This window comes from Paenibacillus sp. sptzw28 (assembly GCF_019550795.1).
Lineage (GTDB): Bacteria > Bacillota > Bacilli > Paenibacillales > Paenibacillaceae > Paenibacillus_Z.
The window spans coordinates 1,694,902-1,752,572 of the sequence record NZ_CP080545.1 but is presented as its reverse complement, the minus strand read 5'-3'; the positions used below and the strand labels follow the sequence as shown (position 1 = coordinate 1,752,572).

Here is a 57,671-nt window from a genome sequence, read left to right as displayed (position 1 = left end):
GCTGAGCGCAATGCTGAACTCGTCATCTTGAGAAGGATCGATATACCGTTTACAAAATCGGCTCGTTACCTTCGCGATATAAGGCTTATATGCGGCGATGAAATCATCTCGCGAGGCTTGGCCTGCACGGATAAGTTCAACCACCTGCTCAGGTGTGCCGCGCTTCTCACTCGGTGCGGGTAAGGCCGATTCATGCTTGCCGAAAAATCGTTTGAACAGTACGAGTAGCAACCATTCCACCTCACATCAACATAGTTCGTGCTGTCTAACACGCTTTAGGGGGTATATACCGTCCCAACAAGAAAAAAGGCCTCCTTCAGCAGGAGGCATGCACCCATTAACAATAACCTTCAGAGGTTCGCCGTTGTCGAAGCTTGTTCCTGCGCTGACTCAACACTCCGAGCCTTCGTTTCAAATCCGTTTCCCAAGCCTCGTCGCCGATCTGCTTGCAAAAGCAAAGCAAGTCGAGCGCCATATCAATTTGGTTAAGAACAACATCCATCGGATCTTCATTCTCGTTATTTACGCAATTCTCGAACAGGTTTTTGCCTTCCTGCTCCACATATTCGAGAAAATCGACTTCGGAGGCACCGTCGCCGTGTGCGTATTCAGCCAATATTTCGTATTCATTCTCAATCATATGATGAATTTCGATTTTATGGCATACCGGACAGAACAGAATAGGAACGTTATGAATATGTGTACGAAAATGCTTTAATGTCCCATTCGTGCCAATCATGCTTGCACCACAGCAGAAGCTCATGACAGTCCCTCCCTCCTTACCGCACATTAACCGGTCTGAACTCTGATTGAAACCTTTATAACTTATTCGCCGTCTCCACGCAAAATTCCTGCCGGATAAGTTTAAATGCAGAATAGAAAAACCCGGAAGCCTTGACAGGTTCCGGGTTTTAAGACTTGATTTAGAAACTTTTACTTAGCAACCAGGTGCTTGTCGCCTGGTTTCCAGTTGATCGGGCACAGTCCGCCGGACTGCAGAGCCTGCAGTACGCGAAGCGTTTCTTCCACGCTGCGGCCGACATTATTGTCGTTCACGACTTGATATTTGACTTCGCCTTCCGGGTCAATGATGTACAGGCCGCGGAGCGCGATGCCTTCTTCTTCAATCAGAACACCGTAATCGCGAGCGACGCTTTTCGTGATATCCGCGGCAAGCGGGAAGTTTAATTGGCCAAGACCGTTGTCGTTCACCGGCGTATTGATCCATGCGCGGTGGCTATAGATGCTGTCTACGCTGACGCCCAGGATTTCGGTGTTCAGCTTGTTGAACTGGCCGGCTGCTTCACTAAGTGCAGTAATTTCCGTCGGGCATACAAATGTGAAATCAAGCGGGTAGAAGAAAAGTACAAGCCATTTGCCTTTGTAATCGGAAAGCGATGCCTTGCTGAAATCTTGACCGTTGCCCGTTACCGTATCCATCGTGAAATCGGGAGCCGGACGACCTACTAAACGTTCTGCCATAATGAGTACCTCCTAAGATTTTTCGCGCTACTTCCTCGCTGGTCCCGCCTGTTAGCGAAAAACCCGCATCGGAAGCATACGCTAAGGTTTTTCGCGATAGCTTCCTTGGCTTGTCCCGCCTGTTAGACGGATAGCCCGCTTGGAAGCATACGCTATGTTTCTTGTACACGCGTCACGTGGTGACTTCGATTAAAATCGTACCATCACTTTGTAACGAAGTCAAGAATGAAATTATTGTTTACTAATAATTATTATAAATTATTTCTTCATTGCCGCGACGATCAGGTCGCCCATTGCAACCGTTCCGATTGCTTTGCTCTTATCAACTGCGATGTCGCCTGTACGATGACCCGCGTCAAGCACAGTTTTGACCGCATCTTCAATCGATTGGGCCGCATCGGCGTAACCGAAGGTCAAACGGTACATGAGGGCAACGGACAAAATCGTCGCGATCGGATTGGATATGCCTTGACCTGCAATATCCGGCGCGGAGCCGTGAACCGGCTCATACAGTCCGAAGCTGCCTTCGCCCATCGATGCGGACTGAAGCATGCCGATAGAACCGGTAAGCATCGCTGCTTCATCACTCAATATATCGCCGAACATATTTTCCGTTACAATGACGTCGAAGCTCGAAGGACGACGGAGCAGCTGCATTGCGCAGTTGTCGACCAAAACATGCTCCAGCTCAACATCCGGATATTCCGGAGCAATGCGGTTTACGACTTCTCGCCAGAGGCGGGAAGTTTCGAGAACGTTCGCCTTATCGACCGAGGCCAGCTTCTTGCGGCGTGAACCGGCAATCTCGAACGCTTGGCGGACAATGCGCTCCACTTCGGTTACATTGTATACGCATGTATCGACCGCTTCCTCCCCGTTCGCCCCTTCACGGCGGAATTTCTCACCGAAGTAAATGCCTCCCGTCAGTTCGCGGACAACGATAAGATCCGTTCCTTCAAGCACCTCCGGCTTTAAAGTGGACGCTTCCTTCAGGCAGTCAAAAACCGTAGCCGGACGGATATTGGAGAACAAACCGAGCGCCTTGCGAATGCCCAGCAAGCCTGTTTCCGGACGAAGCTCCTTCGGATTATTGTCCCATTTCGGACCGCCCACGGCGCCCAGCAGAACAGCGTCGGCATTTTTACAAATATCGAGCGTTTCCTGAGGCAGCGGTGTACCTTTCTCGTCGATGGCGATGCCGCCGAACAATCCGTGTTCCGTTTCAAACCGGTATCCGAACAGCTCTTCCGTTTTCTTCATTACCTTCAGCGCTTCTGCCACAACTTCCGGCCCTATTCCGTCGCCGGCGATGACCGCGATTTTTTTTACGTCTGCCATTATTATCGGACACTCCTTTTGATCTTCGGCCGCCTGTCTCCTTCAGCTTGCGTTCGCATTGGGCAGACGGTCATTTGATTATGATTCTCAGTCTATGTTCAGTTGTACCATATTTCCGGGTTTAAGACAAAGATATGAAAGCTATGACTTCTATAGGTTGCAGATATAGGCCTAAACCCGGCGATTAGAATAAACCCATATCTTTCGCCTTCCGGGCCGCATCCTTGCTGCTTTTACCGCCCAGCTTGCGCAAAATATTGTTTACATGGTTTTTAACCGTCCGCACTGACAGAAAGGACTTCTCAGCTATTTGCGACTGACTATAACCTTCATGTATCATCGAGAGAAGCTGCAGCTCCGACGGTGTCACCTGCCGCTTGAACTTATCCACTTCATATTCGCGTTCGAGCTTCTTCAGGCGGCGGAACTCCTCCAGCATCTGTCTGGCGGCGGAAGAATCGATGGCAGACCGGTCTGCGGCTGCTTTACGAACCGCATCCGGGATGGCCAGGAAGTCGGACTTAACGAGATAATTGACGGCCCCTGCACGAAAAGCTTCCGCGACAAAAGCTTTATCCTCCATCGAAGTGAGCATCACTATGCGGGCATGCGAAGCTGCCGACAGCTCTCCTGCGAGACGCAGTCCTTCCGGATGGTCAGCGAGCATAATATCGAGCAAAATAACGTCAGGCGCTGTTTCACCTGACAATGCTGCCGCTTTCTCAGGCTCATCGGTCTCCGCAACAATGCGCATGTCCGGCTGCCCGTTTATATAAGACGTAAGCCCCCTCCGCCAGTCGGGGTCATCCTCCACAACCATTACCCGTATAAGCTCGCCGCTCATCCTTTGGCTCCTTTTGTCCGTTTTACCGTTGGAAAATGAAACGAGACAACCGTTCCCTTTCCATAGTCACTGCGCACCTTGAGCTCGCCCCCCTGCCGATTCATCAACTGATAGCAGAAAGCAAGACCAAGACCGAAATTCATCGATTTGCCGCCCTTCGTCGTATAGAACGGCTGCATCACCTTGTGCAGCTGACCTTTATCAATTCCGCTGCCAGTGTCGCTGACCTCAATCGTCGCACCCCGTTTGCCCCCGAATACCTTGACGCCGAGCTCACCGCCGTGCGGCATAGCCTCCACAGCATTCTGCAGTACGTTGTTCACGGCTTCGGAGGTTTGTGCAGGGTCGGCGAATGCCGCGGCCTGTTCGTCGTACTGCGCATCAAGTATGATGCGCTCGTCCAGCTGTGGTTTCAGGGCAGCGAGCTGGTCACGCACAAGCTCTGCCAGCGCGATCTCACGGGGCATCAATTGAAGCTCCTGCGTCCGCTCATGCACGCTGCGAATCATCTCCTCGATGTGGGCTGCAGCTGTGGCAATGACGCGGATATCTTCAAGCAGCTCCTGACCGGCACCGGCCTCGCGTTTGATTTTATCGCTGAACAGCTTGATTTTGCCGATATCGTTCTTAATCGCATGATTCAACATGGCGGTACCGCTCGTGATCGCGCGCAGCGAGAAATCCAGCTGTCGCCGCTCTATAAGCAGCTGGACGCCGAGAAACCCGAATTTGAACAATGCGACGATGAAGACGATAAATGCAAAAGCGATCGGCCACACGTTGTAGCGCCACATTCCGTACAAGCCAAAGAGAGGCAGCACATAATTCATCGTGAGGGCGATAAGGACAGCCGGAAGAACCGCCGCCATAAGCACTGCATGAGCACGGCGGTCGGCCGGATGGAGACTCCGCTTAAGGGCCAGCAGCCCCGCCCCAACGATCATATACGGTATCGCCCAAATAGCGAGAATTTCAAAATGGACAGGCGTATTCTCCGCGACCGGAACCGCCAGCATCACGACCGGAGGTATTGCGGCGGCCAGCGGCAGCAATCGTGCGACGTTGCCCCGCAGCGCTCCCGAATTATAAGCGGCGGCGAAACAGACAAAGCCATAAGGCAATCCGTAGTAGCTTGCCCAAGAACAGCCCCGCTGCAGAATGCGCAGCAGATGCTCGCGCCCGGCGTCAATCCGCCCCGTTTCCGTCATGGCTGCGATCCAGCCTTCAATTACGGGTGCGAGCGCACCGGTTCCCCCGCAGAAAGCGACGAGGCTCAGCCATCGCCCGACCGTATTTCTGCAGTTTGCAGCCAGCAGCAGCACGGAAACGGTCCACAGCGCTATCCAAACAAATAACATCCGCTCATGATCCTCTCGGGTGTGTATTATTACTCTTATTATAGCATGGGAGTATAGGCCAGGAGATATAATAAAGACAAGTAGATTTATATTCACAAAAAAAAAACGCTCTATCTCCTCCCGCTCAGGAAGAAGATGGAGCGTTTTGTTCCGTGCGCGCCGCCAATCCAAGTCCGGCATACAGAGCGGTGAGCACAAATTTAAATCAAGCTCATTTTATCGCGGCGTCCCGGCGATTTGCGCTTATCGATAAGACGGTTCAGCGCATCGATATATGCACGGGCGCTTGCTTCCAAGATGTCGGTGCTGAGGCCTCGACCCTGTGCGGATATTCCGTCCTGACCAAGCACCACATGCACTTCGCCAAGCGCATCCTTACCGTGTGTGACGGATTTGATGGAGTAGTCCTCAAGCTCGACGACTTCGCCGGTTACCGCATCAATCGCATTGTAGATCGCGTCAACGGAACCGTTGCCTTCCGCCTTCTGCTCCCGAATGCCGCTTTCGGCTATACTGATGCGAACCACAGCGCTTGGCACGGATTGATTACCGTAGCTCACTTGAATCGTCTCAAGCGTGAATACTTCCGGCGTATCAATGAGTTTCTCCTCTAACAAGGCTCGGATATCCTCGTCGCTGACGTCTTTCTTCTTATCAGCCAGATCCTTGAACTTCGCGAATGCGGAATTGACCGATTCATCGTCCAGCTCATAGCCGAGGTCGATCAGCTTCTCACGGAACGCGTGACGCCCGGAGTGCTTGCCAAGCACCAGCTTGGATTCTTTCAGCCCGATCGTATCCGGAGATATGATCTCATACGTCGTTTTCTCCTTCAGCATACCATCCTGATGGATACCCGACTCATGTGCAAAAGCATTAGCCCCGACAATCGCTTTGTTGCCCGGCACCACCATGCCCGTAAGCTTGCTGACAAGGCGGCTCGTCTTGGCGATTTCGGTCAGCGTCAGCGATGTCTTCGCCTGGAAGAAATCGGCCCGCGTCGCTAAGGCCATCGCCACTTCCTCGATAGCGGTATTGCCGGCCCGCTCCCCAATGCCGTTGATCGTGCCTTCAATTTGGTCGGCGCCGTTCAGAATGGCCGCAAGCGCGTTAGCCGTCGCCATTCCCAAATCATCGTGACAGTGCGCGCTGAGTTGGATTTTTTCAATGCCCGGCACTTCGGATTTCAGCGTTTTGAAAATATGACCGAATTCGGACGGGTTCATATAACCGACCGTGTCCGGAATATTAACAACCGTGGCACCCGCGCGGATCGCCATCGCCGTTACTTCGCACAGGAAATCGAGCTCAGTCCGTCCGGCGTCTTCCGGTGAAAATTCTATTTTGCTAAAATACCGCTTCGCATAACGGATCGCCTTCTCCGCTGTCTCCAGCACCTGCTCCTTCTCCATACGGAGCTTATGCTTCCGGTGAATCGGGGATGTCGCCAGAAACAGATGGAGACAAGGATCCTGTGCATCCTTCAACGCTTCACGTGCGGCGTCGATGTCCTGTTCGCGGGAACGGGAAAGCCCGATGACCGTGGCATTCTTCACAGCCCGCGCAACTGCATTGACAGCCGCAAGATCGCCAGGGGATGCGGCAGGAAAGCCTGCTTCAATTCTATCGACGCCAAGCTTCTCCAGCTGATAAGCGATCTCGACCTTCTCTTTGGTATTCAGGTTGACGCCCGGAGATTGTTCACCGTCGCGAAGCGTCGTATCAAAAATATATATCTTGCGCATTGCTTGCACCTCCACGAACAGAATCATCCTTAGATGGCGAGACGGCCACCGCGATACCCGAAGGTGACGCGGCGGCCGGCCCGGAAATCCGGATTACTTACAACCTTGATATAAGTTTGTATGCCGGATATCCGGCATGCATGACAGGGATTACTTCTTGATCCAGTGCATTAATTCACGAAGCTGTCCGCCTACCACTTCGATCGGGTGAGCGGCTTCGTTCCGACGGGTGGCCGTCATGAATGCATTGTTGGATTGGTTCTCCAGGATGAAGTCGCGTGCGAAACGGCCTGCCTGGATATCCTCGAGGACCGCTTTCATCGCTTTCTTCGTTTCGTCAGTAACAATGCGAGGTCCAGTCACATAGTCGCCATACTCAGCGGTATTGGAGATCGAATCGCGCATTGTAGCGAGACCGCCTTCATACATAAGGTCAACGATCAGCTTCAGTTCGTGCAGACACTCGAAGTAAGCCATTTCCGGAGCGTAGCCGGCTTCTACAAGTGTTTCGAATCCTGCTTTAACCAGAGCGGTAGCGCCGCCGCAAAGTACCGCTTGCTCGCCGAACAGGTCGGTTTCCGTTTCTTCGCGGAAGGAAGTTTCGATAACGCCTGCACGTGTGCAGCCGATACCTTTCGCGTATGCAAGGCCGATTGCCTTCGCATTACCCGTTGCATCCTGCTCGATTGCGATAAGTCCAGGAACGCCAAAACCTTCGACATAAGTACGGCGAACCATGTGGCCCGGCGATTTCGGAGCGACAAGAAGAACGTCCGTATCTTTGTTAGGTTTGATTTGTCCGAAATGTACGTTAAAACCGTGGGAGAACATCAGTGCCGCGCCTTTTTTAAGGTTCGGTGCGATTTCTTCGTTGTACACGCGGGCTTGAGTTTCGTCAGGCATAAGGATTTGTACGACGTCGGCAACTTTCGTCGCTTCCGCAACGGACAATACCTCGAAGCCGTCGTTTTTCGCTTTTTCAGCGGATTTACCCGCACGAAGACCGATAACAACTTTCAGTCCGCTGTCGCGAAGGTTTTGAGCCTGCGCATGGCCCTGGCTGCCGTATCCGATTACTGCGATTGTTTTACCTTGCAGAACGCTTTGGTCCGCATCTTTTTCATAATACAATGTAACTGCCATTAGATAATAATGCCTCCTTTAATTTAACCCTTTTGAGCGGGTGTTAAAGGAGGGACGCTCGAACTCTGCGGTCCGATCTCCCCCGCTTTAACTCCCGCCCAAACCGGGCGGTGAATCTAATAAGTGCGCCGATGCCGGCGATAACCGGCACGGTAGTTGTTATCCTGCATTGCCGCGAATCATGGCGGTTACTCCCGTGCGCGACAGCTCGCGAATCCCGTATGGCTGCATCAGCTCGACCATCGCATCGATCTTCTCCGTATCGCCGACGACTTGAACCATGAGCGTGTTCGTGCCGATATCGACGACCGCTGCGCGGAACGTCTCGACGACGCCGAGAATTTCCGGACGGGCCGCCGGTTCCGCATTGACCTTAATGAGCGCAAGCTCGCGTCCGACCATCGGGCGGGCGCTCAGGTCGATAACTTTGATGACGTCAATCAGCTTGTACAGTTGTTTCGTCACTTGCTCCAGCAATCTGTCGTCGCCTGAGGTGACGATAACCATCCGGGACAAGCCGGCTTCCTCACTTGTCCCGACGGTGATGCTTTCAATGTTAAAGCCGCGGCGTCCGAACAAGCCGGATACGCGCTGCAGAACGCCGGGCTGGTCATTAACGAGAACGGCAATCGTGTGTTTCTTCATTCCGCATCCCCCATTAACATCTCATCGATTGTGGATCCTGCCGTAACCATCGGATACACATTCTCGTCCCTGCGGACGACAAACTCGACAACAGCCGGACCCGGATGGTTCATCGCCGCGATCCAGGCATCCCGCGCCTCTTCCTTATTGGCCGCGCGGAAAGCTTTCACGCCATACGCTTCAGACAGTTTGACAAAGTCGGGGCTTCCCGCAAGGTCTATATGGCTGAAACGGTTGTTGTGAATGATCTCCTGCCACTGGCGGACCATGCCGAGCACTTGGTTGTTTATGATCGCAACCTTGACCGGAATGTTATTGATTGCACAGACGGCAAGCTCCTGCGCGCACATTTGCATGCCCCCGTCGCCGTTAATCGAAACGACGAGCCTGTCAGGATGCGCCATTTGCGCCCCGATAGCGGACGGGAATCCGAAGCCCATCGTTCCCAGACCGCCGGATGTAATCCAGGAGCGTGGCTGGTTGAAGCGGTAATACTGAGCGGCCCACATTTGATGCTGGCCGACGTCCGTCGTCACGATCGCTTCGCCTTTGGTCGTTTCATGAATCATTTCAATGACCCACTGAGGCTTGAGCTCCACATTGGAGTCGACGTAGCTAAGCGGCTTCTCCTGCTTCCATTCCGCTACTTGAGCCCGCCATACATCAGCTTTGGCTGCAAACTTGACCGCTTTATTCGCCTGCTGGAGTACCGTCTTAATGTCGCCGACAATCGGTATGGCTGTCGGCACGTTCTTGCCGATTTCCGCCGGATCGATATCGATGTGGACGATTTTCGCTTTTGGCGCGAACCCGTCAAGCTTCATCGTCACGCGATCGTCGAACCGGGCGCCGATATTAATGAGCAGATCCGCTCCTTGAATAGCTTTGTTGGCCGTATATGTCCCGTGCATGCCCGGCATGCCGACCCACAAGTCATGGCCGCTCGGGAATGCGCCAAGTCCGAGCAGTGTCGTCGTAATCGGGATTCCCGCTTTCGTAACGAACTCGAACAGCTCTTCGTGGCCGCCGGAGTATACAACGCCGCCGCCGGCAAGAATGACCGGACGCTCCGCTTCCTCAATCGCTTTGAGCATCTTGTCTACCTGAGGTTTTTTTGCCGTAACCGTCGGATTATATCCCCTGATACTCACTTCGTTAACCGGCTTGAAAAGCGCCTTATGTGACGACACATCCTTCGGAATGTCGATGAGCACCGGGCCTTTGCGGCCTGTGCCCGCAATATGGAACGCTTCGTGAATAATGCGCGGCAAATCCTCGACGCTGCGCACCAGATAGCTATGTTTTGTAATCGGCATCGTAATGCCGGTAATGTCCGCTTCTTGGAAGGCATCCGTTCCGATAAAATTGGTGGCTACGTTGCCTGTAATGACGACGAGCGGCACCGAGTCCATATATGCGGTTGCAATTCCTGTGACAAGGTTTGTGGCTCCCGGGCCGGACGTAGCGATACATACGCCGACTTTACCGCTTGCCCGCGCATAGCCGTCGGCGGCATGAATGGCGCCTTGCTCGTGGCGGGTCAGCAGATGGTGGAAATCCGAGAAACCGTGCATTGCGTCATAGATGAATAACACAGCCCCGCCGGGATAGCCGAATACGCAATCCACGCCTTCAAGCACCAAGCTGCGAAGCAGCATTTCCGAACCGGTAATAACCTCCGGCTTACTCATTTTTTCCATCAATTCTTCTTTTGACCTTAGCGTTGCATTTTGAGCGACCATCAAGTCGTCCTCCTCTCTAGAAAAACAAAAAAACCTTTCGCGCCCTGACGCTTTAACAGCGTCTAGGGACGAAAGGTTAAACTTCCGTGGTACCACCCAGGTTTGTCATTCGCCTCGCAGCAAATAACCTCAATAGGTAAGAACGGCGTGCACGCTTATCGTTCATACCTTGGCACATTAACGTGTGCCTTACGATTTCCCCTAATACGAGCCTCTCCATACGGCGATTGACGCCATTTGAGACGGTCTTTTCAGGGAAACAGCTCCGAGGTGAGCTCGTTGAAAAGGGTTTTTGGCGACGGTTGCAGCAAATCCGTCTGCTCTCTGAGCAAAAGAGCCCTTAACACTTCGTCCTCTTCATAGCAGATAATTTATAAGAAACGAGTGAATGAAACTGCATCTCCGCCTGGACTTCACAGATCCGTGTGTCGGATTAATCCGCACTTTGATGTGAGTGTGACGTGAGCCGTTTCATCTTGCATAGACATAATTATATGCTTTGACATCCCTTTCGTCAAGAGTTCAGATTGCGGGTACTGATCAATAAATTATGTAAAGTATATTCTGCTTCGGCGCATGCTCGGCGTCTCTCACATAGGATACTTAGTAATATCCACAAACATGGATTATAATCATATCCGCCAGGAAGAAGGGTGATCCGATGATTCGGCCAAGAAATGCGCGAACGGACGACACCGAAATCATTCGTCTAATTAGAAAAGAGCTTATACCGCTCTCTTACACAGCTTCTCCCCGCGACGCCCAAACCATCCGTGACCTGTCTAAGCGGCTGCGCGGCGGTGTTACCTTCGTCGCCTCGCGAACGAAGACGAGCACGCCGCTTGGATTTATCCACCTTTATACACAAGGCGATACACTCCTGTACGACATGCTCGCTGTGCATCCGCGGCATCGCGGCAGGCAGATCGGCACGATGCTCATGGCGCAGGGCGAAGCCTACGGCCTTTCGCAGAAATGCAGCGTTGCCCGATTGTTCGTAGATCAAGGGAATCCAAGAGCACATCGTCTTTATTCGCGGCTCGGATACGAAACAATCGGTTATTACCCGGAGTTACGCTGTTATGAATTGGTCAAAAATCTTAAGAAAACGTATTAATCCGATACTGGTTATGGTCGCCCGACTTAATAGAAGAAGTTGTCGTAACCGTACGGGCCATAAGCACCGGGGTAACCATAGCCGAAACCGCCGGCGTATGGGAGCGTGCCGATGGCCAATAAATCAAACAGCACAAGAGGCAGAATCGCTTTCGTGCTGACCTTTTTGCCTTTGTCCTTGCCCACGGGACGAAGGTACAGCTTGTTTTGATGAAGACGTACAAGCTTACCGGTTCTGATGGAGCCGTCCTTGCGGACCGCGTAAACTGTTTTTCCGATGAGCTTATCAACTTGCTCTTTGGAGACGCGCTGCATGTAATTCCCTCCTCAAAGTTGTGCGAAGCTGTACAATTAACCTCCTGCCAGCGACAGGATATTCGCCGCAGAAGCTCAACTTAGTTGTCCTATAACCTATTCCCGGCGACCATATTTCGACTGTACCTTTGTCCTTGCAGGTTCCAAAGATAGGTCAATGGCACGAATTATTTACGAACAAATGTTCTTGTTTTGTTGAACGAGCCTTGGTATACTTTGGATACACAACGGTATCAACCGGCACGGCGGCGGGCAGATCCCTCTATCCTGATCCAAAGGAGGTGAAGCCGCTTGGAGGTCTATCAGAGTTTATCGCTCATGATCGGATTCGCAACGCTTGTCATCCTCATTCTCTCGTTCTCGCATAAAAAAAAGAAGTAGACCGTCCTTGGGCAGGACTCCGGTCTACTCCCTATCCGTTTAACATCTGCCTCACGCAAAACCGGCAGACGTTGTGTACGGAGCCGGCCGTAAGGTCCGGCTCCGAATCTTTAGGTTCATCATAACATGACAGCGATGGGCAGACAACAAAAAAACGCCTTCCGCAAACGGAAGGCGCCTGGTGGAACGCGTAATTACGCGTTTACTTTCTCTTTCGCAAGACCTGCAAGCGAGTTGAACGCATTAATGTCGTTAACCGCCAGGTCAGCGAGCATTTTGCGGTTCACTTCAACGCCGGCTTGTTTCAAGCCAAACATGAATTTGCTGTAGGACAGGCCGTTTTGACGGGCAGCCGCATTGATACGGACGATCCACAGCTTGCGGAAGTCGCGTTTCCGTTGACGGCGGTCGCGGTATGCGTAGAGCAGTGATTTCATCACTTGCTCTTTTGCTGTTTTAAACAGGCGGTGTTTGGAACCGAAGTAGCCCTTTGCGAGCTTCAAAATTCTTTTACGACGACGTGCGCGGACGAATCCGCCTTTAACTCTTGCCATGAGTAGAAACCTCCCGAATGTTATTTATGCTTATTGCTGTTATTTTATGTTTGCAAGGCCTTGCTTCAGGCGCTTAACATCGCCCGGAGCCATAAGCGGCTGAGTAGCCAGTACGCGCTTTTGACGAGCTGATTTACCGGAGAGCAAGTGGTTGCGGTACGCTTTATAACGTTTAACTTTACCGGTACCGGTAATTTTGAAGCGGTCTTTCAGACTGCTGTGCGTTTTCATTTTAGGCATATGGTGATCCTCCTCAAAGAATGTTCGTTAGTTGGTGGTTTTCGGAGCCAATATCATGATCATGCTGCGGCCTTCAAGCTTCGGCATACGCTCCATGACACACATTTCGGCAACTTCCTTCGCAAGCCGGTCAAGAATGCGTTGTCCGACTGCGGCATGCGTAATTTCACGTCCGCGAAAACGGACGGAACATTTGACTTTATCGCCCTCATTCAGAAACTTCACAACATTGCGGAACTTCGTTTGGTAGTCGTTCTCGTCAATGTTGGCGCGGAACCAGACTTCCTTGGTGTCCACGATTTTCTGATTCTTGCGGGCTTCTTTCTCTTTCTTCTGCGTTTCGTAACGGAATTTGCCGTAATCCATAATCCGGCACACCGGCGGTTTTGCTGTCGGTGCAACGTTCACCAGGTCCATGTTCAAATCGATTGCCATTTGGAGCGCTTCGCGAAAAGGTTTAATCCCGATCTGCTCGCCTTCTGCACCGACCACGCGCACTTCCCTTGCCCGGATCTCATCGTTAATCTGATGTTCCCTGCTAATAACCTGCCACCTCCATGATTTTGCGTAGCTTATAAAAAATAAAAAAATGCGGATCCTCGACGGACCCGCATTCCATTAACCAAGATTGTAGGCATTTCAATCATCGCAATAAAGCGTTGCAGCCTAAGTCAATCATCGATCGCGACCAGTCGGCCAGATACCGAACAGGTGAGAAGCGGGTGCCTCTGCTTTTGCGCAAACACATTACAAAATGTGTTACTAAGTGAATATAGCATAGCATTACTGCCGATGTCAACCGCAAAAATGATATCGGCGCTACACCTGTTTACTCTGTACTTCTTCCAAACGAAGAACGCGCGTGTGCTGCGTGTGGCTCCACTGCTTGTTGTTTTGCGTAAAGAACGCATAGAACGTAATCGGCAGCCATGACAGCTGGAAGATAACCATTGAAAACAGATGCGCATACATCTTCCACGATTTGACGCCTTCCAGGATCATAACAAGCGGGAACATAATGAGCGACAAGCTGATAGCGACTCCAGCCACCCAGTTCGGCATGTAGTAATAAATCGATGTAAAGACGTTATCGGCTGGAATAATGTTATCCATCCAGATTAACGAGGTTACGATAAAACCGAAAAAAGTGTTGTAGACCGAAATCGAGTATAAAGCGGCATCGAATTTGACGAAGCTGCGTTCTTTGATGCTTGCCCACAGCAGCGGGAAAAAATAGTGACGCGCTACCGTGAAATGACCCTGCATCCAGCGAAGACGCTGACGGGAGGAAGCTTTAAAGCTGAGCGGCTTCTCGTCATAAACCTTCGCCTCGTAATTAAGCACAGGATGGATTCCGCGCTGGATACAGCGCATCGAGAACTCCAGATCCTCGACCAGACTGGTCGCACCCCAGCCCATTTCTTTGAGCAGGCCGGATTCGAAGCACATGCCCGTCCCACCAAGGAAATTGGCCATTTTCAAATTTCTGCGGGAGAGCTGCCACAAACGGTTGCAGTACCAGTAAGTAATGGCGTACGATGCGGTTACCCACGAATCCGACGGATTCTTCGTATCCAGATAGCCTTGAATCACCTTATGGCCTTCGCACAAATCATTGTTCATGTGAATGAGAAAATCGTTGCCCACCAGGTTATCCGCATCAAACATGACGATCGCGTCGTATTGGCGCGGCAATGCCCATAATTCCTTGAGCATCCATTCGATTGCGTGGCCTTTGCCGCGCAGATGAGGGTTCTTTCTCTCGCAAGCCTGGACGCCGTAGCTGCGGGCGATATCCGCCGTTCCGTCCGTACAGTTGTCGCAAATAACGAAAATATCGTAAAGTTCTTTCGGATAATCGAGCTTCTTAAGGTTCTCAATTAGCGCCCCGACCACTTTCTCTTCGTTGTGGGCGGCGACAAGGACGGCGAACGACTTTTGCGGTTTGTGATTTAAAAGCTTGCGTTTCCTGACGATACCGAAAAGGGAGATGCTGAACTGATAAACACCGACGAAAGCCAAAAAAATTTGAAACATAATCAGAATTGTGTTGACCATTTACGATACTGCCCCCTTGAGACCCCATTTTCATATTCTCTCTAGTCTGTTTGTCGTGTTACGGAAGCGGATCTTTTCTTTCTATTTTTCCGCAGCCATAATGATTTTCCATGGATTACACCTTTTTGTCAAAAGCGCATTTCGCGGTTGAAGGCCGTAAGAGCCTGGAAAAACGCTTGCATGGCGGTTTGACTGAGGTGAAACCATGTTTTTCTGTCGTTTCACTCTTATTTTCATCCATTTACTAAAAAATCATGTTTCAAAATGGTTAACGAGTCGAAGATTAGAAAAGTTTCATCTCTTTATTTGCCTATGTGACGAAATGATGAACCTTCGCCGGGAAAAGCCGCTTTCTTACAGCGCTGCAGCAGTTCTTCGAAAATACTGTCCCACGATTGACGCAAGGCGTACACTCTTCCGCGGGCCGTTAGGCGGCTCTGTAAATTGGCATCGCGGTAAAGCATGCTCAATGCGCCGCTAAATGCATCCGCATTTGCCGATTCGCAGAGCAGCCCGTTGACACCATGCTTTACGGTGTCGGCAACGCCGCCGGCATCTGCGCATATAACGGGGGTACCGCAAGCCATCGCTTCGAGAACAACATTGCCGAATGTCTCCGTCGGAGACGGGAACAGAAAAACGTTTGCGGAAGCATACCATTTCTGCAGTTCCGGCATTGCCGTAAAACCGAGAAAATGAACAGGAATGCTTTCGCGTTCGGCTTGCCGCCTCAGCGCCTCTCCGGAAGGACCGTCTCCTGCCAGCACGAATATCGCGCTCGGACATACGTCCCGTTGAAACTTAGCGAAGGCGGCAAGCGCTGCCTCTACATTTTTCTCCGGGGCGAGTCTCCCCACATACAATACGACGAACCGTTCAGGCGAGATCCGGTGCCGCAGGAGCAGCGCGTCCCTGTCGACACGCGGATGATACTGCAATGGATCGATTCCGCGCGGCCAAATGGCCATACGCGAAGCTTCCCACCCGCGCTTCTTCAGCTCTTGAAGCGTAGATACGGATGGGACAAAGATCTGCCGGCAATCTTGATGAAACCAACTCATATATCTCCATAACATCTTAACCATCCAATGCAGATTGTAAAACGGTAAATACCTGTCAAAATGTGTATGGTACGAGGCTACGAGCGGAACGTTGTATTTTCGGGCATAGTGAATGCCGCACAATCCAAGGTTAAATGGTGTGGCGACGTGAATCAAAGTCGGTTTAAAAGCATGCAGAGCGCGGCGAATATGAATCGGATTCGGAAGGGCCAGACGGCATTCAGGATAGAGGAAGAAAGGAAGGCTTGCAAATCGTTCTACTGAAGAGGTATTGGCGGCGAGGGACCTTCGTTCGGCTGCGTCAGGTGCAAAAACAATACAAGTCACACCTTTTCGCCGCATAAAATCTACCCATCTCCCAAGTGTTCCTGCGACTCCATTCACATCCGGTTCAAAGGTGTCTGTAAATAGCGCAAGTCTCACAACGATCGCCTCCGTCCGTCCGGCAGAGCAGCGGAGGTCAAGACCGCTTTTCTTCGGATCAGCTTATGGCGATAGTGTAGACGCTCTGTGTTAGCGCCGGATCAACAGAGGTTAAACGGATCGTTAATATACCGATTGCAAATTGTTGACACGGCCCAAACAATACCGTAATAAAATCGAACTGCGAGCAGTTTGTATGCCGAAGGGGAGGATTGCTTATGGATCGAGTGATAAATTGGCTTCAAACTAATGAACATAAGGTTCTGATGTGGGCGAACAGGAGGCCGTTTCATAGAGGAATGTGTATGTGGATGGATCGGTGGCTCAGCTCTGTCACGCATATGGGAGGCGCAACATTCACACTCGCGAGCGCCCTTTTATGCGCTTTGTTTGCGCCGAACCCTTGGCATACAGCCGGTTGGCAATGCGCCGCTGCAGTCGCGGCCAGCCATATTCCGGTTGCCTTCATAAAGCGCAAATACCGCCGGCTCCGTCCTCATCAGGCGATTCCGCATGTTCAGACGGGCCGGAAGCCTTTATGCGATTCTTCTTTCCCCTCAGGCCATACGACCGCTATTTTCGCTTGGCTTACACCATGGCTTATCGCGGATACGGCGCTGCTGCCGGTACTGCTGCCGCTGGCTCTCGTCCTCGGCATTTCCGTAGCTTGGTCACGCATGTATCTCGGGCTGCATTACCCTTCAGACGTCGCCGCCGGTGCGCTGCTCGGCTCGCTCACGTCCTTGGCTGTTTCGTCATTATGGTCTTTGAGCTGAACCTGCTTCTTGGCTTCCCGGTGGTCGCTCAACGCATCCTTGCCGATAACGACTTCCACGCGGTAAATGTTGTTTCCGCGTTCGACGAATTTCGCTTCATATTCGGTCAGAACCAGATCCTCGCGAAGTCCGTCCTTATGCAAGTTCAATGAAATATTGCGCATATGAAGCTCCATATCGGCAAAGCTGTTCAGCGAAAATTCGAACAATGACTGAGAGTCGGTTTTGAAATGAATTTCGCCGCGCTCATTTAAAATCTCCATATATTTTTCGACAAAACGCGAATGAGTCAACCTTCTGCGGGCGTGTTTGCTTTTCGGCCAGGGATCGCTGAAATTCAAGTGAATTCGAGTTATCTCGCAGGGAGCGAACATGTCCTCAATGCTTTCGATATTCGCGCGCAGCAGCGCAAGGTTCCGGGGTTCTCCGCCCTTGTCCGCCCATGCATTTCGTGCCTTCTCGGCGGCACGCCGAATCAATTCGTCGTACATGTCCACGCCGATAAAATTAATATCCGGGTTGCGCACGCTCATATCGCTGATGAAACGTCCTTTACCCATGCCCAGTTCGATATAAATCGGATTTTCATTACCGAAAAACTCCCGCCAGCGGCCTTTGTGCGGAGCTGCATCCAGAACTACCAGTTCAGGCTGCGCCTCCAGACTCTCGCGAATTCCTTTTCTTCCTCTAAGACGCATAGTCGCTCGATTCCTCCACGTATCGTTTACTGTAAGCTAGTCCTTATTGTGCCTAACATCGCAGCGAATGTAAAGTCAAAGCAGCTTGGAGGAACCAGAAGAGCAAAACAAAAAGCCGCAGGCTTATTTCACGCCTTAGGCTCAGATGGTTGTATGGTGCCGCCGCTAGTTGAGCATTTGGCGAGGTACGCCTTGCCCGTTGTCGATTTCGTATGTTTCCTCAAGCGCTTCATTAAGCTTCTTGCGGGCGGAGACCTCAATATTGTGATTTCCGTGGAACCGGATGCCGGCAAGCGCCATCAGTTCTTTTCTGGTTAGTTCAACCGTTACCTTCTCGTCCCCTTGCGGGATTTTTACTTGTGTGCTCATCTCAAATCACCTCACGGTTTTTTTATTACTTTTTCCAGAAAACCGACCAGCTATGACAAGTGATTGAATGATGGTAAAATGAGTGGAAACGTTGATTTGTCGCTCTTTCAATATAACAGGTCATGTAAGGTTTTGCAAGCATTTTTTCGCAATTTAGGCGGATTATTTTCCAGCTAATTGAAGGGTTGTCCATTGCTGCGGCGGCAAAGGATTGTTCCGGACCGGTCAACATCGTAGCGTTCTTTGCAGATTTTCGCTACAATTAAGATTAACGCGAAGTCAGCGACTTTGAAGCATGAGGAGCACGGCGCATGAAAGCAACCATACACGAAGATTCCGCCGTTAAACCCAGATTGTGGGCGGATAAACGGTTCCATACCTGGAATTACGAAATGCGGGAGCAGTTTGGCGGCAAGGTGTTTAAAGTAATGCTCGACGCAGGCTTCACATGCCCCAACCGGGACGGCTCCATCGCCACCGGCGGGTGCACGTTTTGCAGCGCTCGCGGCTCCGGCGATTTTGCCGGCAGCCGGCGTGACGATTTGGTGACCCAGTTCAATAAGATACGGGACCTTCAGCATCAAAAATGGCCCAGCGCGCGCTATATCGGCTATTTTCAGGCATACACGAACACATATGCGCCTGTGGAGGAGCTTCGGGAGTATTACGAAGCAATTCTGAGCCAGCCGGGGGTAGTCGGATTGTCGATCGCGACGCGGCCGGATTGTCTTCCTGATGATGTGGTCGATTATTTGGCCGAGCTGAACGAGAGGACGTATCTATGGGTGGAGATGGGGCTGCAGACGATCCATGAAACGACCTCGCAGCTCATCAACCGCGCTCACGATACGGACTGTTATGTGGATGCGGTTCAGCGCCTCAGAGCGCGGGGCATCCGGGTTTGCGCCCATATCATCTACGGTCTGCCGCAGGAAACGCACGATATGATGCTTGCCACAGGCCGGGCGGTTGCCGGGATGGATGTGCAGGGAATCAAGATCCATCTGCTTCATCTCATGCGCAAGACGCCGATGGTCAAGCAGTATGAGGCTGGACTGCTCCGCTTTCTTGAGCGCGATGAGTACGTCGGTTTGATTGCCGACACGCTTGAGGTGCTGCCTCCAGGGATGATCGTTCACCGGCTCACAGGCGACGCCCCCCGCGACTTGCTTATCGGTCCGATGTGGAGTCTTAAGAAGTGGGAAGTGCTCAACGCGATCGACGACGAGCTGCGCAGGCGCGGCACATGGCAAGGACGTCTGTGGGAGGATCGGTAAAATGGGGTTTCTTTCCGTTCTCAGCATGGCGCATAAGCTGGTGGCCGAGCGGGTCTCTCCGGGCGATACCGTAGTTGATGCGACCTGCGGCAATGGCGTGGACACTCAGTTTCTCGCCGAGCTTGTCGGGCCGCGAGGCCTTGTTTACGCCTTCGACATCCAGGAGCGGGCGCTGGAGCGGACACGCCAAAGGCTGGCTGAGGCACTGGGCGGGGTGAACGTTCAACCGCCCAATCTGTGTCTGGTGCAGGACAGTCATGCCGCAATGGCCTCGCATGTAGCCGCAGGGACGCATGGGCGGCTGGCGGCCGCGATGTTCAACCTCGGTTACTTGCCGGGAGCCGATCCTGCGCTCATAACGAAGACCGAATCAACATTAGAGGCTCTGGAAGCGGCTCAGTCGCTTCTCAGGCCCGGCGGCATCATGACCATCGTGCTCTATCCCGGACACTCCGGAGGTGAATTGGAAGCCTCTGCTGTTGAAGATTGGGCGGCCTCACTCCCCCAATCAAACGGACAAGCGATTCTGTACCGATTCGCGCAAAAACAGGACGCCCCGTTCCTTATCGCGGTTGAGAAGAGACAGCCCCGGCATACATAGCATGTTTTGCTGATAACTTTCGCAGGGAGGAAATAGGATGACGGTACGCAAGCTGGAGCATGTCGGTATAATGGTAAAGGATTTGGAAAAATCGATTTCCTTTTATACGGAAATAATCGGCCTCTCGCACTTATACACGATGACGCATACAAACGGCGTTATCAGGCTGGCCTTTCTGGCTGGGGCTGATGCGCAGGAAACCGAGCTCGAGCTGATCGAAGGTTACAACAGCGGACTTCCGGCCGAAGGTAAAACGCATCATGTTGCTTTTACGGTCGACGATGCCGAAGCGGAGTTCGAGCGAATCAAGGGACTTGGCGTGCCGCTGCGAGACTCGGAAATAACGACGCTCCCCAATGGAGCGCGCTACTTTTTCTTTTACGGCCCTGATGGTGAATTTCTTGAAATGTTTCAACCCGCAGGGAAGTAAACAGACGACAATTGGTAAATAAAAAGGAGAGAGTCATAATGACAAAAGCTTATCCACTTCAATTTAAAGCTGAAATGAAGGAACGAATTTGGGGCGGACGCGCGCTGGAGCAGTTCGGACTGGAACTGCCCGAAGGGCCGATCGGAGAAGGCTGGATGATCGGAGACCATCCCAACGGCACAACAAAGGTAATGAACGGTGAACTGGCGGGACTCGGTCTTGACGACATACGCGAGAAATTCGGCCGGGAATTCTTCGGAACGCAGGGCTTCTCCGAGCGCAACGGGCGATTCCCGCTTCTGATCAAGCTGCTCGACTGCAACGACGACCTGTCGATCCAAGTGCATCCGACCGACTTATACGAAGGCCTGCCGGAGGGAGAGCTTGGCAAGACGGAAATGTGGTACATACTTGACGCAAAGCCGGGGGCGAAAATCATTTACGGACTACGCGACGGTGTCGACCGGTCCGTGCTGTCGGCAGCGATTGCCGAAGGCCGTGTAATGGACTGCTTACAGGAGGTTCCGGTTGAAGCCGGGGACGCTTTCTACATACCGGCCGGCACCGTCCACGCGCTCTGTGCCGGTGTGCTGGTCGCCGAAATTCAGCAGAACTCGGATACGACATATCGCGTGTTCGATTACAACCGACCGGGGCTGGACGGCAAGCCCCGCGAGCTGCATGTTGAAGATTCGCTCAATGTTATTGCCTATGAAGGCGCAGGCGCGACTCGCATGAAGACGGATGGAATCGGCGCGAACGAATGGCTGCGTATAGCGGCATCGCCTTATTTTATCGTCGAGAAGGGGGTTGTTCAGGCACCCTGGCAGCTCTCGACGTCGCCGGAGAGCTTCGTTATTCTCGTCATTGCCGAAGGATCAGGGACATTAGGCTGGGAAGGCGGCAAACAGGATGTGAAGGCCGGAGAGTGCTTCCTGCTCCCTGCGAGTCTCGGCCAATATGAGCTTGACGGCAGAATGACCGTGCTGCGCAGCGTGGCGCCATAGCCGGACGCTCCGGAATCGGCCAAGCACGAAATAGTCTTCGCTATAATCATAAGGGGCTGCGGGGTAAGTAGACATATCTACTACACCTCGCAGCCCCTGCGTTTTTTAGAGTGCACTCCCACCGAACAGAAACCGGTATTCCCAGTGCGTACCTGCGATATCGCTCGTCCGTACGCCGCCGGATTCCTTTGAATAAGTGTGCAAAACTTGCCCGTTGCCAAGGTAAATTCCGACATGCGTTATAGTCTGTGCAGATTTGTCCACGCCTGCGTAGGATGCCGGTTTCGATCCTTTATAGGACATGAAAAACATGAGATCGCCGCGCTTCAACTGATGCCAATCCGTCAATGCGCCGCCCTTTTGCTTAACATATGCCCCTTGCTTGCGGGAGTCTGAAGGCAGAGTAATCCCCGCACCCTCCAGAAATACCGTGCGAACGAAGTCAGAGCAGTCGAACGTTGTTGTGGTATTACGGTCTGAAGAGAATTCATACGGCGTACCCCAGTATTTCATACCCGCCGCGATTACCCGCTCAATTACTGCCGATTGTCCGCCGCTTCCGGCTTCAACGCCGCCGCTGCTGCCGGTTCCGCCGGCCGAGGGAGACTGGCCTGCTCCCATCTGTATGTACTGAGGGCTGGAGCTTACAAATCCTCTGACGCCTTGCGAATCCTGAATCTCAAACCAATACTTATTCGGTTGACCGACGATCTGCACCGATTCGCCTTTGCTCAAATACCGAATGCGCTCAGCACCCGTGGAAGGAGCCCTGCGAAACGACACCGACGCTACGGCAGCTGCATTGCCCGCGGTTTTGATCCCGATATATTTACTGAGGGAGGAGATGTAACCGACCTGCCCCAGACCATCCTGCACCTTGTACCAATAATCGTTGACTTTGTCCAAAATCGCGACATTATCGCCGGCTTTCAAATATTTTAACACGCGGTATGAAGTAGAAGGGCCCGTCCGTAAGCTTACCGTTGCCTTAATTTCCCCTGTCCCCGATGCATCCGCGGCTGCCATGGCCGTCATTGGAATAATAGTGAGAGCGATGAGAATGAGTGCCATAAGTAAAGCTAATCGTTGTTTCATGCTTTGAAACCTCCATGTTCTGTTCTAGTCGGTTAGTCGGCTGTCCCGCTTAATAGGGACGAGCCTTATGAATCTCAGGTAACAAATGGAAGCTCTTGAACACTCCTTTCGGCACCTGTCTTTAGGCGCAATTTAATAATTCCATTGTATGTTCGTCCCGTTACGACACCTATCGTCCGATCGCCTCATTTTCCCATGGCAAACCCAGGATGAATTCCCTATAGCAAGCGTTTTCAGGCCAAAATAAAAATACGTCCCTCCAGGGACGTGAAACATCTCAACTCTATAGCCGGCTTGAACTTCGAGCAGTTTTCTTTGTCAAAAATCCGCGGGTCCCATTCTATGTCTTAGGAACTATTTTCCGCACTTGAAATACAAGACCGGTAATTGTTTCCAAGCCCCACGCAATTGTTTCTTATCATGAACCGGCTTTTCTCAAGCACGACAGCTGCCGTACTGCCGCCATGCCGGTCTCCGCACTGCCTTAAATCCTCAAGAAAAAACAAGCGGACCTCACAATCCCGGTCGCGCTCGCTTATCACCTCGTATGCTTTTCAAAAAAAACGGGTCCCGCTGGTGCAGACCGACTCAAACTCAGTGCGGATCAAACGCCGAAACGGCAATACTGCCCGTTGGCAAGGTTGCATTCGCCCATAAAAGGGTAACGAAATTTCGCGTATATATGAGTGCTCATCGAGATTTACGGGTACCTTGTCGTGTTTCCGACAACTATATGTCTTGCCATGCCGGGACGCCGGTCTCGGGCCCATCAGAGCGGATCTCATCCGTATATTGTCCTTTTTGCGTCACCTTCATGAGAGTATCGTAACGGTTTGTCGCATCAAGAACCGATTGATAATCTTCTTTGTCGACGTAAGGATAAGCGACAATATCACCCGTATGGAAGTACAGATGAAGAGTTGACTCATCCTCATTGTAAGAGCAAAAGGCAATTTGTTTCGATTCCACCGGTAAAAGCATAGAAACGCCTCCTCCATCATGTCGTATTTTCGCCATACCCTTTCGTTCCCCAATCCGTCATTCTTATATTGAAATCACACTCCCTTGTGATTGGTAACATCCTCACGCTTGCGCACAGCTGCAAATGCCCATCAACGGCCTGAACTATCCGCCAATGCTGGGCATTTGTCGCTAATTGGGTAAAGGTCGGACGGGCTATAATATATTCTTACCCGCATTTATACGGGTTTGGAACACCTTGGACGATTTATAACTTGGTAAAATGAGGAAAAATTTTCGGAGGCGGGGCTTTGGGGCACAACAGTAAACGCATTCAGCCCTCAGTTGCATAATATATGCCGATTGAGCTTTGTTTTAGAATCACCGACAGCAGCAATATGTCTAAAAATCAAAAAAAACCGGCGTCCCGGACGCCGGTTTTATTCAATAATTTTGCAGCTTGCACGTTTTTTGACGATGGTTGATTCAATCATACTGCAGCATGGACGTTGTCTTAACGACCTGTGATACAATGATTTTGCAGCTTACGTCTTCTTACCGTCGGCCCGGCAGCTGTTCAATGAGCCCGAGCGGCTCTACGTGAACATGGACGCTCATAATGTTATGCTTGCGCTCCATTCTACGTTCGATCTCGTCGCTGATCCGGTGACTCTCGACAAGCGATAAATTTGGATCGACCTGTACGACAACGTCGATCAAGACATTGCTTCCATGTACGCGGGCCTTTATATCCTTAATGGAGCGCACACCCTTGGTATGTTCGATTGTACCGCGCAGCGAACGCAGATCCTTCTGATTGAACCCGTCGGTCAATGCATGTGTCGAGCTGTAAAATATTTCCCAGGCGGTCTTGCAAATAATAAGGCCGACGGCCAGTGCAGCCACCGGGTCCAACCATGGCATACCGAGCCGAGCGCCAATAATACCTACTGCCGCGCCGACGCTTACCAGCGCGTCGGACAGGTTGTCTTTGGCCGCCGCCATAAGGGCGTGGTTATTTATCCTTTTGGCCAGCCTGCGGTTATACAGGTACACCCCGGCCATCGCAACTGCAGAGCCGAGCGCTACCCATACCGATAGCAAACCGGGAGCGGCTCGATCGCCCGCAAATAACGATTGCACCGCGCTAATCAACACCTGCAAACCTACCGTGGCCATAATGAAGGAGGCAATCAGCGCAGCAATCGTCTCTGCGCGAAAATGTCCGTAAGGATGATCTTCATCCGGCGGCTTTTGCGAAATGCGCAGTCCGATCAACACCGCCGTTGAAGCAATGATGTCCGTCAAATTATTGAAGCCGTCGGCAACCAGCGCAGCGGATGCAAAGCCGTATCCGGCTGCAAGCTTACATCCCGACAACACAATATAAGCGCCGATGCTGACCCAGGCTCCTTTTTCCCCTTGTCTGATTTCCTGATACTGATCCAACAGGTCGCGCACCCCTTTCTTATGTAAATGCGGCAGAGCCGCAGTACGCTGCTCAGGCTCACGTTACCCGTATCATACTAAATCATAATCGTGTGGGTCTAGAGAAACAGTGTTGGCAAAGGCGTCACTTTTATGCCGCCGCGCAACTTGTTTGAGCGTGCTCAAAACAAGCTTGCGTCCAATACTCGGCTTCCTAGCGTGTGTAAACAAGCTTGCACCTGCTGCCCGAAACAAGCTTGCGTCCATCCCCGGCTTCCGTTGTTGTCTTTTGTTCGACCAATCAACAATGTCCTCAAGACTGGTTCGGGCTGCGACCCGATACCCGTTCCTTTTGCCTCCCGGCGTAATTACGACCATTCCCATATAAGGTAGTTCATTTCCCCTTCGATTATCATGATTAGTGTGCAGCTTGCCCCGGTTTCTATTCTAATTGAGTGCTATTTTTGTTTCTCATCAAGTTCTGAAAGATGGGAGCAAGGCAAGACAAAAGGGTTACTTGGAATATGGTGTTAATTTGAGAGCTTCATTGGTCAAATAGCGTTTATTCAAACCGATATTTCGCTGAATAGCAAAAAACCCGCTGGATGCGGGTAATGGCAATAATGGATGCCTATTTTTCAATTAATGCTGCTGCATAAATTCCCCTGTCCTCCGGCCTTGATGTCCGGCCTTTTTTTTGAAGACCGCCTTTTGCAGCACCAGCGGCAGCCCGCCAATAATAAACAGATATCTCATATCGATTACTTTCTTCATCAGCACGGCGAATTTCCCGGTCACCTTCCATTGCTTAATGACTCCGACCGCTTCTCCTTTGCCGAGTGAAGCTACCGTTCCTTTATCGTCATACTCAAAGCTGCGCAACGGCCGGCTTCGGACATCATTAATTAAGTTCGCGGCCACGTTAAACCCTTGCTGGACGGCAATTTGCGCGCTCGCCGGATATGGCTTGCCTTCACCGTTCAACACAGCCGAGCAATCACCGGTAATATAAACATCCGGATATTGCAGCGAGCGCAAATATTCGTCCACTTTCACCCGGCCTCGGGTCGTGTCAAAGCCGGCCTGCTCCAGCAGGGTGTTGCCTCTTATGCCGCCTGACCAGACAACCATTCCCGCTTGAATAAACTCATCGTTACTCAACAAAACACCGTCCCGGGTAATCTCTTTTATCGATGTTGAAAGTTTATAAGTTACACCTTTGCGGCGGAGCACATTCATGCCGTACTGAGCCATATCTGCCGGGAAACCGGGTGGAAGCGCGGCAGGGGCCGCTTCAACATTGTAAATTCGCACAGATGAACGTTCCACTCCGTATTCCTTGCATAAAGCCGGTATTCGGTCGGCCAGCTCACCGACGAACTCCGTACCGGTAAAGCCCGCTCCTCCGACCACAAAAGTCAAATAATCGCCGCTGTGAGGCTCTTCCTGGAATTTCGCGAACATCGACTCAATCTGCCGCCGAATCAACCGAACGCTGTTAATGCTGCGGATCGCCATAGCGTATTCCTTCAAGCCTGGAATACCGAACGTCTCCATCTCACTGCCAAGGCCGACTACCAGGTAATCGTACGAGATAATGCCGTCCTCCAAAACAACGCTTTTTTCCTCCGGCTTGATTTGCAGCACGGTCGATTTGACGAATTTTACCTTGCTCTGATTCAGAAGATTGTTGATCGGCACTCGTGCATTGTCGGGATGATCCGTACCTGCTGCAGGCATATGCAGATGAGTTGTGATGAAATGATAGCTATGCTTATTGACCAGCGTCACGTCCAATTCGTTGTACCTCAATTTTTTCTGCAGCCGAATTGCCGTGACTAACCCACCGTACCCCGCTCCAAGAATAACGACCCTCGGTACCTTTTTCATGGTTTACCGCCCTCCGCCTAGTTTTATATTGTGAATTTAATCACAAATACTTCCAAAGAAATAATTGTGAAATTAATCACAATATCCCTGAAAAAAAAACACTCGTGAATCAAATCTGAGTTTCTAGGTTAAATGAAAGGTTTTTTTGTGAAATAAATCACATTGTTTACTTATCACCATTATATGCAAAGCTTCTCAACTTGTAAACGACATTCGCATAAAAGGCGCTGTTTTCTTGAAATATAATAAAAGACCGCTCATAATAACAAGCGGTCGACAAAGCCTGTGATGCTATTTACGCCCGGAACCCGGCGCGGCATGTCACATTGATTCATCGTCATCAGCCGGGCTTCCGCCGGTCAGCCTGCCGCCGCAAGATATGCAATGCTTGGCGGAGAGCTCATTCTCGGTAGAGCAATGACTGCAGATGACACGGATTTCGGCGACAGTAGAATCAGGCTTTGGTTCGTCGGGAAACTGCGTGCCACAATCCGGGCAGAAGCGGGCGTTAAGCGGGACCACTTTAGCGCACGTCGGGCATGTTTTCTCGAATCGGATATTCTTGATTCTTTCCTCCATAAATTGAATTTCGGTATGCACCTCATCCAGCTGCCTGCAGTAGTTTACGACTGCTTCCTCGGATTCCGCTATATTGCCGGCCTGATGGGATTGGTAAATCGATGCCCCGATTTCATAGAGCAGTTTATCCATATCCTTCTCTTTACCGGATATTTGTGCCTTAAGCTTTGTGATTTCCACTGTTTGCTGCGCTTTCCTGGCAGCCTCGGATGCGCTTTGCTTTACTTTATCGAATAAGGACATGGTGGTTCGTCTCCTTTATGATGGTCGTTCTTGGTATGCACTTATTTTAACACAGGAAGGGCACGTACTGCTTGCCGGGCGAAGCGGGTGACCCCAGCTTATTTTCGGGCACACGAAAAGGCGGTCGCTTTACGGGTTAATCTCCGGAAAGTGACCGCCTCAAGCTATATAAAATCCTTAAGCCGCCTTCTTATTCCGCCGGGTACATCCGCTCGCGCAGCGCTTTAATCTCCGCGCTTTCGAGGTATTCATCATACGACATTATTCGGTCGATGATTCCGTTTGGAGTTATTTCAATAATGCGGTTCGCAATCGTTTGGACGAACTGATGGTCATGCGAGGTGAAAATGAGTGTTCCGTCAAAATCGATGAGACCGTTATTAAGCGCCGTGATCGACTCCAGATCAAGATGGTTTGTCGGTTCATCCATCAGCAGTACGTTGGCGCCCGACAGCATCATCTTCGACAGCATACAGCGAACCTTCTCGCCCCCCGACAGTACGCTGGCTTTCTTGAGCGCTTCGTCGCCCGAGAAAAGCATCCGCCCCAGGAAGCCGCGAATGAAGCTCTCGTCCTGATCCTTCGAGTATTGGCGAAGCCAGTCGACCAGGTTCATTTCGACGCCTTCAAAGAATGCCGCATTATCCTTCGGAAAATAAGCCTGAGTTGTCGTAATGCCCCACTGGAAGGTGCCGGCATCGGCTTCCAATTCGCCAGTAAGCAGCTGGAACAAAATCGTCTTAGGCAGCGTGTTCGGTCCAACGAGAGCGATTTTGTCGCCTTTATTGATTGTCAGCGTCAAGTTGTCAATCAGCTTCTCTCCGTCGATCGCTTTCGTCAAGCCTTCAGTGAGCAGCAGCTGTTTGCCCGCTTCGCGTTCCGGCTTAAAGTTGATAAACGGATATTTGCGGTTCGACGGACGAATATCGTCCAGCGAAATCTTGTCGAGCAGCTTCTTCCGGGAAGTTGCCTGCTTGGACTTGGATTTGTTGGCGCTGAAGCGTTGAATGAACGCCTGAAGCTCCTTTATTTTGTCTTCCTTCTTCTTGTTCGCATCCCTCATAAGCGTCAGAGCCAACTGACTCGACTCGTACCAGAAGTCGTAGTTGCCGACGTACAGCTGGATTTTACCGAAATCAATGTCCGCGATATGCGTACAAACCTGATTAAGGAAGTGCCGGTCATGGGATACGACGATAACGGTGCCTTCATAGCCGGCGAGGAAATCTTCCAGCCAATGAATCGATTCCATATCCAGATGGTTGGTAGGCTCATCGAGCAGCAATATCTGAGGGCTGCCGAACAGCGCCTGCGCAAGCAGCACCCGGACCTTCTCGTTACCGGAAAGCTCCGCCATCATTTTGTCATGCATTTCCGGCGGAATGCCAAGACCATTGAGCATGCCGGCCGCTTCGGACTCCGCTTCCCAGCCGTTCATATCGGCGAACTCCGCTTCAAGCTCGCCCGCCCGCATGCCGTCTTCATCGGTAAATTCCGCTTTGGCGTAGATTGCATCTTTCTCTTTCATTACCTCATAGAGCTTCTTATGGCCCATGATAACGGTCTCGAGCACGCGGAACTCATCGTATTCGTAATGGTTCTGCTTGAGCACGGCGAGCCGTTCGCCCGGCGTAATATGGACTTCGCCGCCCGTCTGCTCGACCTCTCCCGATAATATCTTCAGAAAAGTAGATTTGCCTGCTCCGTTTGCTCCGATCAGACCATAGCAATTGCCAGGCGTGAACTTGATATTTACATCTTCAAATAGCGCCCGCTTACCGTAACGAAGCGTAACGCCGCTTGTGCTAATCATTGTGTGTGATCCCGTCCTTCACTCAAAAATCTTGTTCATCACACCATTATAGCATAACGACGCGAATTATTCCCACGTCAGCTTCACTTCGCCGCCCGTTTTCGACGATTCGTAAATGGCATCCAAAATCCGGTTATTGGTATAGCCCGAGAGCGCAGTCGTGATCGGCTCCTTGCCTTCCCGGATACATTCGAGAAAATGCTTGCTGAGAAGCGTCCGGGAATCTTCTCCTTCTAGCGGAGCAAGCGAAGATTCAATAATGATATTACCTTCGTGGGACACCAGCTTGCCGGTGCTGCCCACCATTGATCCCCCGCCCTCGGTACCCATCAAATATACGAAAGGATCTTCGGATAGCCCGGCGGTGTGGGCCGCCCAGCTCACTTCCAGAGACAGCGTCGCGCCATTGTCGAATTTTATGAGCGCAGAAGCAAGATCCTCCACGTCGTAGTAGCCTTCCCAATTTGGCGTGCCCCAGTTGCCGATGCCCTGCCGTCTCGGTCCGAATTCCGCATAAGTCGAGCCGAAAACGGAAACCGGCTTTGGATTCCCCATCAGGTAAAGGGTCAGATCGAGCATATGTACGCCGATGTCGATCAGTGGGCCCCCGCCTGATTCTTCCATGCGGGTAAACCAGGAGCCCCAGCCCGGAATGCCTTTCTTGCGCAGCCAGCCGGTCTTGGCATTATATATAGTGCCGAGTTTGCCGTTCTCGATTTCCTGTTTCAGCGCGCGGGACAGACCTTCCCAGCGCATTTGATGCGCCATCATCAGAACTTTGCCCGATTTCTCCTTGGCTTCGAGGATTTGACGCGCTGAATCGGAGTTGGTCGACATCGGTTTCTCCAGCAGAACATGTTTTCCCTGCCCAAGCGCTTCAATCGCCAGCGGCGCGTGAAATTTATTGGGAACCGCGATAACAACCGCGTCGATGCCCGGGTCCAGCAGCAGCGCTTCCGGAGATTGATGAACCTGCGGAATACGGTGTTCCTCGGCACGCTGCTGTGCAAGCGGAAGGAACGTGTCTGTAATGGCGGCTACGACCGCACCTTCAAGCTTGCTGAATGCGCCCATATGTGCATTGCCGATGGCGCCTGCGCCGATAATGCCGATTCTGACGGATTGACTCATAATGATCGGTAGACCTCCTCGTTTGTTTACTTCCAGTTATTGATTGTTTCGTTCATTTTATCTATGGCTGCTTTCCTGCTATTTTGCAGTATATACAATGCAGATGAATGATAACAGACCTTCAAGTGGCGATTTATCACTCCGATTTTGGCATCAGCCCCGCCCGCACTAGTGCAATAAGTGATCTCGATATCTTGGCCTTCCTGCTATCTGGACAACCAAAGGCGCATGAGAGCAAGCAGCTGATTCATATCAATGGGCTTGCTTATATAATCGGATGCTCCGGCCTCCAAACATTTCTCACGATCCTCCTTCATCGCCTTTGCCGTCAGTGCGATGATCGGCAGCCGTTCAAGCTTAAGAACCTGGCGGATATTGCGCATCGTTTCATATCCGTCCATAACCGGCATCATGATGTCCATCAGGACTAGATCAATATCGGTTTCTTTGTCTAACAGATCCAAGCATTCCCGGCCGTCATGGGCGGCAAGAACGGTAAATCCTTCGCTCTCCAGCGCGCTCTTAAGCGCGAATACGTTGCGGATATCTTCATCGACGATCAGCACCTTGTTCTTCTTGAAGCCCTCGGAAGCGGGGTAGACGGAAGTAAAGCTGACGTGGCTTTCTTCTCCCGCCGCACATTCCGATTGCGCGATCAAGTGCTCGTTCACTTCTTCTTCAAGGGACGGAATCACCAGTGTAAACGTACTTCCCTCGCCTTCAACGCTCTTCACGTCTATACGGCCGCCAAGCAGGCCGGCGAGCTCTCTGCTGATCGACAACCCAAGTCCGGTGCCGCCATATTGGCGGCTGGTTGTCCCGTCAGCTTGTTGAAATGCCTCAAATATTAGCGCCTGCTTCTTTCTGGAAATGCCAATTCCCGTATCGGTGACGGAGATTGCCAGCACGTTGGACGGCTTTCGCGGCCAGGAACCGAACATTTCGCTCGTCAGCTCCGCGGCTGCCATACTGATGTTGAGAACGACTCCGCCGCTGCGTGTAAACTTAAATGCATTGGAGAGCAGATTTTTTACAATTTGCAGAAGACGCTGTGTATCGGTATAGAACAGCCGGTCGATATCGGGATCAAGCAGAATCGAGAATGTCAGCCCTTTCCGCTCGGCGATCTGCGAGAATTGATGATTTAAAATGGAAGGCAGTTCGGTTATGTTCATCGCTTCTATAAACACATCCATTTTACCCGACTCTACCTTGGACAAATCCAATATATCGTTAATCAGATTGAGCAAATCTTCTCCCGCCGAATAAATGACCCGTGCGTACTCCTGTTCTTCGGGAGTGTGGGTACCGCTCCGGTTCTCAGCAAGCATCTGGGATAAAATGAGCATGCTGTTAAGCGGCGTGCGCAGCTCATGGGACATATTCGCCAGGAATTGGGATTTGTACTGAGAGCTTTGCTCGAGCTGCTCCGCATGCTTCTCGAGTTCACTTCTCGTCTTCTCCAGTTCCCTTGATTTCTCTTCCGCGTAACGGTTCTGCTCCTCCAGATGCTCATTCGCGATTCGCAGTTCTTCCTGCTGGGATTGTAATTCTTCTGACTGAAGCTGCAGCTCTTCGGTCAATAACTGAGAGTCCTTCAGCAATCTTTCGATTTCCATCCGGCTCTCCACACTGTTGACCGCCGTGCCAAATGTCTTAAGAATATTTTCCAGAAGCAGCCGGTGTGAATCGGTGAACGTTTCCAGGGTCGCAAGCTCTATGACTGCAGCAACCTCGCCTTCAAATTCGGCGGGCACGATCAAAGTCCGGGTCGCGCCTGCTTCTCTCGAACTCGAACCATCTTCCGGGATCTGGTCGATCTGAATAGGGGTTCGGTCCTTAGCGCACTGGCCGATAAGGCCCTCACCCAGACCAAAGCTATCGGCGCCAACGTCGGCTCCGCTGGAGGTAAAAGATGCGAATTTCACCATTCTCACCTCGTCTTCCTGGCGCGAACGGACGTAAACTACTCCGTAAGAGGCATTCAGCATGGGGGAAATTTTCCCGATGAAAAGCTTTGCCAAGGTCTGAATATCCGATACCCCTTGATACATGCTGACGACTTCCGTGAGCCTGGACTGCATCCAGTTCTGCCGCTCCTGCGACTCAAGCAGCCTATTGGTAGCCAAGGCAAGGTCGCGAATCTCATCCTTCGTCGTGACTTCGATTCTGCGCTTCAAATCCCCGCCGGACGAGGCAATTTCCGATATCGTCTTGGTGACTTCCTTGATTGTATTGACAATGGACCGGGAAATAAAGATAGCCGCCAGGACCGAAATAATAGAAACGGCGATAAGCAGGACGAACATGCCTATTTTCAAATATCGGTTTTGCGCGTCCAGTCGGTCTGCCCGGTTTTTGGTCAGTAGTTTCTCGGCGTTGCGAAAATCCTCGAACTGAGTACGTATAAGATCCATATCTTTTTTGCCCGGGTCCGTTTTAAAATAATCGAAGATTTCCGACGTCTTGTTTTCCTTCTTGAGCGCTATCGTAGGCTCGCCGGCAACCCGGATCCAGTGCTCAAGGTTGACCTTCAACGTCTCCAGCTTCTTCTGCTGCTCCGGATAATTGGCTACAAGCTCGTAAAGACGGTTATATTCATTCTCCCAATCCTTTAGTGCCGCGTAATACGGCTCCAGATAGCTGGTATCTCCTGTGATGATATAGCCCTGCTGGCCGGTCTCCATATCGAGGAAGTCTTTTTCGATAAGGTTGGTTAAATTATGGACCTCCACGTCATGCTCCGAAATGAAATCGATTTCGTTCTGCAGTGACGATATTCGGCCCGATACGATGAACACCGATACGGCGAGGCATAGAATAACGACAATATAACCGATGAAAATCTTCGATCGAATGCTTCGTCCTATGTTAATCATCATTATGTCGGCTCCTACCTTGAGTGAAATGGAAATTGGATCTTTGTCATCGGACAGCCAGGTACTTCTTCCTAAATAATAACCTATTTTTTTAATGGAAGCCATTTGCCAAGTCGGCTGTTTGTGATGACCCGGATAATTAGTTACACTGGTAGTTGAAGGACCAAAGGATCGGAGGAATTGTCATGAAGTTGTTATCGATTGAGCCGACTCCAAGCCCGAATTCGATGAAGCTTAATGTGGATGAAAGGCTTGCCGCGGGCCGGCGAGTCAGCTATACGCGGGACAATGCCGCCGGCGCGCCGGAGCCGCTGCGCGGGCTGCTGGCGATCGAAGGCGTGCGCGGACTGTTCCGCACGGCGGATTTTATCGCGCTCGACCGCAAGCCGGGCGCGGATTGGGGGCGAATTCTGGCAGCTGCGCGCGCCCTGCTGCAAAATGGAGAAGAGGGATCGGCCGCGTCCGATTCGGCTGTGCCGCAGGAGCACTTCGGCGAAGCGCACGCATTCGTGCAGCTGTACCGGGGTATCCCGATGCAGGTTCGCGTCCGATTCGGAGACCGCGAGGTCCGGGCTGCCATGTCAGACCGGTTCACGCAAGCGGTGACGGCTGCGGCCGCCTCGTCTATGATCCGCGAGCGCAAGCTCGAAGAGCTCGGGGTTCGCTACGGCGAGCCCGAGGAGATCGCCGCTGAGCTTGTTAAGGAACTGGAAGCCGCTTACCCACAGGAGCGGTTGAATGAACTCGTCACCGTCGCCGCCTCACAGGGCACAGGTGACGAAAGCGGCCAGCCCCCCGCACCCGTACGTCCCGCGCCGCTGACGGTAGAGCAGCTCGCGGCACGGCTGCGCTCGCCGGAGTGGAGCGACCGGTATGAGGCGCTGTCGCGTACATCGCCGGAACCTGATATGCTTCCGCTGCTGGCAGAAGCGGTTCACGACGATAATGTCTCTATCCGGAGACTGGCCGTCGTCTACCTCGGCGAGCTTCGTTTGCCTGAAGCAATGCCGCTCCTGTTCGCGGCGCTCCGCGATTCGTCGGCCTCCGTGCGGCGAACCGCAGGCGACACTCTGTCCGATCTGGGCGATCCGTCGGCCGTCGGCCCGATGATCGAAGCACTGCGCGACCGCAATAAGCTTGTCCGCTGGCGAGCGGCACGTTTTCTCTATGAGGCCGGGGATCATTCGGCGTCGGAAGCGCTGCGCGAAGCGTCGGAAGACCCGGAATTCGAGGTCAGCCTGCAGGCCCGGATTGCGCTTGAGAGGATCGAACGCGGCGAAGAAGCTGCCGGCTCGGTGTGGCAGCAGATGACGTCGCGCAAACGCGAAGCCGGAAGCGAGTAGAAAATCCTGTAATGAAAAACAAGCTGCCTTGGCGGATATTACCGCTTTGGCAGCTTAATAAATATCAGCCGCTGACATTAGCGGCCGGGTATGGTTTGACCCAATCATGGTCAACCTGCATTTGCTTATCGCTTTTCAAGAAATAATTGTAGCTCACTGCGCCCGGCCTGTCAGGCGTCGGATCGTCCCACGTGGCATCCAGATGGTACCACTCCGACCCCAAACGAACCAGGTTCCACACATGGCTGCCTGAGCTGACGCTTCCTTCGATGATGCGGGACTCGATACCCGCCGTTTCCAGCATTCTATACATAAGAAGCGAATAGCCTTGGCATACGGCCTGACCGGATTTTACCGCGTCATATGCGGTATATCGCTCCAGCGATTGGTCGTAAGCAACGTTCATTACGATCCAGTCATGGATCGCTTTGATTTTGTCCCGCTGTGACATGGACGGTTTAATAATCGTGAAGAGCACGGCGCTGACCTTCTCCTGCACCTTCTTGTTCTCAGCCGCGGACTCGCGGTATTGAACGGAAACTTTAATGTCGGCGGTCGAGCCCCAGGTTCGTATCGTGTATATATAGGAATCGACTATGTATGCGATATAATCGTCCGCTGCAAACACTTCCTTCAGCAGCCTGCCGATATTAGCCGACAACTGTTGTTTATCTCCGGAGTAACCGACGGCAATATCGGTCTTCTGCAGCATAACCTGCTTCTGCAATTCGTCTTCAAGCTCATTCAGAGAGGAAACACTCGATGCTGCTTTCGCTTGTACAAAGCTGAAATCCCACTTGATTGCAAAAGCGAGCAGCACTACGAGTATGCCGGCCAAGCTTATTAGTTTGCCCATACCTCGTCTCCCATTTGATCCAGTTTGTTCCATTATAACGAAAGCCTGTTTTGGAATAAAGCACTCCCGGGAAAAATACTAAAAAGCCCGGACGTACCGGGCTTTAATAGAGTACTATGATTAACTTGGCGGTCAAGCAATTCTCTTACGTATATAACCGGAGATCATGTCAATCACGGTTACCATCACAATAATACCAAGCAGAATGATGCCGACGCGGTCCCAGTCGCGGCTGCTAAGGGCAAAAATCAACGGGGTGCCGATCCCGCCCGCTCCAATGACACCCAGTATGGTCGCTGAACGGACATTGATTTCAAACCGGTATAAGGAGTAGGAAAGAAATCCCGGCAGTACCTGCGGGATAACCGCGAACCAGAGAATTTGCAGACGGTTGGCCCCGGTAGCTATTAAAGCCTCAGTCGGTCCCGTATCCATATTCTCCACTTCTTCCGAAAACAGCTTGCCCAGCATACCGATGGAATGAAGCCCAAGCGCCAACGCTCCGGCGAAGGAGCCGGGTCCCACGGCTTTAATAAATAATATCGCCATAATAATTTCCGGAAACGTACGGATGAAGCTGAGCAGAAATTTGCCCGCACCCGATATCGTTTTGTGCTTGCTCATGTTGGCAGCCGCCCAGAATGCGAACGGGACACAAAGGAAGCTGGAAATGAACGTGCCCAGTACGGCTATTGCCAGTGTGTCAAGCAAACCCCTGAGCAAATCTTCTCCATCAGGCAAATAGACGTAGCCCCAATCCGGCGAGAAAATTCCGCTCGCGATTGAGCGCGCAATTTGCCCGGCCGTTTCTTTCAAACCTGTGAACGGAATTCCGGTAAACGTCCAGATATATATAAGCGAGAGCGCAATATAGACGAACCATCTTTTTTTCATTGTCATAATAATTTCTCCCGCAGCCTCGTACTTGTATAATCGATCACCAAGACGACCGCCAGCGTGAAAATAATGATGGTGTTGGTTTTGTCATACTCGAGAAATCCGAGCGTTTTCTCGTAGTAATGACCGATTCCGCCTGCTCCGACCAGTCCCAGCACCGCAGCAGCCCGAACGTTGATTTCGAACGCATACAAGACATATGAAATAAAATTCGCCATTACTTGAGGTACTACGCCGAATACAATCCACTGTATCTTATTGGCTCCGACCGACGTCATCGCCTCGAGCGGTCCTTGATCGATTGTTTCTATGGATTCAAACGTTAATTTGGCGATAAGACCCAATGAAAACAAGGTCAAGGCAAAAATACCGGGCAGCGGTCCCAAACCGAAGACGGCGACAAAGATAGATGCAAGCAGCAAATCGGGAATGGTCCGGATCAAATTCAGCACGAGTCGAACAGGGTAAAAGAGCCACGGCATTCTCACGATATTTCTTGCCGACAGGATTGCGACCGGTATAGCCAGGATGGCGCCGAACGTCGTCCCTGCGATCGCCATACGAATCGTTTCCAGCATCGCATCTACGATATTGTCGAAATAGCTCCACCTCGGCGGGAACATTTCCCCAAGCAGATCCATCATATTTGGAAGCCCGGAGATTAACTCTCCCAGTGAAGAGTCCGTACGGGCTGCGCTGCCCCAGATCAGAAGAATAATGAGAACAGCCGTCAAATAATGCTTGATCTTACCGGGCGGTTTCGGTAATTTTCTCTCATCGGCAGGATTCATAAATCAGGCTCCCCGAGCAGCTCGTCCGATTTGATCGGGCGTCCGTATATTTCCGCAAAACGCTCGTCCGTCGCTTCCGAAACCGGCCCGTCAAAGACCACCACACCTGAGCGCAATCCGATAATTCGGGTTGCGTATTCTCTGGCCAAATCGATATAGTGAAGATTCACAATGGTTGTTATGCCAAGCTCAAGATTGATCTTCTTCAGGTCATCCATAACTTGTTTCGTGGTGAGCGGATCTAACGAAGCAACCGGTTCGTCGGCCAGGATAATCTTCGCTTCCTGTGCCAGCACCCGGGCAATCGCCACGCGCTGCTGCTGCCCGCCGGACAGCTGATCCGCACGGGAGTATGCTTTCTCCGCAATATTGACGCGCTCCAAAGCCCGGAAAGCCAAATCCATATCGGCTTTCGGAAATAGGCCGAAGATAGTGCGCAGAGTCGAATGGTAGCCCACTCTTCCTGCCAGAACGTTCCTTAATACCGATGAACGCTTCACGAGATTAAAGCTCTGGAAGACCATCCCGATGCCGCGGCGGATTCGGCGCAGTGCGGCTCCTTTAGCTTTCGTGATGGAATGTCCGTCAATGACAATCTCCCCGCCCGTAATCTCGTGCAATCGGTTGATGGAGCGAAGAAGCGTTGATTTGCCGGCGCCGGACAATCCGACTATAACGACAAATTCGCCTTTGCCGATATTCAGGCTGATGCCGTTCAGACCTTTGGTTCCATTCGGATAGGTCTTGGATACATTGCGAATTTCGATCACTGGTTCAATCATCCCTTTGATGTGAGTTAAACAAAAACAGCCGGTACGAATAATAAGTACTCGACTGGCTAGCCCCGGTACTTGCGATGGGTGCTCCCGTTGCCCGGCTTCTTTCCTCAGCATAAAGCTTAAGGAAAAGCCGACAAAAGTCGCACCCATTCGCAGCACCTACACTGTATATAAAAGAAACGTGTTACTCGGTTTTCACTTTTTCCCCGTATTCGCGGACAATATTAAAGACACTGTCGTCCGACTTGACGTAACCCTCATGCGAGTATATTTCCTTGATTATCGCATGACCTGCCTCGTCTTTTCCGATATCGATAAAGGCGTTCTGAATTTTTTCAACCCATGCAGGGTCCATATCGGAGCGCACCGATATCGTGTCATTCGGAATTTTATCGGTAAAGGCAAGGACTCTCGTATCATCAAATACTTTCGGATAATCTTTAAGGACGACATTCCGGGCATCCTGGAACACAGCGGCAGCATCCACATCGCCGTTAAGCAGCGCGATAACGGCTTGATCATGACCTTTAACCGTTACAGGAACAACATCCTTCGACGGGTCGATCCCTGCATCCATAAGCGCAACGGCAGGCCATACATATCCGGCTGAGGATGTAACGTTCTGGAAGGCGATCTTCTTGCCTTTCAAATCGGCAAGGCTCTTGATATTGGAATCTTTCTTTACAATAAACATGGATTTATAGAAATCAACGAGATCTGTTGTCGGTTTGCCGGTGTTATCGTCCACTCCGAAGCGCTGCGCCTGGAGGATGACCTGAGCGGCTCCTTTATCTTTTGCCAGTACATATGTAGTCGGGGGAAGAAAGCCTACGTCCACTTTCTTGGAAGCCATCGCTTCAATAACTACGTTATAATCGGTAGATACGCTGACCTTTACCGGAATGCCAAGTCGGTCGCTCAGTAATTTCTCGAGCGGCTTTGCTTTAGCTTCAAGCGTGTCCGCGTTCTGGGAAGGCACGAATTGTACCGTGAGTGTCTCCGGGACATATCCGGCCGGTTTAGTGCCGGAATCCGCGCTTTTATTGGTGCCCGTATCAGCCGCTCCGCTGCCTTCGTTGGTTTTACTGCCGCATGCGCTGGCAATCAAGAGAATGACTAACAAGGGAAGCAGGATCTTCGTGAATTTGTTTAACATTGGTTGCCCTCCACTTTATCTTTGTATTTTTACCCCTATGAATATATCACATCAACCATTCTCTAGTTGTGATTTAATTGTTATAATAGCATGAATATTTTGTAAATAATAGTCTGCCTTTGTTCTTTTTTGTTGCCGACCTGCTATGATGAAACGAGCTGAAAAATGTCGAACTGGAGATGATGATCGGTTGAGAACGGAAACAATCACCCTGCTTGTAACGAGCGACATTCACGGGCATATCCACCCGACGGACTATCGAAATGAGGGAGAACGGAATCTAGGCCTCGCAAAACTGTCTACGGTAATTGAACGGGAGCGTAGAAGAGATCCTTCCTTACTCCTGGTTGATAATGGAGATCTGCTGCAGGGAACGCCTCTGACGTACCATTATGCCAAATATGACAGAACCGGCGTTCATCCCATGGTAGCTGCCCTGAATCATCTTCGATACGATGCCGCCGTAATTGGAAATCATGAATTCAATTATGGAGCGGAGGTTCTTCGCAGGGCAGTCCGCGATTCGGAGTTTCCGTGGTTGTCGGCCAATATAACGGATGTCGATTCCGGTGAGCCGGCGTTCGGCAAGCCTTACCTGATCAAAGAGATCGATAATAAGATAAAGGTTGCCATTCTGGGTCTTACCACACATTACATTCCGAACTGGGAGCATCCTGTACATATCAAGGAGTTTAAGTTTCATGACGCATTGGAAGCGGCGAAGGTCTGGGTATCGTACATTCGAAGAACAGAAAATCCGGATGTGATGGTCGTAAGCTACCACGGCGGGTTTGAACGCGATCTCGAAACCGGGGAAGCGACAGAAGCGTTAACAGGCGAAAACCAAGGATACGCGCTGTGTACGGCTATGGAAGGTATCGATGTGCTCTTGACCGGGCACCAGCATCGGGCGTTAACAGGCGAAGTTAACGGGATAGCGGTTCTGCAGCCAAACTTCAACGGTCAAGCGATAGGAAAAATCGAAATCGTTTTGGAAGAAAGCAAGGGTAAATGGAGTATTGGGCGGAAAACGGCCGAGCTGCTCGTTCCGGATAACAGCATTCGGGCGGACCAAGAAATAATCTCTATCTCCGCGGAGCAAGAGAAGCGGACGCAGCTATGGCTGGATCAACCAATAGGAATCGTGACCGGTGAAATGAATTTAAGAGACCCGCTGGAAGCCCGGATCCGGGACAATCCATTTGTCGAGTTCATCAACCGGGTTCAAATGGAAACGGCGGCAGTCGGCATCTCCAACACCGCTCTGTTTACCAATGATTCGCCGGGGTTTCACGAGGAAATCACAATGAGAGATATCGTATCCAACTATATCTACCCGAATACGTTGAAGGTGCTGCGGGTTACCGGACAGGACATTAAGGACGCACTGGAGAAGTCGGCGGGGTACTTCATGCTGACAGGCACCGGCCATCTTACGGTCAACCCTGTTTACATCGAACCCAAGCCCCAGCACTATAACTATGACATGTGGGAAGGCATCGATTACGAAATCAAAGTTTCCAATCCTATAGGCCAGCGCCTGGTGAAGCTCGACTATGAAGGCTGTCCCATTGACATGAATGCGGAGTTTGATGTGGTCATGAACAGCTACCGTTCGAGCGGTGGCGGCGATTATGAGATGTTTAAGGGAAAACAGGTCGTCAAGGAAATTCAGACCGATATGACGGAAATTATTGCCGATTACATTTTGCAGCGAAGAACCATTCATGCGTCATGCGATCATAATTGGAAAGTGGTAATTTAATCATCGGCAAGATAACGGCACTCCGGACGGGGTGCTTTTTTTGTTTATCCGCTCCCCGGCTCCTTTTTACCGGATGAACGCTTGCTTGGCTGAGAATCGTTTTGAAGTTTTGGCCTCTACGAACCCCGTCTATTACAATACATGTAATAATTGTTACATAAGATGCAGCGCAGTGCAGTCAGTAAGCAAATCTATCTAAAAAATCTTTAATCTTGCCCAATTCTGCGAGCCCCTTCTGTATAATCGACAGGGATCAATAAAATGAGTGAGGAGGAGTTTATTATATCTGTCAAAAAAGAATCACGGATTAAACTGGATATTATAAAAATCAGTCAATCCCTCGGACTTGACATTGAACGCTTACTCGAAGCTATTTAACAATGCGGCATTGTGATAATACTCCACGTTGAAAGGAGGTGAATCTCAGGTGAATCTTCTATCTGCGCTTCTTGGTAACCGAACACGTTTGTGGACCTTGGGAGCTGCAGCAATTATATGTTTTTTCTGCTTCAATTTGAACACCGGCAAAGCAGAAGCGGCAGACGGCGGGTTAATATCGTTAGGTGACTCTATTGAATCCGTTCTGTCCACCGGGCGGGATCTGACGAACCAGAAACCTGCTGGTGTGGTTCCAAACAAGAGCCACACGAGTGAAAAGCCGATACAACCGGTTGACGCCAAGCAAGCCGTTCCACTGCCCAAAGCGGACGTTCCTGCCCCGCAGCTTATCACTCCGGCGAGAGCGGATGACACAATTGCAAAGACTGTCGCGAACGTAACCGGTATCGCAGCAGAAACAACGGATGCACTAACTAACACTGCTGCCAAAACTCTTGTCGATGTAAGCGATACTGCTTCTAAAAGCATAACTTCAATTCATGATACGACTGCTCAAGCCGTATCCAAATTAATAAATACCGCTTCCAAACCTTCAACTGAGCAATCTGTTATTGCGGCACCAAAGCCTTCGAAAAACCGAGAGGCGGCTTATGCTTTACATGAACCAAAGTTAAGCAAGCCCACGGTGACTGAAGGACAGAATAAGCGGATTTTACCAACTCAGAGGCAATCAACTGCCAAACCGAAGGTAAATGGAAACAAGCGGCCGAAACAATCATATCCGAAATCCCTGCCGGTGAGGAATCCATATGTGCCTGCTGCGGCATCTGCTCTTATCCTGCAAGCAGAGTCTCATAGTTCCGGCAGTTCACCCAGGGATAATGGCGGTCCAAATTCTTATGGCAAATTATTAATGATAGAAACCCCCTTGCTCGGTATCTCCTTGCCGCAATACACGGGGCAGTTACTTAGCAGGAGGGATATTGGAATAAATCAATGGTCTCAGCCCCCGCCGGGGAGACCGCCGAAAAGTACCTCTTTCTCACAAACCTGGAAGTAAAAATTAATTTTCCAAATTGAGAAGGAGGACTTTAAACAATGATTACTCAAATGAAAAACGCTCTGAAAATATCCGTTCTCGCAGGTGCGATGGCTGCAGGGATCTTCACGATTTCGCATACGACTTTTGCCGCAGAATTGCACTCCGAGACAACAACTGCCGTCCAGGCAGAGAACGGTTCGAACAGCCTTGGCCTGGGTTTGCTGAATGAAATTAGTGTTTCAGGCGAGACGATTTTAGGTGATACCGTGTCCACGGCAGCCGGCGCTGTTGGCGCTTCGGCTGATCAAGCGGTGTCCAAGGTCAACGATGTTGTTTCCAAGGCACCCGATGCAGCAGCCGGTGTGGTTGACTCTGCGGTCGATCAAGCGGTGTCCAAGGTCAACGATGTTGTTTCCAAGGCACCCGATGCAGCAGCCGGTGTGGTTGACTCTGCGGCCGGTCAAGCGGTAACCAATGTGCTTGGCATTGCCGCCAATGCATCGGAAACAGCGATCGGCGCTATAAACACTGCGCCTGATCAAGCAATCGCCAGTGTGAACGGCATTGCTTCCGAAGCAACCGGCACAGTTAATCAATTGGCTGCACAGGTGAATGCCAGTATTACTTCGGATACATCGGCTTCGGTAAATACACCTTAAATCGTCTGCTATCAAAAGTTAATATTCATGCGAAAACAAGGGGGCCGTCCTTTAAGTATTAATCTACTTGAGGGACTGCCCCTTCCGCGTGCTCTAAATTGATAGGCTCAAGCTATAAAATCAAAACCATCAAATCCTCGTCCCAATACTGGCCGCCATCCTTTAAAGCATTACATTCTGTACCGTAAACGGTAAAGCCGGTTGAGCGGTATAAATTTTTGGCGGCGTCATTATTTGAAATTACGGTTAAATTAATTTTCTCAAGCCCATCACATTGTTTTGCTTGCTCGACTAACTTGTTGATTAATGCTTTACCGATCCCTTGTCCGCGAAATTCGGGTGAAACATACATGCCGTAGACATTTCCTTTGTGGTTGGTTTTCACTCCGCTTTCACGGACAAATGTTACAATTCCAACCACCCTGTCAATTTCATTAAAAGCGCCCAGAGTAAATCTGCCGTCGGATGGCTTTAAATTATTCCGTGTGACTTCAATTGACTTTTCCTGTTCAAGCTCATAAACAGCCAGGAATGCTTCAGGATTATCCTTAAGCGACTTTAGGCGAATCTCTCTGTAAATTTCTGCATCCGCGGAATCCAATAACCGAATTTGAGGCAATCACTTCAGCTCCTCATAATATGAAATTCTATATAACAATTAATTACCTTCCATTGACGAGGCTGAGAAAATCAATATCAACCAATGGATTTCCCGAGACGATACGTTCACGAATTGCGTCGAATCTGACCCTCAAACCTTCCGGCAGAGAGTTCACATCCATCTTCTTATGGAGAACAAGATAGAGCGTCAGGTCTCTCATCTCGAGAAAGACCGGCAATGCGTCAAGCCACTCCGGTGCGAGCCGGTATTCGGGTGCATACCCTTGCCAAAATGCCAGGAAAAAATCCCGTGCGAACGCGCTGCGGTCTCCGCCGTACGATTCGGGAGCCCCTCTGCTCACGGCGTAATACATTGGAATTGCTAGATCGTGGACAAACCAATTGTATGCGCAATCGTCGAAATCGAAGACCGTTATACGGCCCCGATCGACAAAGAAATTACCTTCATGCAGATCGGTGTGAATGAGGCCGTAGCCATCTACCGGCTTGGGCAAACGCCTCAAACGGGCCATAACCGTCTCCAATCTTTCCCTTACGACCGGTTCGTCCTTCGGAATATAGCGGTCAGCATGTATGAGCAGCTCATCTTCATCCCATTCCGCACGGCGTGGAATTCCATTGCCCACCGTCTGGTTATAGCCTTCGGTAATCCGGTGCATTCGGCCGGTCACCGCCCCCCATGCCCCGAATAATTCCGCATTCCACACCGCCGGATCCTTCCAATCCGCACGCTGGCCCGGTGCCTTGCGAAACAGGCAGGCTATAAAATAAGAGTCGCCGGCATCGATCCGTTCCGCCGTTAGTGCATTCCTGGAAGGGAGACACTCCGAAATCTGGTCACCTAGGCCGGATGACGAAAGATAAGCGATCCAATTCAGTTCCGCATGGATTTCATCCAGTGTACGGTGACTGCTGTGGGTCAGCCGCAAAATAACTTGTTTGCCGTCCCTATCCGCTTCGTACACGTAATTTTCAAAGTCGCCCAGCTTCCTCCACGTACCGGCATTCAGATCGAAGCGAATTGCCGCTTCCCTCAGTATAGACTCCCCGAAGAGCTTCTCTACTTCTTGTTCCATAATTGACTGCCTCCTTCCACTTTGTCCAGACAGTATGAAATTGGATCGCATTACACTGATTGTAAAATGAGCGTACAGGCTCGTCAACGAATATCGCAAACTGTAATCTACTTAAACCTGCCGACACATCCCCTCATCCGTCCATACCATTTTCGAATTGATACATATATTAATGAACCAGCACGGCAAGGGGTGAAATTGTGGCGGAAATAAACAAGAAGGTTCTATCTGAAATATTACAGAAAAACTATGAACTTATACCCGAGAATATTACCCGAGTAAGACGCAAGCCGGATAGGCAGGTATGGAGAATCACCAATAATAATAAAGAGGTATATGCGCTGAAATTTCTGGAAAAACGCGAGAGGGCTCTAATAATCGCCGCAGCAAACGATTACATGCACCGGAAAGGAATATCCGTAGCGAACGTCCTGCCCGCTTTGGACGGCAAGCCGTTCATAAACCTCGATAATGGTTGTATTCTGCTATTCAAATGGCTAGACGGAGAACATCCGAGCTACGAACATCCCGGAATGATTGAGCGAATGGCGGCACTGCTTGCAAACTTTCATGAAGCATCCGAGGGCTACGCCGCTGCCGGCAATCCGATCTCCGTTCAACGGCTGGATTGGAATCGAATTTATAAAAAGAAGATAAAAAAACTGGCACGGTTCCGGGAAAAGGCTGCATCGAGTATGGATCCATTCTCTCAGCTGTTCCTGAGCCATCTGCCCTGGCTCACGGCCCGTACCAAATGGGTGCTTGCCGAGCTTCCGCACACGGCTTTAAGTACGCTGCTGGCGAACCTCCAGCTTGATCCCCGGCTCGGACATGGCGATTACTCTCATCTTAATGTACTCTGCCGCAATAATGAATTAACCGTAATCGATCTGGATACGGTCGGCCTCGCGCTTCCCATGAGAGATATATCCCACCTCAGCACTTGTATCAATCATGAATTAGGGGCTTGGTCCAGAGAGAGATTCCAATCGGTAGTGGATGCTTACGGGCAAATTCGCCCTCTTTCGGCTGAAGAGCACGAGCTTCTGCTCATCGACCTAATTTTCCCCCACAAAGCCATTCGCTTGGCAGAGAAGTACTTCGACAATACAGGAAATCCGGCACTCATACATGAATTCGAACGTTCAATAACGATAGACCGTGAAAAAATAACCGACCTTGGGTTGGGACCTATTTGATTAGCCTCAATATTTAAGGTTACGGACAGGAGAGACTTATGAGAGTTGTTATTTTGGCGGCTGGAGTCGGAAGTCGTTTGCGCCCTTTAACGAATAACAGCCCGAAAGCAATGGTCAGAATCAACGATAAGCCTTTGATCCAGTACCAGGTGGAAAGTGTAGTCGAGTCCGGTTTCGCTCACGAGGATATCTATGTCATTGGCGGGTATAAAATGGAACGGATTGAAGAGTTTTTCAAAGGAACGGGCGTCCATTTTATATATAATCCGTTTTATGAATCTATGAACAACATTTATTCATTTTTACTTACCCAGGCTGTGGATGATGATCTATTGCTGATCAATTCGGACCTTTTCTTTGACCATCGACTAGTTTCATTAATATTGAAGTCCGAGTTTCCTACCTGTATCCTGGTTGACCGCGAAAGAATGTTAACCGAGGAAGCGATGAAAGTAAAACTTGAAGGCAACCTCTTATGTTCCGTGAATAAACAATTGAGTATGACCGGTGCGGATGGCGAGTATATCGGAATTTCCAAATTGGCCGCGGATGATTTGACTGTGCTGTATCAAAAAGCTTCCAAATTAATTCAAGACGGGGAAACGGGCGGATGGTATGAGAATGTATATGAAGCCTGCGCTGCAAGCGTGAAGATCAGAGCTGTAAATACGGAAGGATACGATTGGATCGAAATAGATGATCTGCGTGATCTGGAATACGCGAAACAGCTTGTGTAAGGGGAATGCGGAAAACTGTTAGGGGTCTTGCCATGGCTAAGAAGGTGGAACTGCCGACACATTTAATCTACGAGTCCAGAGCATTCCTGCGGCTTCAAGAGAGCGGAATTTTAGGGTCGCTCTCGGAACGGCGGCTGGTTGTAGTCAGCGGCATGGGTCCGACTCGTAAAATAAGCGAACAGTTAATTGCCGGGACGAAGCTTCAGCCCGCTCAGATAAAGGCCTTGTACTGTACTGAAAACACTATTCGGATAATCGATGAGCTGGAGATTAGGGCTAATATGGAATTTGCCGAAATGATCATCGGGGTCGGAGGCGGTCGAATACTCGATGTCTCCAAAGCCGTCGGCAAGAGAATGAATATACCTGTAATGCTGGTGCCGACTTCATTGTCCTGTGATGCGATCTGCTCACCGGTAGCATCGATCCGGGTAAACCCGGCCAAGAGTGTAAGTATCAAAGTCGATATGCCGTGGGCAGTGGTGATCGACTCCGACATAATTGCCGGCGCGCCAGGGCGTTTAATTCGTTCCGGCATCGGTGATTTGCTTTCAAACAAGACAGCTCTTGAAGATTGGAAACTGGCGAATAAAGCAAAGAACGAAACTATTAGCGGCGCAGCCTGCATGATGGCCAATCATGCAGTTGAAGCTTTCTTGAATACCGTAAACCGCAATAAGTCAGATAGAGCGGCGCTGCTGCATATCACCGCCGAGTCGCTGATTATGAGCGGCATGGCCATGGCGGTCGCGGGTACGAGCCGACCCTGCAGCGGTTCGGAGCATTTGATCAGCCATGCACTCGATAATTACTGCGGCGGAAAAGCGTTTCACGGAGAACAAGTGGCGATCGGGCTGTTGATTTCCGAATACTTACAGGGAAAGTATAATGCCGAGGATAATATGAGACAGTATTTTAACCGTTTGGGGCTCCCCACTCACTACAGGCAGCTCGGTTATACGAAGGATGAAATGGTCCTGGCGGTTCAGAAATCCCCTGCGATTCGAAATCGTTACACCATATTGAACGAGACGGAGTTGACCTCCAGACATATCGGCCATGTGTTGGAAACGGTGTTTCCTTCATAACAATATGATGAGAGGAGTGTGGCTTTGCTTGAATGCACCCAAATATTCATTGAATGATATCAGGAACGCTTATAAAAAGAAGGATGCCTGGTGGACGGTATTTCTCGTTGATCCGATTGCTTCGCGGTTGATGCTTCCGCTCGCTAACTACACCCGTATTACACCGAATCAGCTTACGATTTCGGCATTTGCGGTCGGTCTCATGGCCGCTTATTGTTTTTATCAGGGCACCTATTTGATGTTAGTTGCCGGAGCCGTTTTGTATCATATCAGCTTTACTTTGGATTGTATGGACGGCAAGATCTCCCGTCTTAAAGGAACCGGTTCCATATTTGGTGCGTGGATGGATTATATTTTGGACCGTACCCGCGTTGCGATTTGCGCTTTTTCATTGATGCTTGGGCAATATCATCAATCCGGGCATGTATTTTATCTGTATTTAGCTGCGCTTATATGTTTTTTGGATAGTACGCGGTACATGAATTCCCTGCTTGCTTACAAATCGCTGAATGAAATGCGGAAGAAGATGGACAAAGCGAACAGCACTCTTATCAATGAGCAAAAACGTATCGCTAGCCCCCATGTTAAACGTCTGAGGATTATGCGCAAAAACAAGCTCGTCCGGAAATATCTACTCGCAGCCAGGAAGGATATTAGTATCAAAGAGGATTTCCTGGGGGAAGTGATTTCCCGGTTTCCGTTCTATTTGAAAGTAAGAGCTTTTTTCTTGAAAAGAAGGGTTCGGCTGCATCTCATGAGCGGGATTGAATATCAAATGTTCATCTTTATCATCGCGCCGGTTGCCGGCCTTATTAAAGAAGGAGCTATTGTCAGTTCGATTATGATGATTCTATTTGAATCGGCTGTTATTTATAAGCTGTGGCTGATGACGCTCGAGTATAGACGACGGCTGAGCAGGATAGTCGCTGAAATCAAAGGCATAGCTTCACCGGAATGAAATGCGATTATCCGCCGGCAGCCGGCGGATTTTTATTTTAAGTGCAAGAAAACGGAGCCGTCTGACAGGAGGATTCATACGCACGAAGAATTGTGCTCAGCAGCCCTGGAAACCGGGCTTCGAGATCTTCTGTGCGAATGGACAGAAAACGCTGGGTGCCTTGTATGCGTGCCCGTGTGATGCCCGCTTCCCTCAGCGTTCGCGCGTGGTGGGATAAGGTGGATTTGACTACCGGAACCTCGAATTCGCCGCATGTTTTCTCGCCCGCCTTGTAAATAGTGGCGACGAGATGGAGACGGATTGGATCGCTTAGCGCATATAGTACGGAGGGCAAATCGATTTCTGCACGGTCCGGGTGATGTAGAGCTTTCAGTTTCAGGACCTCCTTTATTCACGAAGATGATGATTGCATTTTACCACAATGCATGATATATTTCTATTGTTCTATTATTATCGAACAATAAAATAAAGCGAGGGGTACCGATGTCAAATCCGCCTAACAAGGGATCAGTAAATAATTCGGAGCAGCCTGCCTTCCGGGAAGGTATGGCGACCGTGCTGCTGGGATTCTCGATTGTGCTGGTCATCATGAACACGATGATGTTCAATCTGGCGCTTCCGGACGTCTCGCACGCTTTTGGCATATCTGCTTCTTCCGTCTCATGGCTCGTAACCGGATATTCCATCGTATTCGCGATTTCATCAATTACATACAGCCGTTTATCCGATTTCGTCCCCATCCGCCGCTTGTTCATTATCGGACTCGTCTCGCTCGGCGCCGCGTCAGTTGCCGGTTTCTTCAGCAACAGCTTCCTGCCGCTGCTCATCGCCCGTATTCTTCAAGCTTCCGGAGCAGGCTCCATTCCGGCATTGTCCCTCGTACTGGTGACGCGCTATGTGCCATTGTCACGTCGGGGCAAAGCAATGGCGACGGTCATGTCCGCCGCTTCCCTGGGACTCGGTCTAGGGCCTGTCGCGGGCGGAGCTATCGTTGAGTACCTCGGATGGCATTATTTATTCGCCGTGACCGCCATCACTCTGTTGTTGGTGCCTTTCTTCATCGTTCTTATTCCGAAAGAAACGCCTGCCAAAGGCTCCTTCGATGTGCTTGGAGCGCTGTTCGCCGGCGTCGGGACAACCGGGCTGCTGCTGTTCCTTACCAGTCAGTCCTGGATTCCCCTGGTGTCGGGAGCAGCGGCGCTTGCCTTGTTCGTGCTGCGGATTCACCGGACAAAGGATCCCTTCGTGCAGCCGGCTTTGTTCCGCAATCGTTCTTATTTGACGCTGGGGGCGGTCGGGATCGCAGCGTACATGTGCAGCTTCGCTACGCTGTTCCTGATGCCGCAAATTCTCGAGCACCGGTTCGATCTGACAGCCAGTCAATCCGGACTCGTCATCTTTCCGGGTTCACTGCTGGCAATGCTCATATCGCGCAGGGTAGGCAAGATCATCGACCGTTTCGGAAACAGGTCCATTATCCGTTATGTCCCGCTGCTCGTGCTGTCATCCGTTGTGCTGTTTGCCCTATTCGCCAGCAATTCGTATGTCCATATCCTGCTGATCTATATGCTGATGAGCGTCGGCTTCACCTTTCTGACGAGCAGTATTTCCAACGAAATGTCCCGTATTCTGCCCAAAGAGCAGATCGGGTCCGGCTTGGGTCTCTTTCAGCTGCTTCAGTTCTTCAGCGGAGCATTCGGAGTCGCAATAACAGCCAGCGCACTCGTTTGGCAGCAAACAATGCCTCTATCCACGGCATACGGCAATATTTATTGGGGAATGGCGGTTATCGTGCTAGTTTCGATCGGTTGCTCGCATCTGTACCGCCGTTATACCGCACCTCGGACCGCTCAGGGATAATAATACGCTCCGGACAGATCCGGTTGAACGTTATGAACAACGGAACCTCCTACCCCGCATCAGCTGCAGGTTAGGAGGTTCTTTGCGGGCAAATTCAAATATATGTACCGCCTATTAGAAAGAAATTCCCTACAGGACGGCGCCGGCAATTAGAAAAAGTCCATTAAATATGTTTGACGCGGCCGAATTAGCGTCTCCAGCAGCGCTGCCGCTTCAGAGGAGCCGCCAAGCCTCCCGAGCCCATGGAGCTGCGCGGGCCGCCGGTATCCCATGAGCAGCGCCGTCCATGTGTTGATGTCACAAACCAGATCGACCGGGTGTTCTTCATCGTCCTGCAGCCGCTCCAGCCTCCCGCTTCCATCCCCTGCGGCCGATAACGACCATATCCCCTCGTTCCATGGGGCGTAAGGATCGCTGAGCTGCAGGATTATCCGTCTTTCCGAGTCGGCTTCGTTAAATTGATACTGCCTGATAAACTCCTCTGTGTCGACGATTCGAGCCATGAAATAGGGTACGATTTCCTGGCCGATTCTCGGGTTAGGAAGCAGATAAGGCAGCGGATCATCCAGCGGCGCGTTCAGAACTGCTTTATCGACCATTGAATCGTGATTTGCAATGTAAGTCCACAGACCTTGCCTCGCCTGTTCATCCTCGTATACCATTTCGTGTATCGTCATCACACGCTGTGCCACCTTGTACAAAATATACCCGGCAGCCGCTCCGTCCGGCCGGTAGTAAACCGCAATATTCCCCTCTTTACTCCGCAGCACGGAGTTCCGCCACCAGTCTTCGTCACGTGCAAGCGTTCCGTTATAGCCTGACGCATAATTCTCATATATACGAGAAAGCAGCTGGATATCGTACTCTCCCATCCGCACCACATTTCCGTCTACAGCAACACGCGGCGGGAAAAGCGTTGTTTCGACGGTGTACTTCTTGTAATCCGTATACGTTTCCCAGCCGAACTTCCGGTAGAAGCCGAACGAGAACGGGTGCAAACAGGAAATGCTCTGACCGTTCTCCCGCATCCGGCGCAGCGAATGTCTCAGCAGCAGCTCGACATGGCCCCTGCGCCGGTGCTCCGGCCAGGTAGCGACACCGGCGATACCTCCCATGGCAATCGCTCGCCCTTGCACATACATTTGAAAAGGAATCAGAGTGAGCTGGGCTTCCAGCTTGCCGTCTTCAAAAACACCCCAAACACGTTCCGGCTTGAAGCGGGCCCTGCTCTTTTCCAACTGCTCGGCCGGAAGCGAGAATTGAAACGCATACATGGACAATTCCAGGTTAATATCGAATTCGTCCGGCCTTAAGTTTCTCAATTCCATCGGAAGGTCTCCTCCTCGCATTCTTCTCCTTACGTAAGTCACACTATTTTATGGAGACGCAGGCCATTTGTCAATTGTTTCCTTCCGGTTATTTTTGTTTCCTCTTTTTTTAATTTACTTTTTTCTTCCGAGATGCAGCGAAATCCGGGAAGGAACCGTCTATAAGGTACGGAGGTGGTTAAATGATAAGGCCGGCCGGCCCAAACGAAAAGTCAAGCTTCCCTGAGAACCCCTCCTCCGCTCTGGAAATGATGATGGAGCACTATGGTTCTGCTGTGCTGCGTACCGCCTATTTCTACTTGGGCGACAGACATCTGGCCGAAGACGTCAGCCAGGAAGTGTTCATTCGTGCCTTCCGGAATTGGGCGGCCTTTCGCGGGGACAGCAGCGTGAAAACCTGGTTAACAAGGATCACGATTAATTTGTGCAGAGACAAATTAGGTTTGAAAGCTATGCTGGAGCAGCCGACAGATCCGCTCCTTCTGCAAAGGACCGAATCCTATAGCGTGGAAGAAGAGGCGCTGGAACGGTTAAACCGGACCGAAATCCTGAGAAATATCGCCAAGCTGCCTGCCCACTACCATGAGGTTATCTATCTGTTTTATTATCTCGACCTTGCGACCCGCGAGATTGCGGAAGTAACCGAATCTCCTGAAGGTACCGTCCGCGGCAGGCTCCATCGCGCACGAGAGTTACTGGGGCAATATCTGGTAAAGGAGGGGCTGACACAATGATATCAGATCATGAAATACGTGAGCAGTTGAAGAAGGAAGCCGATGAGGTCCTGTTTGAAGGCATCCATTTCGACTCCCGTCTGAAAGAAAACGTGAAGCGGAGGGCGCAGCTGATACAGGAACCCCCACTCCAAGGCCGAGCTGCGCGCAATCCGCGGAGATGGTTGCTCGGAACGGCTGCGGCGGCTGTAATCGCATTTTTCCTTATTATCGCCGCCCCTTCGCTCTTTCCTTCATGGGCTCCGCCGCCTGCCGTTCCAGGCGAAACCTTTCATAGGCCGCTGCCCGGGAATATCGAACCGGGTGATGAGCTCCCGCCGTCCGGAGATTCGGGCGAAGAGATACGCGTGTTGACAACGTTCGAGGAGGCGGGAGCGCTTTTTGGCGAGAAACTGCTGGTTCCATCATATATCCCGGCTGGATTTTCACTGCATGAGATCAATGCCGGCGGTCCCGAAGGAGGGCTTGAAGGAACTGTGGTGTACAGTTATGTTGCCGGGAGCCGCTCATTCGGTTTGTTCCAGCATAAACAAGAAGAGTCGGACGTTCCTAAAGGGAAGGCCGTCGATATCAACGGCGGTACCGGCTATCTTACTACCGGCGATCCGGGGCAGGAAGCAGGAGAGAATGACCGAAACATCGAGCTTCACTGGCACGCCAACGGCGTTGAATATATGTTATCCGGCATATTGCCGGTAGATGAAGCACTGAAAATAGCGAGGTCCATGGAAAGGCTATCCACCCAATAGCAGTGCTTCCGAAGCGAGTTTTGCGCTCGCTAAGCAGCGTATTCAAGAAGTATCGCACAAAACTTTAGCTTATGCTTCCGAAGCGAGTTTTGCGCTCGCTAAGCAGCGTATTCAAGAAGTATCGCACAAAACTTTAGCTTATGCTTCCGAAGCGAGTTTTGCGCTCGCTAAGCAGCGTATTCAAGAAGTATCGCACAAAACTTTAGGAGGAAATCAATATGACAACGTTATTTCGTATAAAGACAATATTGGCCAAGGTGCTTTTGGTCGGGGGCTGTTTGATGGCCTTATCCGCCAATGCTGCTTTCGCAGTATCCGGCAGTATATCGGAAACGGCCATTCAAAACCAGCAGACTGCCGTTGAAGATGCCTTGCTGCAGAAGCAGCAGGAAATTGACAGTTATGTCTTTGGCGAGGGTCAAGAAGAGTTGACAAAGCAAGGGTTTCAGGTGACGACCACAGGAGCTCAACAAGGCTTTGTCGAGGTTGGAATCGCACCTTACAATGAAGCTTATGCGGATTTTCTATATGAGAAGTTCGGCCGCGATCTGGTTAAAGTGGTGAAGGGAGAGCAGGCGGTGCTCCTCGGTACACCGGCGGCTGCAGCTGCTGAAACCGGAGCTGCAGCCGCAACCGTAACGGATGGAGACGACGCTGTCTCGTCATCTGGTTGGTCCGGAATGTATACGGTTCTGATCGCCGCTTGCGCGGTTGTTGTGGGCGTTCTTCTGGCGGTCAGACGCAAACTCCCGTTAACAAGAAAATAAGCGATTTCTCTTACATGCGGCTCTCGCAGCAATCAGCCTTGCGAGAGCCGCCTCTTTATCGACGTAAAAAGCTTGAAAGCTCCGCCAAACTGTCCCTTTCATTCGATTACATATGTTCAGAAGAACTCATCCAGGAACTGGTAATACTCAACTTTTCTCCAATCGACCTCTTCAAGGCCGTACTCTTGTAAAAACAACCTGCCCCATTCTTCCCCAAAGTTAAAGGTGAAGCTCCGGAACGCAAGGGCAATATCCTGATACCGGTCTGCGATTCCGGCGTGACCCCAATCGATAAAACCGCTGAGGCTTTCTCCACTAATCAATATATTCGGTAAGCAATAGTCACCATGGGTAAATACAAGATCCTCGTGATCAGGTCTTGCTTCGAGCAGCTCGCGAAATAGATCAGCCGCTTTCCTACCCTTTCTCTTGATATCGAAATCGTCTTCATTAACCAATCCGGCTGTCACGTTCAGCTCTGCTTCGCGAATTCTTACACTTAAACTTTTATCGAAAGGACATCCTTCGACATGGATACTGTGAATGGCTTTTAAACCTTTGGCTAATTCCCTTACGACGACCGGCAAACGGTCGTTCCACGACTGATCTGCAGCATGAACACCGCAAACCTCAGAGGTGAGAAGAAACTCTTTCTCGTCTTCGACTGCAAAATCCAGAATCTGAGGGACTGACAGCTTTCCCTGGAGCCATTCCAACCGCTCATATTCCGGCTGCAAAGAGAATTTGCCTGCTTTATTCATGACCTTTAAATACATCACACTTCCATCGCAAGAACATAGACGAAATGTCCGAGCTGCAGAGCAGCCGATCGAAATAACCGTCCATTCTGCATTGCCGATACGTTCTGAGATGTTTAATGGTACTTGCATCATCGTTCATCTCTCCCAATAACCACCTGTATGTTAAAATAATAGCATCCTGTCAACTATGAAATACAGGTAAAAGACGTTTATATTTGTGCTTTCCGGATTCTCCCCGGACTATTCGATCTTCGTTCATGCAGTAGGTAACCGTTTACTATTGCGTACTCCCTTGAATCGGATCTTCACACAAACCAATTTCCGCAATTGTCTTGTTCTGAGCATCGATGCGAAAGGTTTTAATTTCAAATCCATTCAACCGGATTTCTTCGTGAATGCCAAAGGACGGGATTGAAAGAACGGTTGCTCTTGCATGACCGGTCGGTTCGAACAATCTCACAATGTAACCGTCCCCTCGTTCCTCCTTCTTAAGCGCGCTCAGCTGCACGGTTTCGTCCTCAAGCTCCAGAAACGACCCGTTCTTCTGCCCATCGCCTGACGGAAAGAACGACAGTGCATAGCATTTTTCATTATGAACAATTGCTTCCCGATCCACCCTCCGCTGCCGTTCCGCCAGCTCTCCGGCATTTAACCGGAACGAATAGCAGCGTTCTCCCTGATCCATCCTCGGCAGGAAGCGATCCTGCACGAGAATCGGACGTTCGTTGATCGGATGCGCGCAATAGCCCGCTCCCCGCAGTAAGGAGAGACGAATTTCTCCCTCCTGATAATCCGATCCGTAGATGCCGTCATTGATGCAGGTCAGCGCCTGCAGCCGCTCGGCTGACTGGACGGCGACCCACTTTTGGGCGACCGCTTCGTCTCCGTTTTCGGGCAGCTCGCTGATGCCGAAAGCTGTTTGTCCGCGATATTGTCCATCTGTAAAAATAGTTGGAATAGAAAGCTTCAGCATTTTATCCTTCTCGTTCCAATAAACATGAAGCTGCACTTCAATTTCCGTTCCCGTCTTCGGCAGCTTATACGTTTGGCAGATGTAGGAATCGTTATATCGAAGAACCGACTCAATAACCGTTCGTACTTCACCGTCCTCAATCACTCGAACGGAAGGCAGCAGCGCTTGCTTCACACCGGAAAAGTCCGTTCCCGCTCCCCGGTCCATCAGTTCAAACCGGCCGATCACAGGAGCAAAAGCATTCGTATCCATCCGCCAAGGATCCTCATTATCCGCAATGACCAAGGGCGCGAAGGCATCCGGCATCAAGTAGGAAACGCCTCTCGCCCTATACTCATCCATCAGTCCGGTATGCGCATTGATCGCAACGGTCAACTCATTCGTTTGAAACGTATACCGTCCATCCTGCTCCTTGAGCCCCGGGACCGGCTTGTTCTTCAGCTTCTCGATCCGGCAATCGAAGCGGTTCATGGAGGAAGGGGCCAGCTCGGCTTGAAACACGACTCTTTTACGCCAATCCAGATTCAGATTGCTCAGCTCTTTCTCAGGCTGAGAGGGAAGCTGCCTCCCCTCTTGAAAGACAACCGGTAAGGAAAACTCTTCCTCCCAATTCTGATCCTCCAGCATGAACTCGCATTCAAACACGCCTTTAACCGAGAATGGATGCGGATTATAAATCAGGATAGGATATTCGCGTGGAGCGGCTTTCGGCTCTCCGGCTGCGAGAGCAAAGAATGCGCGGGCTTTCAAGCGCGCTGCGATCTCAAGCCCATGATCGATCAAACGCAGTGAAGCTTCTTCGGCGGGCTGAACGGAGGTGCCAGGCAAAATATCGTGAAACTGAGCGGTTAACAAGTCGCACATCGCTTCGTGCAGCTCTGCTGAAGGGTAAGCAAGCAGCCCCTGAAGCGCAGCGGCGGAAAGCATTTTCTCGGTCATGTACAGCTCGTTCTCCAGCCGACGGTGCTTCTGCTTGATCCTGATCATCGAGGTATAGCAGCCAACAAAACGCGGATTCAGATCACCTTCGTAGCGGGGGAGCGTCTTGACCTGCTTCAATTCCTGAAAATACTGTTCAGGAGTAGAGTGAACAATTTCAAACGATTCGGACTTCGCCATCAGTTCACCGATCCGCGTAAGATCGATGCGGGATGGGCCGCCTCCGTGATTGCCGACTCCCCAAAGAATAAGCCCCGTCTCCTCATCCGGATTCGACTCCAGCCACTGTTCGATTTTCTCATGCGCCTTGCCGAGCAGCGTATTGTAGCCGCCTTTGATTTTGTGCGCCATCACTTCGCTTCCATTGAAGCCGCACCAAATAAAATCCTGCCCCGGCAGCGCATCGAATTCATCCGGACGCATAAAAATGTACGAATCGTATCCCGCCTGCTGCAATATTTGCACCAGACCCCGCGTATGACCAAATGAGTCAAAATTGATCGCGGTCGCAGGCTCAGCCCCGAACTTTTCCCGGAAATAAGCTTTCCCGAGCAAAATTTGCCGGACGAACGATTCGCCTGAGAGCATATTGCAATCCGGCTGCAGGTACCAGCCTCCCATGATATGCCACTT

The 57,671-nt window shown here is 51.0% G+C and carries 56 protein-coding genes and 1 other annotated feature (2 of these 57 only partly in view); of the genes, 19 read left to right on the top strand and 37 right to left on the bottom strand.

The annotated features are described in order from the left end of the window. The 10 genes from sigI to ilvB form a co-directional block, all read right to left on the bottom strand. Window positions 1-240 carry the start of an RNA polymerase sigma factor SigI gene (gene sigI, locus KZ483_RS07925; RefSeq protein WP_258881581.1) on the bottom strand. It extends 591 nt beyond the left edge of the window, so only the first 240 of its 831 coding nucleotides appear in the window; its start codon is at window positions 238-240; the stop codon falls past the left edge of the window. A gap of 97 nt (window positions 241-337) precedes the next feature. Continuing rightward, window positions 338-763, bottom strand: a complete 426-nt coding sequence (locus KZ483_RS07920) for a hypothetical protein (protein WP_220352122.1) — start codon at window positions 761-763, stop codon at window positions 338-340. Window positions 764-933: 170 nt separating this feature from the next. Next, the gene (locus KZ483_RS07915) at window positions 934-1,482 is read right to left on the bottom strand and encodes a peroxiredoxin (RefSeq protein WP_220352121.1); all 549 of its coding nucleotides are present in this window, start codon (window positions 1,480-1,482) and stop codon (window positions 934-936) included. Window positions 1,483-1,740: 258 nt separating this feature from the next. Continuing rightward, the gene (leuB, locus tag KZ483_RS07910; protein ID WP_220352120.1) at window positions 1,741-2,820 is read right to left on the bottom strand and encodes a 3-isopropylmalate dehydrogenase; all 1,080 of its coding nucleotides are present in this window, start codon (window positions 2,818-2,820) and stop codon (window positions 1,741-1,743) included. 184 nt (window positions 2,821-3,004) lie between these two features. Then, entirely contained in the window at window positions 3,005-3,664 is a 660-nt protein-coding gene (locus KZ483_RS07905; protein ID WP_220352119.1) for a response regulator, read from the bottom strand. Beyond that, the gene (locus KZ483_RS07900) at window positions 3,661-5,022 is read right to left on the bottom strand and encodes a sensor histidine kinase (protein WP_220352118.1); all 1,362 of its coding nucleotides are present in this window, start codon (window positions 5,020-5,022) and stop codon (window positions 3,661-3,663) included. The genes KZ483_RS07905 and KZ483_RS07900 overlap by 4 nt, the downstream gene beginning before the upstream one ends. A gap of 200 nt (window positions 5,023-5,222) precedes the next feature. Beyond that, entirely contained in the window at window positions 5,223-6,767 is a 1,545-nt protein-coding gene (locus KZ483_RS07895; RefSeq protein WP_220352117.1) for a 2-isopropylmalate synthase, read from the bottom strand. 150 nt (window positions 6,768-6,917) lie between these two features. Beyond that, window positions 6,918-7,910 (bottom strand): ketol-acid reductoisomerase, encoded by a 993-nt coding sequence (gene ilvC / locus KZ483_RS07890; RefSeq protein ID WP_220352116.1) that lies wholly within the window; start codon window positions 7,908-7,910, stop codon window positions 6,918-6,920. Window positions 7,911-8,069: 159 nt separating this feature from the next. After that, on the bottom strand, window positions 8,070-8,555 hold the full coding sequence (ilvN, locus tag KZ483_RS07885) for an acetolactate synthase small subunit (RefSeq protein WP_220352115.1): 486 nt from the start codon (window positions 8,553-8,555) through the stop codon (window positions 8,070-8,072). Further along, window positions 8,552-10,297 (bottom strand): biosynthetic-type acetolactate synthase large subunit, encoded by a 1,746-nt coding sequence (ilvB, locus tag KZ483_RS07880; protein WP_220352114.1) that lies wholly within the window; start codon window positions 10,295-10,297, stop codon window positions 8,552-8,554. The genes ilvN and ilvB overlap by 4 nt, the downstream gene beginning before the upstream one ends. Window positions 10,298-10,958: 661 nt before the next feature. Here ilvB and KZ483_RS07875 point away from each other — a divergent pair. Further along, complete coding sequence (locus tag KZ483_RS07875; RefSeq protein WP_220352113.1) at window positions 10,959-11,414, top strand: GNAT family N-acetyltransferase; 456 nt, start codon at window positions 10,959-10,961, stop codon at window positions 11,412-11,414. A 26-nt stretch (window positions 11,415-11,440) separates the two neighbouring features. On the opposite strand, the gene KZ483_RS07870 is transcribed toward KZ483_RS07875, so the two are convergent. Then, complete coding sequence (locus KZ483_RS07870; RefSeq protein WP_220352112.1) at window positions 11,441-11,728, bottom strand: hypothetical protein; 288 nt, start codon at window positions 11,726-11,728, stop codon at window positions 11,441-11,443. A 291-nt stretch (window positions 11,729-12,019) separates the two neighbouring features. On the opposite strand from KZ483_RS07870, the gene KZ483_RS07865 reads away from it, so the two are divergent. Continuing rightward, window positions 12,020-12,109 (top strand): putative holin-like toxin, encoded by a 90-nt coding sequence (locus KZ483_RS07865; RefSeq protein ID WP_220352111.1) that lies wholly within the window; start codon window positions 12,020-12,022, stop codon window positions 12,107-12,109. Window positions 12,110-12,303: 194 nt separating this feature from the next. Here the strand turns inward: KZ483_RS07865 and rplT are convergent, their stop codons facing one another. The 5 genes from rplT to KZ483_RS07840 all read right to left on the bottom strand — a co-directional run bounded on the left by rplT (window position 12,304) and on the right by KZ483_RS07840 (window position 16,445). Next, window positions 12,304-12,663 (bottom strand): 50S ribosomal protein L20, encoded by a 360-nt coding sequence (gene rplT, locus KZ483_RS07860; protein WP_220352110.1) that lies wholly within the window; start codon window positions 12,661-12,663, stop codon window positions 12,304-12,306. A gap of 39 nt (window positions 12,664-12,702) precedes the next feature. Then, window positions 12,703-12,903 carry a 50S ribosomal protein L35 gene (rpmI, locus tag KZ483_RS07855; RefSeq protein ID WP_220352109.1) on the bottom strand — a complete coding sequence of 67 codons (201 nt, stop codon included), beginning with the start codon at window positions 12,901-12,903 and terminating at the stop codon, window positions 12,703-12,705. Window positions 12,904-12,930: 27 nt separating this feature from the next. Further along, complete coding sequence (gene infC, locus KZ483_RS07850) at window positions 12,931-13,446, bottom strand: translation initiation factor IF-3 (protein WP_397376191.1); 516 nt, start codon at window positions 13,444-13,446, stop codon at window positions 12,931-12,933. A gap of 34 nt (window positions 13,447-13,480) precedes the next feature. After that, window positions 13,481-13,643: a sequence feature (ribosomal protein L20 leader region), on the bottom strand. A 79-nt stretch (window positions 13,644-13,722) separates the two neighbouring features. Further along, on the bottom strand, window positions 13,723-14,961 hold the full coding sequence (locus KZ483_RS07845; RefSeq protein WP_220352108.1) for a glycosyltransferase family 2 protein: 1,239 nt from the start codon (window positions 14,959-14,961) through the stop codon (window positions 13,723-13,725). A gap of 302 nt (window positions 14,962-15,263) precedes the next feature. Next, window positions 15,264-16,445 (bottom strand): glycosyltransferase family 4 protein, encoded by a 1,182-nt coding sequence (locus KZ483_RS07840; RefSeq protein WP_220352107.1) that lies wholly within the window; start codon window positions 16,443-16,445, stop codon window positions 15,264-15,266. Window positions 16,446-16,663: 218 nt separating this feature from the next. Between KZ483_RS07840 and KZ483_RS07835 the strand changes: the two genes are divergently transcribed. Continuing rightward, complete coding sequence (locus KZ483_RS07835) at window positions 16,664-17,221, top strand: phosphatase PAP2 family protein (RefSeq protein WP_220352106.1); 558 nt, start codon at window positions 16,664-16,666, stop codon at window positions 17,219-17,221. On the opposite strand, the gene trmB is transcribed toward KZ483_RS07835, so the two are convergent. Both trmB and KZ483_RS07825 read right to left on the bottom strand, forming a co-directional pair. After that, a complete protein-coding gene (gene trmB, locus KZ483_RS07830; RefSeq protein WP_220352105.1) occupies window positions 17,140-17,919 on the bottom strand; it encodes a tRNA (guanosine(46)-N7)-methyltransferase TrmB in 780 nt (259 codons plus the stop codon). The genes KZ483_RS07835 and trmB overlap by 82 nt on opposite strands. Before the next feature lie 165 nt (window positions 17,920-18,084). Then, window positions 18,085-18,288 carry a hypothetical protein gene (locus KZ483_RS07825; RefSeq protein ID WP_220352104.1) on the bottom strand — a complete coding sequence of 68 codons (204 nt, stop codon included), beginning with the start codon at window positions 18,286-18,288 and terminating at the stop codon, window positions 18,085-18,087. Between the two features lie 311 nt (window positions 18,289-18,599). Here KZ483_RS07825 and KZ483_RS07820 point away from each other — a divergent pair, with 311 nt between their 5' ends. Genes KZ483_RS07820 through KZ483_RS07805 form a run of 4 tightly spaced genes read left to right on the top strand, consistent with a single transcriptional unit; the run spans window position 18,600 to window position 21,603 of the window. Next, window positions 18,600-19,565 carry a tRNA modification radical SAM protein MnmL/YtqA gene (locus KZ483_RS07820; protein WP_220352103.1) on the top strand — a complete coding sequence of 322 codons (966 nt, stop codon included), beginning with the start codon at window positions 18,600-18,602 and terminating at the stop codon, window positions 19,563-19,565. 1 nt (window position 19,566) lies between these two features. After that, on the top strand, window positions 19,567-20,166 hold the full coding sequence (locus KZ483_RS07815) for a tRNA 5-(aminomethyl)-2-thiouridylate-methyltransferase MnmM (protein WP_220352102.1): 600 nt from the start codon (window positions 19,567-19,569) through the stop codon (window positions 20,164-20,166). Window positions 20,167-20,203: 37 nt separating this feature from the next. Next, a complete protein-coding gene (locus tag KZ483_RS07810; RefSeq protein WP_220352101.1) occupies window positions 20,204-20,596 on the top strand; it encodes a VOC family protein in 393 nt (130 codons plus the stop codon). A 38-nt stretch (window positions 20,597-20,634) separates the two neighbouring features. Further along, window positions 20,635-21,603, top strand: a complete 969-nt coding sequence (locus KZ483_RS07805) for a type I phosphomannose isomerase catalytic subunit (RefSeq protein WP_220352100.1) — start codon at window positions 20,635-20,637, stop codon at window positions 21,601-21,603. Window positions 21,604-21,708: 105 nt separating this feature from the next. Here KZ483_RS07805 and KZ483_RS07800 read toward each other — a convergent pair whose 3' ends face one another. The 8 genes from KZ483_RS07800 to KZ483_RS07765 all read right to left on the bottom strand — a co-directional run bounded on the left by KZ483_RS07800 (window position 21,709) and on the right by KZ483_RS07765 (window position 33,624). Further along, window positions 21,709-22,698, bottom strand: coding sequence for a C40 family peptidase (locus KZ483_RS07800; RefSeq protein ID WP_220352099.1), 990 nt, complete (start codon window positions 22,696-22,698; stop codon window positions 21,709-21,711). 729 nt (window positions 22,699-23,427) lie between these two features. Further along, window positions 23,428-23,679, bottom strand: a complete 252-nt coding sequence (locus KZ483_RS07795) for a KTSC domain-containing protein (RefSeq protein ID WP_220352098.1) — start codon at window positions 23,677-23,679, stop codon at window positions 23,428-23,430. Between the two features lie 534 nt (window positions 23,680-24,213). Then, entirely contained in the window at window positions 24,214-25,110 is an 897-nt protein-coding gene (locus KZ483_RS07790) for a cation diffusion facilitator family transporter (RefSeq protein ID WP_397376190.1), read from the bottom strand. Between the two features lie 618 nt (window positions 25,111-25,728). Beyond that, window positions 25,729-26,976: an NAD(P)/FAD-dependent oxidoreductase gene (locus KZ483_RS07785; protein ID WP_220352097.1), complete on the bottom strand. Its 1,248-nt coding sequence runs from the start codon at window positions 26,974-26,976 to the stop codon at window positions 25,729-25,731. A gap of 321 nt (window positions 26,977-27,297) precedes the next feature. Further along, window positions 27,298-27,798, bottom strand: coding sequence for a zinc ribbon domain-containing protein (locus KZ483_RS07780; protein ID WP_220352096.1), 501 nt, complete (start codon window positions 27,796-27,798; stop codon window positions 27,298-27,300). Window positions 27,799-27,988: 190 nt separating this feature from the next. Further along, entirely contained in the window at window positions 27,989-29,611 is a 1,623-nt protein-coding gene (locus KZ483_RS07775) for an ABC-F family ATP-binding cassette domain-containing protein (RefSeq protein ID WP_220352095.1), read from the bottom strand. A gap of 66 nt (window positions 29,612-29,677) precedes the next feature. Further along, window positions 29,678-30,742, bottom strand: a complete 1,065-nt coding sequence (locus tag KZ483_RS07770) for a Gfo/Idh/MocA family protein (protein WP_220352094.1) — start codon at window positions 30,740-30,742, stop codon at window positions 29,678-29,680. Between the two features lie 206 nt (window positions 30,743-30,948). Then, entirely contained in the window at window positions 30,949-33,624 is a 2,676-nt protein-coding gene (locus tag KZ483_RS07765; protein ID WP_220352093.1) for a CHASE3 domain-containing protein, read from the bottom strand. Between the two features lie 182 nt (window positions 33,625-33,806). On the opposite strand from KZ483_RS07765, the gene KZ483_RS07760 reads away from it, so the two are divergent. After that, on the top strand, window positions 33,807-34,964 hold the full coding sequence (locus KZ483_RS07760) for a virulence factor (protein WP_220352092.1): 1,158 nt from the start codon (window positions 33,807-33,809) through the stop codon (window positions 34,962-34,964). Between the two features lie 64 nt (window positions 34,965-35,028). Here KZ483_RS07760 and KZ483_RS07755 read toward each other — a convergent pair whose 3' ends face one another. From KZ483_RS07755 to KZ483_RS07735, 5 genes are all read right to left on the bottom strand, one after another. After that, window positions 35,029-35,820, bottom strand: a complete 792-nt coding sequence (locus KZ483_RS07755; RefSeq protein WP_220352091.1) for a transglutaminase domain-containing protein — start codon at window positions 35,818-35,820, stop codon at window positions 35,029-35,031. A 132-nt stretch (window positions 35,821-35,952) separates the two neighbouring features. Next, complete coding sequence (phnE, locus tag KZ483_RS07750; RefSeq protein WP_220352090.1) at window positions 35,953-36,720, bottom strand: phosphonate ABC transporter, permease protein PhnE; 768 nt, start codon at window positions 36,718-36,720, stop codon at window positions 35,953-35,955. Then, window positions 36,717-37,508 (bottom strand): phosphonate ABC transporter, permease protein PhnE, encoded by a 792-nt coding sequence (gene phnE, locus KZ483_RS07745; RefSeq protein WP_220352089.1) that lies wholly within the window; start codon window positions 37,506-37,508, stop codon window positions 36,717-36,719. The genes phnE (KZ483_RS07750) and phnE (KZ483_RS07745) overlap by 4 nt, the downstream gene beginning before the upstream one ends. Further along, window positions 37,505-38,278 carry a phosphonate ABC transporter ATP-binding protein gene (phnC, locus tag KZ483_RS07740; RefSeq protein WP_220353319.1) on the bottom strand — a complete coding sequence of 258 codons (774 nt, stop codon included), beginning with the start codon at window positions 38,276-38,278 and terminating at the stop codon, window positions 37,505-37,507. The genes phnE (KZ483_RS07745) and phnC overlap by 4 nt, the downstream gene beginning before the upstream one ends. A 193-nt stretch (window positions 38,279-38,471) precedes the next feature. Beyond that, the gene (locus tag KZ483_RS07735; RefSeq protein WP_220352088.1) at window positions 38,472-39,443 is read right to left on the bottom strand and encodes a phosphate/phosphite/phosphonate ABC transporter substrate-binding protein; all 972 of its coding nucleotides are present in this window, start codon (window positions 39,441-39,443) and stop codon (window positions 38,472-38,474) included. Window positions 39,444-39,591: 148 nt separating this feature from the next. On the opposite strand from KZ483_RS07735, the gene KZ483_RS07730 reads away from it, so the two are divergent. The 3 genes from KZ483_RS07730 to KZ483_RS07720 all read left to right on the top strand — a co-directional run bounded on the left by KZ483_RS07730 (window position 39,592) and on the right by KZ483_RS07720 (window position 43,248). Further along, window positions 39,592-41,208: a bifunctional metallophosphatase/5'-nucleotidase gene (locus KZ483_RS07730; RefSeq protein ID WP_220353318.1), complete on the top strand. Its 1,617-nt coding sequence runs from the start codon at window positions 39,592-39,594 to the stop codon at window positions 41,206-41,208. Window positions 41,209-41,614: 406 nt separating this feature from the next. Next, window positions 41,615-42,607 carry a hypothetical protein gene (locus tag KZ483_RS07725; protein ID WP_220352087.1) on the top strand — a complete coding sequence of 331 codons (993 nt, stop codon included), beginning with the start codon at window positions 41,615-41,617 and terminating at the stop codon, window positions 42,605-42,607. A 38-nt stretch (window positions 42,608-42,645) separates the two neighbouring features. Further along, on the top strand, window positions 42,646-43,248 hold the full coding sequence (locus KZ483_RS07720; RefSeq protein ID WP_220352086.1) for a hypothetical protein: 603 nt from the start codon (window positions 42,646-42,648) through the stop codon (window positions 43,246-43,248). 112 nt (window positions 43,249-43,360) lie between these two features. Here the strand turns inward: KZ483_RS07720 and KZ483_RS07715 are convergent, their stop codons facing one another. Both KZ483_RS07715 and KZ483_RS07710 read right to left on the bottom strand, forming a co-directional pair. Next, on the bottom strand, window positions 43,361-43,867 hold the full coding sequence (locus KZ483_RS07715) for a GNAT family N-acetyltransferase (RefSeq protein WP_220352085.1): 507 nt from the start codon (window positions 43,865-43,867) through the stop codon (window positions 43,361-43,363). A gap of 43 nt (window positions 43,868-43,910) precedes the next feature. After that, window positions 43,911-44,945, bottom strand: coding sequence for a phosphotransferase enzyme family protein (locus KZ483_RS07710; RefSeq protein ID WP_220352084.1), 1,035 nt, complete (start codon window positions 44,943-44,945; stop codon window positions 43,911-43,913). A gap of 200 nt (window positions 44,946-45,145) precedes the next feature. On the opposite strand from KZ483_RS07710, the gene KZ483_RS07705 reads away from it, so the two are divergent. From KZ483_RS07705 to KZ483_RS07690, 4 genes are read left to right on the top strand one after another with little or no spacing between them, the layout of a single operon-like run. Further along, the gene (locus KZ483_RS07705) at window positions 45,146-46,144 is read left to right on the top strand and encodes a CotS family spore coat protein (RefSeq protein ID WP_220352083.1); all 999 of its coding nucleotides are present in this window, start codon (window positions 45,146-45,148) and stop codon (window positions 46,142-46,144) included. Window positions 46,145-46,182: 38 nt separating this feature from the next. Beyond that, entirely contained in the window at window positions 46,183-46,881 is a 699-nt protein-coding gene (locus KZ483_RS07700; protein WP_220352082.1) for a phosphocholine cytidylyltransferase family protein, read from the top strand. A gap of 32 nt (window positions 46,882-46,913) precedes the next feature. Next, a complete protein-coding gene (locus tag KZ483_RS07695; protein WP_220352081.1) occupies window positions 46,914-47,969 on the top strand; it encodes an iron-containing alcohol dehydrogenase family protein in 1,056 nt (351 codons plus the stop codon). 49 nt (window positions 47,970-48,018) lie between these two features. After that, entirely contained in the window at window positions 48,019-48,927 is a 909-nt protein-coding gene (locus KZ483_RS07690) for a CDP-alcohol phosphatidyltransferase family protein (protein WP_220352080.1), read from the top strand. A gap of 37 nt (window positions 48,928-48,964) precedes the next feature. On the opposite strand, the gene KZ483_RS07685 is transcribed toward KZ483_RS07690, so the two are convergent. Beyond that, window positions 48,965-49,300 (bottom strand): ArsR/SmtB family transcription factor, encoded by a 336-nt coding sequence (locus KZ483_RS07685; RefSeq protein ID WP_220353317.1) that lies wholly within the window; start codon window positions 49,298-49,300, stop codon window positions 48,965-48,967. A 173-nt stretch (window positions 49,301-49,473) separates the two neighbouring features. On the opposite strand from KZ483_RS07685, the gene KZ483_RS07680 reads away from it, so the two are divergent. Continuing rightward, window positions 49,474-50,787 (top strand): MFS transporter, encoded by a 1,314-nt coding sequence (locus KZ483_RS07680; protein WP_258881580.1) that lies wholly within the window; start codon window positions 49,474-49,476, stop codon window positions 50,785-50,787. A 149-nt stretch (window positions 50,788-50,936) separates the two neighbouring features. Here KZ483_RS07680 and eis read toward each other — a convergent pair whose 3' ends face one another. Further along, the gene (gene eis / locus KZ483_RS07675; protein ID WP_220352078.1) at window positions 50,937-52,115 is read right to left on the bottom strand and encodes a GNAT family N-acetyltransferase; all 1,179 of its coding nucleotides are present in this window, start codon (window positions 52,113-52,115) and stop codon (window positions 50,937-50,939) included. 182 nt (window positions 52,116-52,297) lie between these two features. Here eis and KZ483_RS07670 point away from each other — a divergent pair, with 182 nt between their 5' ends. The 3 genes from KZ483_RS07670 (at window position 52,298) to KZ483_RS07660 (ending at window position 54,365) form a co-directional block, all read left to right on the top strand. Then, window positions 52,298-52,849, top strand: a complete 552-nt coding sequence (locus KZ483_RS07670) for a sigma-70 family RNA polymerase sigma factor (protein WP_220352077.1) — start codon at window positions 52,298-52,300, stop codon at window positions 52,847-52,849. Further along, complete coding sequence (locus KZ483_RS07665) at window positions 52,846-53,598, top strand: DUF4367 domain-containing protein (RefSeq protein WP_220352076.1); 753 nt, start codon at window positions 52,846-52,848, stop codon at window positions 53,596-53,598. Before KZ483_RS07670 ends, KZ483_RS07665 begins: the two co-directional genes overlap by 4 nt. 218 nt (window positions 53,599-53,816) lie before the next feature. Beyond that, window positions 53,817-54,365 carry a hypothetical protein gene (locus KZ483_RS07660; RefSeq protein WP_220352075.1) on the top strand — a complete coding sequence of 183 codons (549 nt, stop codon included), beginning with the start codon at window positions 53,817-53,819 and terminating at the stop codon, window positions 54,363-54,365. A gap of 116 nt (window positions 54,366-54,481) precedes the next feature. Here the strand turns inward: KZ483_RS07660 and KZ483_RS07655 are convergent, their stop codons facing one another. After that, the gene (locus KZ483_RS07655) at window positions 54,482-55,258 is read right to left on the bottom strand and encodes an APH(3') family aminoglycoside O-phosphotransferase (RefSeq protein ID WP_220352074.1); all 777 of its coding nucleotides are present in this window, start codon (window positions 55,256-55,258) and stop codon (window positions 54,482-54,484) included. Between the two features lie 145 nt (window positions 55,259-55,403). Next, window positions 55,404-57,671: the 3' portion of a glycoside hydrolase family 38 N-terminal domain-containing protein gene (locus KZ483_RS07650; RefSeq protein ID WP_220352073.1), read on the bottom strand. The gene runs 225 nt beyond the window's last position; 2,268 of the gene's 2,493 nt are visible here — the last part of the coding sequence; its start codon lies beyond the right edge, outside the window — the gene reads right to left on this strand; the stop codon is at window positions 55,404-55,406.

Bases quoted from the DNA above. Each gene is read 5' to 3' on its own strand.
- KZ483_RS07920 (WP_220352122.1), bottom strand. From the start codon at position 763: ATGAGCTTCTGCTGTGGTGCAAGCATGATTGGCACGAATGGGACATTA.
- KZ483_RS07915 (WP_220352121.1), bottom strand. From the start codon at position 1,482: ATGGCAGAACGTTTAGTAGGTCGTCCGGCTCCCGATTTCACGATGGAT.
- leuB (WP_220352120.1), bottom strand. From the start codon at position 2,820: ATGGCAGACGTAAAAAAAATCGCGGTCATCGCCGGCGACGGAATAGGG.
- KZ483_RS07905 (WP_220352119.1), bottom strand. From the start codon at position 3,664: ATGAGCGGCGAGCTTATACGGGTAATGGTTGTGGAGGATGACCCCGAC.
- KZ483_RS07900 (WP_220352118.1), bottom strand. From the start codon at position 5,022: ATGTTATTTGTTTGGATAGCGCTGTGGACCGTTTCCGTGCTGCTGCTG.
- KZ483_RS07895 (WP_220352117.1), bottom strand. From the start codon at position 6,767: ATGCGCAAGATATATATTTTTGATACGACGCTTCGCGACGGTGAACAA.
- ilvC (WP_220352116.1), bottom strand. From the start codon at position 7,910: ATGGCAGTTACATTGTATTATGAAAAAGATGCGGACCAAAGCGTTCTG.
- ilvN (WP_220352115.1), bottom strand. From the start codon at position 8,555: ATGAAGAAACACACGATTGCCGTTCTCGTTAATGACCAGCCCGGCGTT.
- ilvB (WP_220352114.1), bottom strand. From the start codon at position 10,297: ATGGTCGCTCAAAATGCAACGCTAAGGTCAAAAGAAGAATTGATGGAA.
- KZ483_RS07875 (WP_220352113.1), top strand. From the start codon at position 10,959: ATGATTCGGCCAAGAAATGCGCGAACGGACGACACCGAAATCATTCGT.
- KZ483_RS07870 (WP_220352112.1), bottom strand. From the start codon at position 11,728: ATGCAGCGCGTCTCCAAAGAGCAAGTTGATAAGCTCATCGGAAAAACA.
- rplT (WP_220352110.1), bottom strand. From the start codon at position 12,663: ATGGCAAGAGTTAAAGGCGGATTCGTCCGCGCACGTCGTCGTAAAAGA.
- rpmI (WP_220352109.1), bottom strand. From the start codon at position 12,903: ATGCCTAAAATGAAAACGCACAGCAGTCTGAAAGACCGCTTCAAAATT.
- KZ483_RS07845 (WP_220352108.1), bottom strand. From the start codon at position 14,961: ATGGTCAACACAATTCTGATTATGTTTCAAATTTTTTTGGCTTTCGTC.
- KZ483_RS07835 (WP_220352106.1), top strand. From the start codon at position 16,664: ATGGATCGAGTGATAAATTGGCTTCAAACTAATGAACATAAGGTTCTG.
- trmB (WP_220352105.1), bottom strand. From the start codon at position 17,919: ATGCGTCTTAGAGGAAGAAAAGGAATTCGCGAGAGTCTGGAGGCGCAG.
- KZ483_RS07825 (WP_220352104.1), bottom strand. From the start codon at position 18,288: ATGAGCACACAAGTAAAAATCCCGCAAGGGGACGAGAAGGTAACGGTT.
- KZ483_RS07820 (WP_220352103.1), top strand. From the start codon at position 18,600: ATGAAAGCAACCATACACGAAGATTCCGCCGTTAAACCCAGATTGTGG.
- KZ483_RS07815 (WP_220352102.1), top strand. From the start codon at position 19,567: ATGGGGTTTCTTTCCGTTCTCAGCATGGCGCATAAGCTGGTGGCCGAG.
- KZ483_RS07810 (WP_220352101.1), top strand. From the start codon at position 20,204: ATGACGGTACGCAAGCTGGAGCATGTCGGTATAATGGTAAAGGATTTG.
- KZ483_RS07805 (WP_220352100.1), top strand. From the start codon at position 20,635: ATGACAAAAGCTTATCCACTTCAATTTAAAGCTGAAATGAAGGAACGA.
- KZ483_RS07800 (WP_220352099.1), bottom strand. From the start codon at position 22,698: ATGAAACAACGATTAGCTTTACTTATGGCACTCATTCTCATCGCTCTC.
- KZ483_RS07795 (WP_220352098.1), bottom strand. From the start codon at position 23,679: ATGCTTTTACCGGTGGAATCGAAACAAATTGCCTTTTGCTCTTACAAT.
- KZ483_RS07785 (WP_220352097.1), bottom strand. From the start codon at position 26,976: ATGAAAAAGGTACCGAGGGTCGTTATTCTTGGAGCGGGGTACGGTGGG.
- KZ483_RS07780 (WP_220352096.1), bottom strand. From the start codon at position 27,798: ATGTCCTTATTCGATAAAGTAAAGCAAAGCGCATCCGAGGCTGCCAGG.
- KZ483_RS07775 (WP_220352095.1), bottom strand. From the start codon at position 29,611: ATGATTAGCACAAGCGGCGTTACGCTTCGTTACGGTAAGCGGGCGCTA.
- KZ483_RS07770 (WP_220352094.1), bottom strand. From the start codon at position 30,742: ATGAGTCAATCCGTCAGAATCGGCATTATCGGCGCAGGCGCCATCGGC.
- KZ483_RS07765 (WP_220352093.1), bottom strand. From the start codon at position 33,624: ATGATGATTAACATAGGACGAAGCATTCGATCGAAGATTTTCATCGGT.
- KZ483_RS07760 (WP_220352092.1), top strand. From the start codon at position 33,807: ATGAAGTTGTTATCGATTGAGCCGACTCCAAGCCCGAATTCGATGAAG.
- KZ483_RS07755 (WP_220352091.1), bottom strand. From the start codon at position 35,820: ATGGGCAAACTAATAAGCTTGGCCGGCATACTCGTAGTGCTGCTCGCT.
- phnE (WP_220352090.1), bottom strand. From the start codon at position 36,720: ATGACAATGAAAAAAAGATGGTTCGTCTATATTGCGCTCTCGCTTATA.
- phnE (WP_220352089.1), bottom strand. From the start codon at position 37,508: ATGAATCCTGCCGATGAGAGAAAATTACCGAAACCGCCCGGTAAGATC.
- KZ483_RS07735 (WP_220352088.1), bottom strand. From the start codon at position 39,443: ATGTTAAACAAATTCACGAAGATCCTGCTTCCCTTGTTAGTCATTCTC.
- KZ483_RS07730 (WP_220353318.1), top strand. From the start codon at position 39,592: ATGAAACGAGCTGAAAAATGTCGAACTGGAGATGATGATCGGTTGAGA.
- KZ483_RS07720 (WP_220352086.1), top strand. From the start codon at position 42,646: ATGATTACTCAAATGAAAAACGCTCTGAAAATATCCGTTCTCGCAGGT.
- KZ483_RS07710 (WP_220352084.1), bottom strand. From the start codon at position 44,945: ATGGAACAAGAAGTAGAGAAGCTCTTCGGGGAGTCTATACTGAGGGAA.
- KZ483_RS07700 (WP_220352082.1), top strand. From the start codon at position 46,183: ATGAGAGTTGTTATTTTGGCGGCTGGAGTCGGAAGTCGTTTGCGCCCT.
- KZ483_RS07695 (WP_220352081.1), top strand. From the start codon at position 46,914: ATGGCTAAGAAGGTGGAACTGCCGACACATTTAATCTACGAGTCCAGA.
- KZ483_RS07680 (WP_258881580.1), top strand. From the start codon at position 49,474: ATGGCGACCGTGCTGCTGGGATTCTCGATTGTGCTGGTCATCATGAAC.
- eis (WP_220352078.1), bottom strand. From the start codon at position 52,115: ATGGAATTGAGAAACTTAAGGCCGGACGAATTCGATATTAACCTGGAA.
- KZ483_RS07670 (WP_220352077.1), top strand. From the start codon at position 52,298: ATGATAAGGCCGGCCGGCCCAAACGAAAAGTCAAGCTTCCCTGAGAAC.
- KZ483_RS07665 (WP_220352076.1), top strand. From the start codon at position 52,846: ATGATATCAGATCATGAAATACGTGAGCAGTTGAAGAAGGAAGCCGAT.
- KZ483_RS07660 (WP_220352075.1), top strand. From the start codon at position 53,817: ATGACAACGTTATTTCGTATAAAGACAATATTGGCCAAGGTGCTTTTG.
- KZ483_RS07655 (WP_220352074.1), bottom strand. From the start codon at position 55,258: ATGATGCAAGTACCATTAAACATCTCAGAACGTATCGGCAATGCAGAA.